45 protein-coding genes and 3 tRNA genes (2 of these 48 only partly in view) are annotated in these 57671 nt (G+C 34.6%); 22 read left to right on the top strand and 26 right to left on the bottom strand.

Annotated features, from left to right (window positions below):
• The 5 genes from NPY00_RS02480 to glyA form a co-directional block, all read right to left on the bottom strand.
• Window positions 1-413, bottom strand: partial view of a 6,7-dimethyl-8-ribityllumazine synthase gene (locus NPY00_RS02480; protein WP_269020443.1) — the 5' portion only. Its footprint begins 49 nt before the window's first position; the window shows 413 of its 462 coding nt (coding positions 1-413); it begins with the start codon at window positions 411-413; its stop codon lies off the left edge, out of view.
• Window positions 414-499: 86 nt separating this feature from the next.
• Entirely contained in the window at window positions 500-1117 is a 618-nt protein-coding gene (locus tag NPY00_RS02485; RefSeq protein ID WP_269020444.1) for a riboflavin synthase, read from the bottom strand.
• Window positions 1099-2223, bottom strand: coding sequence for a bifunctional diaminohydroxyphosphoribosylaminopyrimidine deaminase/5-amino-6-(5-phosphoribosylamino)uracil reductase RibD (gene ribD, locus NPY00_RS02490; RefSeq protein WP_269020445.1), 1125 nt, complete (start codon window positions 2221-2223; stop codon window positions 1099-1101). Before ribD ends, NPY00_RS02485 begins: the two co-directional genes overlap by 19 nt.
• Window positions 2216-2698, bottom strand: a complete 483-nt coding sequence (gene nrdR, locus NPY00_RS02495) for a transcriptional regulator NrdR (RefSeq protein ID WP_269020446.1) — start codon at window positions 2696-2698, stop codon at window positions 2216-2218. The genes ribD and nrdR overlap by 8 nt, the downstream gene beginning before the upstream one ends.
• Before the next feature lie 12 nt (window positions 2699-2710).
• A complete protein-coding gene (gene glyA / locus NPY00_RS02500) occupies window positions 2711-4024 on the bottom strand; it encodes a serine hydroxymethyltransferase (RefSeq protein WP_269020447.1) in 1314 nt (437 codons plus the stop codon).
• A 323-nt stretch (window positions 4025-4347) separates the two neighbouring features.
• On the opposite strand from glyA, the gene argC reads away from it, so the two are divergent.
• Window positions 4348-5283 (top strand): N-acetyl-gamma-glutamyl-phosphate reductase, encoded by a 936-nt coding sequence (gene argC, locus NPY00_RS02505; protein ID WP_269020448.1) that lies wholly within the window; start codon window positions 4348-4350, stop codon window positions 5281-5283.
• A 32-nt stretch (window positions 5284-5315) separates the two neighbouring features.
• On the opposite strand, the gene NPY00_RS02510 is transcribed toward argC, so the two are convergent.
• From NPY00_RS02510 to hfq, 4 genes are all read right to left on the bottom strand, one after another.
• Window positions 5316-6392 (bottom strand): COX15/CtaA family protein, encoded by a 1077-nt coding sequence (locus NPY00_RS02510; protein WP_269020449.1) that lies wholly within the window; start codon window positions 6390-6392, stop codon window positions 5316-5318.
• A gap of 167 nt (window positions 6393-6559) precedes the next feature.
• Complete coding sequence (locus NPY00_RS02515; RefSeq protein ID WP_329957996.1) at window positions 6560-8236, bottom strand: hypothetical protein; 1677 nt, start codon at window positions 8234-8236, stop codon at window positions 6560-6562.
• A gap of 222 nt (window positions 8237-8458) precedes the next feature.
• Complete coding sequence (hflX, locus tag NPY00_RS02520) at window positions 8459-9799, bottom strand: GTPase HflX (RefSeq protein WP_269020452.1); 1341 nt, start codon at window positions 9797-9799, stop codon at window positions 8459-8461.
• 59 nt (window positions 9800-9858) lie between these two features.
• Window positions 9859-10098, bottom strand: a complete 240-nt coding sequence (gene hfq / locus NPY00_RS02525; protein ID WP_269020453.1) for an RNA chaperone Hfq — start codon at window positions 10096-10098, stop codon at window positions 9859-9861.
• 765 nt (window positions 10099-10863) lie between these two features.
• On the opposite strand from hfq, the gene NPY00_RS02530 reads away from it, so the two are divergent.
• The 8 genes from NPY00_RS02530 (at window position 10864) to mazG (ending at window position 24226) form a co-directional block, all read left to right on the top strand.
• Window positions 10864-15558, top strand: a complete 4695-nt coding sequence (locus NPY00_RS02530; protein ID WP_269020454.1) for a hypothetical protein — start codon at window positions 10864-10866, stop codon at window positions 15556-15558.
• A gap of 508 nt (window positions 15559-16066) precedes the next feature.
• Window positions 16067-18379, top strand: coding sequence for an NADP-dependent malic enzyme (locus NPY00_RS02535; protein WP_269020455.1), 2313 nt, complete (start codon window positions 16067-16069; stop codon window positions 18377-18379).
• Between the two features lie 207 nt (window positions 18380-18586).
• Window positions 18587-18871 carry an acyl carrier protein gene (locus NPY00_RS02540; RefSeq protein ID WP_269020456.1) on the top strand — a complete coding sequence of 95 codons (285 nt, stop codon included), beginning with the start codon at window positions 18587-18589 and terminating at the stop codon, window positions 18869-18871.
• A 9-nt stretch (window positions 18872-18880) separates the two neighbouring features.
• On the top strand, window positions 18881-20056 hold the full coding sequence (locus NPY00_RS02545; protein WP_269020457.1) for a beta-ketoacyl-ACP synthase: 1176 nt from the start codon (window positions 18881-18883) through the stop codon (window positions 20054-20056).
• Between the two features lie 14 nt (window positions 20057-20070).
• A complete protein-coding gene (locus tag NPY00_RS02550; RefSeq protein WP_269020556.1) occupies window positions 20071-21357 on the top strand; it encodes a beta-ketoacyl-ACP synthase in 1287 nt (428 codons plus the stop codon).
• 51 nt (window positions 21358-21408) lie between these two features.
• Window positions 21409-22437, top strand: a complete 1029-nt coding sequence (locus NPY00_RS02555; RefSeq protein ID WP_269020557.1) for a zinc-binding dehydrogenase — start codon at window positions 21409-21411, stop codon at window positions 22435-22437.
• A gap of 2 nt (window positions 22438-22439) precedes the next feature.
• A complete protein-coding gene (locus NPY00_RS02560) occupies window positions 22440-23372 on the top strand; it encodes a lipid A biosynthesis lauroyl acyltransferase (RefSeq protein WP_269020459.1) in 933 nt (310 codons plus the stop codon).
• Between the two features lie 29 nt (window positions 23373-23401).
• Window positions 23402-24226 (top strand): nucleoside triphosphate pyrophosphohydrolase, encoded by an 825-nt coding sequence (gene mazG, locus NPY00_RS02565; protein ID WP_269020460.1) that lies wholly within the window; start codon window positions 23402-23404, stop codon window positions 24224-24226.
• A 133-nt stretch (window positions 24227-24359) separates the two neighbouring features.
• Here mazG and NPY00_RS02570 read toward each other — a convergent pair whose 3' ends face one another.
• On the bottom strand, window positions 24360-24704 hold the full coding sequence (locus NPY00_RS02570; protein ID WP_269020462.1) for an iron-sulfur cluster assembly accessory protein: 345 nt from the start codon (window positions 24702-24704) through the stop codon (window positions 24360-24362).
• A 511-nt stretch (window positions 24705-25215) separates the two neighbouring features.
• Between NPY00_RS02570 and NPY00_RS02575 the strand changes: the two genes are divergently transcribed.
• Window positions 25216-25292: transfer RNA gene (locus tag NPY00_RS02575), tRNA-Pro, on the top strand.
• A gap of 187 nt (window positions 25293-25479) precedes the next feature.
• Here the strand turns inward: NPY00_RS02575 and NPY00_RS02580 are convergent.
• Window positions 25480-25977 (bottom strand): Hsp20 family protein, encoded by a 498-nt coding sequence (locus tag NPY00_RS02580; protein WP_269020463.1) that lies wholly within the window; start codon window positions 25975-25977, stop codon window positions 25480-25482.
• Between the two features lie 275 nt (window positions 25978-26252).
• On the opposite strand from NPY00_RS02580, the gene NPY00_RS02585 reads away from it, so the two are divergent.
• The 3 genes from NPY00_RS02585 (at window position 26253) to NPY00_RS02595 (ending at window position 28320) form a co-directional block, all read left to right on the top strand.
• A complete protein-coding gene (locus NPY00_RS02585) occupies window positions 26253-27200 on the top strand; it encodes a serine aminopeptidase domain-containing protein (RefSeq protein WP_269020465.1) in 948 nt (315 codons plus the stop codon).
• A gap of 591 nt (window positions 27201-27791) precedes the next feature.
• A complete protein-coding gene (gene cpdR, locus NPY00_RS02590) occupies window positions 27792-28154 on the top strand; it encodes a cell cycle two-component system response regulator CpdR (protein WP_269020466.1) in 363 nt (120 codons plus the stop codon).
• A 91-nt stretch (window positions 28155-28245) separates the two neighbouring features.
• Window positions 28246-28320, top strand: a tRNA-Val gene (locus NPY00_RS02595).
• Window positions 28321-28594: 274 nt separating this feature from the next.
• Here NPY00_RS02595 and NPY00_RS02600 read toward each other — a convergent pair.
• The 3 genes from NPY00_RS02600 to NPY00_RS02610 form a co-directional block, all read right to left on the bottom strand.
• A complete protein-coding gene (locus NPY00_RS02600) occupies window positions 28595-29983 on the bottom strand; it encodes an amino acid permease (protein WP_269020469.1) in 1389 nt (462 codons plus the stop codon).
• A 505-nt stretch (window positions 29984-30488) separates the two neighbouring features.
• Complete coding sequence (gene hutH, locus NPY00_RS02605; protein WP_269020470.1) at window positions 30489-32024, bottom strand: histidine ammonia-lyase; 1536 nt, start codon at window positions 32022-32024, stop codon at window positions 30489-30491.
• Window positions 32025-32349: 325 nt separating this feature from the next.
• Window positions 32350-32426 (bottom strand) — tRNA-Arg (locus tag NPY00_RS02610).
• 277 nt (window positions 32427-32703) lie between these two features.
• Between NPY00_RS02610 and NPY00_RS02615 the strand changes: the two genes are divergently transcribed.
• Window positions 32704-33477, top strand: coding sequence for an NAD kinase (locus NPY00_RS02615; RefSeq protein ID WP_269020471.1), 774 nt, complete (start codon window positions 32704-32706; stop codon window positions 33475-33477).
• A 145-nt stretch (window positions 33478-33622) separates the two neighbouring features.
• The gene (locus NPY00_RS02620; protein ID WP_269020472.1) at window positions 33623-34990 is read left to right on the top strand and encodes a DEAD/DEAH box helicase; all 1368 of its coding nucleotides are present in this window, start codon (window positions 33623-33625) and stop codon (window positions 34988-34990) included.
• A 68-nt stretch (window positions 34991-35058) separates the two neighbouring features.
• Here NPY00_RS02620 and gltX (NPY00_RS02625) read toward each other — a convergent pair whose 3' ends face one another.
• From gltX (NPY00_RS02625) to rpiA, 5 genes are all read right to left on the bottom strand, one after another.
• Window positions 35059-36429: a glutamate--tRNA ligase gene (gltX, locus tag NPY00_RS02625; RefSeq protein WP_269020559.1), complete on the bottom strand. Its 1371-nt coding sequence runs from the start codon at window positions 36427-36429 to the stop codon at window positions 35059-35061.
• Window positions 36430-36439: 10 nt separating this feature from the next.
• On the bottom strand, window positions 36440-38119 hold the full coding sequence (locus NPY00_RS02630) for an NAD+ synthase (protein WP_269020473.1): 1680 nt from the start codon (window positions 38117-38119) through the stop codon (window positions 36440-36442).
• 538 nt (window positions 38120-38657) lie between these two features.
• Window positions 38658-40043, bottom strand: a complete 1386-nt coding sequence (gor, locus tag NPY00_RS02635; RefSeq protein ID WP_269020560.1) for a glutathione-disulfide reductase — start codon at window positions 40041-40043, stop codon at window positions 38658-38660.
• 182 nt (window positions 40044-40225) lie between these two features.
• Window positions 40226-40783 carry a DUF2059 domain-containing protein gene (locus NPY00_RS02640; RefSeq protein ID WP_269020475.1) on the bottom strand — a complete coding sequence of 186 codons (558 nt, stop codon included), beginning with the start codon at window positions 40781-40783 and terminating at the stop codon, window positions 40226-40228.
• 108 nt (window positions 40784-40891) lie between these two features.
• Window positions 40892-41596 carry a ribose-5-phosphate isomerase RpiA gene (gene rpiA / locus NPY00_RS02645; RefSeq protein ID WP_269020476.1) on the bottom strand — a complete coding sequence of 235 codons (705 nt, stop codon included), beginning with the start codon at window positions 41594-41596 and terminating at the stop codon, window positions 40892-40894.
• Window positions 41597-42051: 455 nt separating this feature from the next.
• Between rpiA and bfr the strand changes: the two genes are divergently transcribed.
• A complete protein-coding gene (bfr, locus tag NPY00_RS02650; RefSeq protein ID WP_269020479.1) occupies window positions 42052-42534 on the top strand; it encodes a bacterioferritin in 483 nt (160 codons plus the stop codon).
• A gap of 131 nt (window positions 42535-42665) precedes the next feature.
• Here bfr and NPY00_RS02655 read toward each other — a convergent pair whose 3' ends face one another.
• On the bottom strand, window positions 42666-44942 hold the full coding sequence (locus NPY00_RS02655; RefSeq protein WP_269020482.1) for a ComEC/Rec2 family competence protein: 2277 nt from the start codon (window positions 44940-44942) through the stop codon (window positions 42666-42668).
• Window positions 44943-45056: 114 nt separating this feature from the next.
• Here NPY00_RS02655 and gltX (NPY00_RS02660) point away from each other — a divergent pair, with 114 nt between their 5' ends.
• From gltX (NPY00_RS02660) to NPY00_RS02685, 6 genes are all read left to right on the top strand, one after another.
• Window positions 45057-46484, top strand: a complete 1428-nt coding sequence (gene gltX / locus NPY00_RS02660) for a glutamate--tRNA ligase (protein ID WP_269020484.1) — start codon at window positions 45057-45059, stop codon at window positions 46482-46484.
• Between the two features lie 257 nt (window positions 46485-46741).
• On the top strand, window positions 46742-48031 hold the full coding sequence (gltA, locus tag NPY00_RS02665) for a citrate synthase (RefSeq protein WP_269020487.1): 1290 nt from the start codon (window positions 46742-46744) through the stop codon (window positions 48029-48031).
• A 635-nt stretch (window positions 48032-48666) separates the two neighbouring features.
• A complete protein-coding gene (locus NPY00_RS02670; RefSeq protein WP_269020488.1) occupies window positions 48667-49419 on the top strand; it encodes a transporter substrate-binding domain-containing protein in 753 nt (250 codons plus the stop codon).
• Window positions 49420-49499: 80 nt separating this feature from the next.
• Window positions 49500-50222 carry an ABC transporter permease gene (locus tag NPY00_RS02675; RefSeq protein WP_269020490.1) on the top strand — a complete coding sequence of 241 codons (723 nt, stop codon included), beginning with the start codon at window positions 49500-49502 and terminating at the stop codon, window positions 50220-50222.
• Window positions 50219-50926, top strand: a complete 708-nt coding sequence (locus tag NPY00_RS02680; RefSeq protein ID WP_269020492.1) for an ABC transporter permease — start codon at window positions 50219-50221, stop codon at window positions 50924-50926. Before NPY00_RS02675 ends, NPY00_RS02680 begins: the two co-directional genes overlap by 4 nt.
• A 68-nt stretch (window positions 50927-50994) precedes the next feature.
• Window positions 50995-51768 (top strand): amino acid ABC transporter ATP-binding protein, encoded by a 774-nt coding sequence (locus tag NPY00_RS02685; protein WP_329957997.1) that lies wholly within the window; start codon window positions 50995-50997, stop codon window positions 51766-51768.
• A gap of 20 nt (window positions 51769-51788) precedes the next feature.
• Here NPY00_RS02685 and lpxB read toward each other — a convergent pair whose 3' ends face one another.
• The 6 genes from lpxB to bamA all read right to left on the bottom strand — a co-directional run.
• Window positions 51789-52964: a lipid-A-disaccharide synthase gene (gene lpxB / locus NPY00_RS02690; RefSeq protein WP_269020493.1), complete on the bottom strand. Its 1176-nt coding sequence runs from the start codon at window positions 52962-52964 to the stop codon at window positions 51789-51791.
• On the bottom strand, window positions 52957-53826 hold the full coding sequence (locus NPY00_RS02695) for an LpxI family protein (protein ID WP_269020495.1): 870 nt from the start codon (window positions 53824-53826) through the stop codon (window positions 52957-52959). Before NPY00_RS02695 ends, lpxB begins: the two co-directional genes overlap by 8 nt.
• Before the next feature lie 33 nt (window positions 53827-53859).
• Window positions 53860-54657, bottom strand: a complete 798-nt coding sequence (gene lpxA, locus NPY00_RS02700; RefSeq protein WP_269020496.1) for an acyl-ACP--UDP-N-acetylglucosamine O-acyltransferase — start codon at window positions 54655-54657, stop codon at window positions 53860-53862.
• Between the two features lie 22 nt (window positions 54658-54679).
• On the bottom strand, window positions 54680-55144 hold the full coding sequence (gene fabZ, locus NPY00_RS02705; RefSeq protein ID WP_269020498.1) for a 3-hydroxyacyl-ACP dehydratase FabZ: 465 nt from the start codon (window positions 55142-55144) through the stop codon (window positions 54680-54682).
• On the bottom strand, window positions 55141-56193 hold the full coding sequence (gene lpxD, locus NPY00_RS02710) for a UDP-3-O-(3-hydroxymyristoyl)glucosamine N-acyltransferase (RefSeq protein ID WP_269020500.1): 1053 nt from the start codon (window positions 56191-56193) through the stop codon (window positions 55141-55143). The genes fabZ and lpxD overlap by 4 nt, the downstream gene beginning before the upstream one ends.
• Window positions 56194-56260: 67 nt before the next feature.
• Window positions 56261-57671: the 3' portion of an outer membrane protein assembly factor BamA gene (gene bamA / locus NPY00_RS02715; RefSeq protein WP_269020501.1), read on the bottom strand. Its footprint extends 986 nt past the window's final position; the window shows 1411 of its 2397 coding nt (coding positions 987-2397); its start codon lies beyond the right edge, outside the window — the gene reads right to left on this strand; the stop codon is at window positions 56261-56263.

Here is a 57671-nt window from a genome sequence, read left to right on the forward strand (position 1 = left end):
GCTTCAGCAGCAAAACCACCTTTATTTTTTTTATTTTCTTGCGCACGCGCCCACGCTTGTTGTTCATTTTCAACAGTCAAAATACCATTTCCAATCGCTAAATGCTTTTGAACCGTTAAATCCATCAATGCTCTACAAGAATTATCAGCAACAATCTCAAAATGATATGTTTCTCCTCGGATAACGCAACCAAGCGCAACATAACCATCATAAGATACTTTATTACTGTTATGTTCAGCAAAAACAATCGCACTAGGAATTTCTAATGCCCCAGGAACTGTTATAATATCATAAGTCACTTCAGCTTTCTGCAAAGCACTAATCGCACCATCAAGAAGAGCATTAGAAATTTCATCATAAAAACGTGCCTCCACAATCAATAAATGTGGTTGTTGACGTTTTTCTTTAATCATAACAAAACCTCTTTAGAAAAATTTAAATAAAATTCATAAATTACAGAGCATAAAATCTTCTCAAAAGATAACAATCTTTTCAATTTTTATTCATTTTTCATTTTAAACTGAGAAATTCTAGCAACATAACGCGCAAGCTGATCAATCTCTAAATTTACCCAATCACCAACTTTTGCTTGCCCCCAAGTTGTGACTTCACGCGTATGACGAATAATCAGAACATCAAAAATATTATCTTTAACACAATTAACGGTAAGAGATGTACCATTAAGCGCAACAGAACCTTTTTCTGCAATAAAAGGCGCAAACCGCATGGGAACCTGTAACACAAAACGAATGGCGTCACCTTCATTCTTCTGATCAATAATTTCAGCTAAACCATCAATATGGCCAGAAACTAAATGTCCACCAATTTCATCACCAACACGTAGCGAACGTTCTAAATTAACACACGTTCCTTTTCTCCATTGTGAAAGATTAGTTAAACGCAATGCTTCTTCCCACGCTTCTACAGAAAACCAATTAATATCCATTTGTTTTGACGACCGCTCAACGACTGTTAAGCAAATACCCGAACACGCTATTGATGCTCCAATTTCTAAATTTTCTAGACTGTAATGAGTAGAAATATCGAAACGTATTCCTTTTTCCAAAGATTTCACAGCTTCAACGCAGCCAATATCTGTTATAATTCCTGTAAACATAATGTTCTGCGCCTCCATTTATAAAAACGGTCATTCCCGAGTATTTTCATTTCAATTTCATTAAAATCCGAAAGATAATCTTCAATACGAGGAGCTTCAATACGCTCTTCTCCTAAAGTCATTGATGCATAAAAGCATATCAAATGATCAACACAACCAGCATGTAAAAACGTTTCTCCTGTCTTTGTGCCCCCTTCAAGTAAAACGCTGTTGATTCCATGCTGATAAAGAAATTGCAAAACAACAGAAGGTTGAATGAAATGCTTGTTCGTTTCTATCAAATGTACAGATACTCCATACTGCTCCAACAGCATTCTTTTGTTTTTCTGAGAACAAGTTGCATCACAAACAATCCAAGTAGGAATTTTTGCAGCTGTTTGAACAACTTTTGCATCAACTGGAATCCGTAAATCTCTATCCAAAATAACGCGTATAGGAGAACGCATTTCCAAACCAGGTAAACGACAATTCAATTCCGGATCATCAGCTAATACAGTGCCAATCCCAACCATAATCGCATCATGTTGAGCTCGTAAAATATGTGTCCGTGTCTGTGATATTGCTCCACTAATTTTAATCCCACCTTGTCCTTTTTTTCCCACACCATTATCTGCAGAAATAGCCATTTTAAAAGTTACAGCACACCGTTGTAGCTTTTTGATGCAAAAATAAGAACTCAGGGTTTCAAAAGCTTCTTCAGCAAGCACACCCTCAACAACCTCTATCCCAGCCGCACGTAAACAAGCAATACCGCGACCACAAACCCGCTTATCTAAATCCGTAAGAGCAATTACAACCCGTGAAATACCCGCGTCAATAAGTGCATTGACACACGGTGCCGTTTTTCCATAATGCGAACATGGTTCTAAAGTAACATAAGCAGTCGCACCACGAGCCAATGAACCAGCCATAAGCAACGCCTGCACTTCTGCATGAGGTCTCCCGTTAATAGCTGTTACGCCATAGCCAACAATGGATGTCCCTAAAGAATCATCTCGTACAATCAACGCACCAACAGAGGGATTTTCACCAGTAAGGCCAACATGACGCTCTGCTAAGCGAATAGCCGCAGCCATATATCGCTTATCTTGCTTTTCTTTATTCATCAAAATAAGATTCTGTATCCGTCACATCTTTTGACAATTCATCAATAACATTATGAAAGTCACTTGCACTACGAAAATCTCGGTATACGGAAGCAAAACGAATATACGCAATATCATCAATACCCTTCAATGCTTCCATCACAAGATGTCCAATTTTCTCTGAAGCAATTTCTGGCTCTCCTAAACTCTCAAGTCGACGTACAATGCCAGAAATTGCTTGCTCAATACGATTAGAATCAATATCGCGTTTACGCACTGCTATATCAACCGATCGAGCTAACTTATCGCGGTCAAATAACTCACTCCGACCACTTTTCTTTAAAACTAAAAGCTCACGTAACTGAACACGTTCAAAAGTCGTAAAACGGCCGCCACAAGTAGAACACACACGCCTACGACGAATAACCGCACCCTCTTCCGCAGGGCGCGAATCTTTAACCTGTGTATCCTCACATTGACAGTAAGGGCAGCGCATTTATTTTGTACCTTAACAATTGTTTAAATAAGAATAAAGAGGAAAATTATTCGTCATATCTCTTACCTTTTTTTGAACAGCCATTTCAATTGCAGCATTTTCTTCATCACTTTTGGCTACTCTAAGACCATCAAGAACTTCCGAAATAAAATCACAAATTTGAACAAATTCGTTTTCTGTAAAACCACGCGTTGTTGTAGCAGGTGTGCCCAAACGAATACCTGAAGTTACAAACGGCGTTTGCGGATCAAAAGGAATACTATTTTTGTTGCAAATAATATTAGCACGTCCCAAAGCCAACTCAGAAGATTTTCCAGTTAAATTTTTGGATCGCAAATCAACTAATAATAAATGATTATCCGTTCCACCAGAAACAATATCAAAACCATGATTCTGCAAACATTTTGCTAAAGTTTTAGCATTCGCGACTACATCAGTAGCGTAATTTTTAAAAGAAGGCTGTAGAGCTTCTCCTAATGCAACAGCTTTAGCTGCAATCACATGCATTAAAGGACCACCTTGTAAGCCAGGAAAAACAGCTGAATTAATTTTTTTTGCTAAAGATTCATCATTCGTCAATATCATACCACCACGAGGACCACGAAGCGATTTATGTGTTGTCGTAGTCACAATATGAGCGTGTGGCACAGGTGAAGGATGAACCCCTCCAGCAACCAAACCTGCAATATGAGACATATCAACCATTAAATAGGCTCCAACCTCATCTGCAATATCACGAAACCGTTTCCAATTCCATAAACGTGAATAAGCCGTACCACCTGCTATAATTAGTTTAGGTTTATGTTGTTTTGCAAGACGCTCAACCTCTTCCATATCGATAAGTTGATCTTCTTGACGAACACCATAAGAAACAACATTAAACCATTTTCCAGACATATTGACTGATGAACCATGTGTAAGATGCCCCCCAGAATTTAAATCCAATCCCATAAATGTATCGCCAGGTTGCAATAAAGCTAAAAATACAGCTTGATTCATTTGACTTCCAGAATTTGGCTGTACATTCGCAAAAGCAGCGCCAAATAACTCCTTTGCCCGTTCAATGGCTAATTCTTCAACTTGATCAGCAAAATGACAACCGCCATAATAACGTTTTCTTGGGTAACCTTCTGCATATTTATTCGTAAAAACAGACCCTTGAGCTTCAAGAACAGCTCTTGATACAATATTTTCCGATGCAATCAATTCAATTTCACATTGTTGACGCCCAAACTCATTTTTTATTATATCAAAAACTGAAGGATCAACAGATTGTAAATTATTGTTAAAAAAGTGTTTTTGTAAATCATTTGTTTGCGTAGTCATAAAATATGCCCTAACATAAAAAAAATAGGATAATGAACGATAACATAACAAATCGTATAGGCCAAATAATTTAAACAATTTGCATTTAAAAATTGCAAAAACAACAAATATTTATCTTATTTTTTTAATATTAAAATGATAAAATTTTATCCACATAAAAATAAGTAATGCAAAATAAATACTAAATCTTTTCCAAACTGTTATAACTTAAATATTCATAGGCACATAAAATAAATTATGTTCAAAAAACTCAATCATTTAATCTAAATACAGCATTGTGAATTCTAAATAAAACAGCAAAAAATTGCTTTAAGGCGCACAGAATGGTAAAAAAAGTCTTTATCGATGGTGAACACGGAACAACCGGCCTACAAATACACAAACGACTAGCAGCGCGCTCTGATTTAGAATTGCTTTCTATTCCCCACGAAGATCGTCACAAAACTGATATTCGACAAGACTATCTTAACCAAACCGATATTGCTATTTTTTGTTTACCAGATGATACTGCGCGTCAAACAGTTCAATTTCTTAAAAGTAATAAAAAAATTAGAATTATTGATAGTTCAACAGCACATCGTACTGCATCTAACTGGGTTTACGGTTTTCCGGAAATGACAGCAGGACAAAAACAACGTATCCAAGAAGCACGTTATGTTACTAATCCTGGATGTTATCCTACGGGAGCGATCAGTTTAATTCGCCCTTTACGTGAAGTTGGTTTATTAAATGCCTATTATCCAATATCAATCAACGCGGTATCTGGTTATACGGGTGGTGGTAAACAATTGATTGCTAAAATGGAAAATAAATCTAGAAAAGATGTTTTTTCAAAAAATTTCTTTATTTACGGTTTAAATCTTATGCATAAACATATTCCGGAAATTAAAACTTATGGACAGATCAAGCAAACTCCCGTTTTTGTACCAAGTGTTGGTCGCTTCCCTCAAGGAATGATTGTTAACCTTCCACTCCACCGTAATTTATTCACAAAATCAGCTAATTGCACTGATATTCGGGAAATTCTTAATACTCATTATCCTGATCAAAGCATCATCTCAGTTGCATCACAAGAGGAAACTGAGAAGCTTACTGAATTGGATCCAGAATGCTTAGCCAATCAAGATGGTATAAAATTGTTCGTTTTTGGCAATGATAATGAGGGTATCTTCAACTTATGTGCTGTATTTGACAATTTAGGAAAAGGAGCATCTGCATCTGCTGTTCAAAATTTAAATTTAATGCTTTCAGATTACTAATACCCCTTATTACTTTAACAATTTATCAATTTTTACTCAACAACACGATATGCTCCTTTTGTTGCACGCCAATGCACAACAGAAAAACACAATACTGCCAACGCTATACTTTGGTGAATAAGACTCAAGCTTATCGGCGCATCATTTAATAGCGTTATAATACCCAAAAATCCCTGAATGAATATAGCCAAACATAAGAGAAATGCACGACGAGCATGAATTGAATGTGGAATATTCCTCCGTAAATACAATGCATGAACAACCGCTATAATCAACACGAAATAAGCCGCGCAACGATGCATAAACTGAACAGTTAAAGGATTTTCAAATAAATTAGTCCAAATCGGATTATAATTAAATAACCCTTCTGGGATAACCTGTTCATCCATAAGCGGCCACGTGTTATAGACTTTACCTGCATGAAGACCTGCGACTAAAGCACCAAAATAAATCTCAACTAAAATAAAGAAAACAAGCCAACCCGCAAAACGTTGAATTGCCTGCTTTGCTGGTTTTTCTGAATATTCTGCAAGACCTTGAGATAAATAAGTAACAAAGATCACAACAAGACACGCTGCTATAAGATGAATCGCTAAACGATATTGACTAACACTTGTTAGATGACTTTGACCAAGACCTGATGCGACCATCCACCAACCAATAACACCTTGAATACCAATTAAAATTGGAACAACAATAAGTTTAGGTAAAATATCTTTCTCAATGCGCTTAGTGCTCCAAAACCAAATTAAACCGAATAAAGCAACAAAACCAACCAAACGACCAAGAATACGATGCGCCCATTCCCACCAAAAAATCACTTTAAATGCATTTAAAGTCATGTCACTGTTAAGCAACTTATATTGAGCTATCTGTTGGTATTTCGAAAACTCTTCTTGCCATTCATCAATACCAATTGGTGGAATCATTCCATGAATCGGCTTCCATTCAGTGATAGATAATCCTGACCCTGTCAAACGCGTCGCACCACCAACTAAAACAATAATCAAACAAAGCAATAAAATAGTATAAAGCCATATTCGAATCTTTTTTCGATTTTGTTTTTGTAGTGGTGTCAAAGTGACATCACACAATCCTTTTATTGCCATTTTATGCACCTATCTACGCACTTAGATTTGTTTTAATCAATCAATATTTTTTAAAGAAATCACAAAAACCTACTTAATATCTTTTATACAATTTATTAAATGCAGCCCTCTTCTCCAATACATATCTTTAATAATGATATGGAGCGATTATCTCTATTTAGCAACTATTAATGCGAAATAATGCGATAAATAGTTTTTGGAATTTTAGAGATCATCTGCATCATCCAATCATTTTCATTCAAAGAAACGCTACAGATGTAATAGTCTGTTACGTGTGCAATTTGCACCTCTCCAAATTGAGGTTTATTAGCCATTTCTAGGATAATAAAATCATAATCTTTTTTGAAACTTTCTAACAGATTTGGAATATCACTTGAAAAATTTTGCGCACGAGCCGCACTTGTCAATCCTTGAGGAAGAATATCAACCCCTGTATCATAATCACGATAAATGATATCTTGTAACTGAGCACTTCCCGTCAAAATATCACTTAATCCTCGATGCGGTCCAATCACTCTTTCTATTTGTTGACCAGAAATATCCACCAATAAGATCTTTTTTTTACCCTCTACAAGATGAAGAGAAAGCTTTGCTGCTACTTGAGCGGCTCCTAATCCAATTACTGAAATAACAACAGAAGTATGTTCTTTTAAAATATTGGATAATTCTTCTATTGTAATCAAAGTTTCAAATGTTTTTATTGCATCAGAAGAGAAAATATTTTCTTGTTTTTTTAATGCTTCTTTTCTTGATTTTTTTTTCTCTACCGAAGAATCTTTTTGAAAGAAAATCATTCCTACAAAAAGAATAATCAAACTAACAAGTGAACCAATAAAAATATTTTTTCCATACAAGGATATAAAAGGAATTTGAGAAACTGTTACTGGAACAACCATATGAATTTTTGTAATCTGTTCCAAAGGAATATACGGGTTTGTTGCTTTATTCTGTACATCTATCACTGTTTTTATTTTATTTTCTAACGCATTCAATATTTGATCCAAAGATTGCGACTGATTTTTTACAAAAAAATTAATCTTTTTTCTCAATTGCAGCTCAAAATTTTTTATAACAATCGCATCTAAATGAATTTGATCAGAAATTTGCTCAACTTTCTGTTTTAATTGAGTAGAAAGTATTTTCGATTCTGCAATCATTGCTTTGATTTGAGGATGCTCCCAACCTAATTGAACAGCCATATGCGCTTTTTGTGTTTCTAGAAGATCAAGCTTAGATTTTAATGCAGAAACCGATGCATTATTTGCAATATATGATATAGACAATAAAGAATGATCATTTTTACGAATCGCTTTAATAGCAGAGCTTAAAATCTCTAAATAAATACGTTTTATAGCAACATCTGTTAACTGAGTATAAAGAGCATTTAATTCTGATTGTTGTGCATCATGCTGAGCAGTAGTAAAAAAAGATGAGCGAAAATCCTGTATTATATCGGATAATGTCGTATGAGGATATTGCTGATCGTTTTTTTTCTGTACCAATAATAGTTTTTGATTCCATTTAGCAATAGCTTCTGAAAAAGCTGAAAACCAAACCTCTAAGCCTTTCCTAGCATCCTCGATAGTTTCTGCTTTAAAAGAAAGATTGATCAAATCACCATGGCGAGAAAATCGAATATTTTCACGCACCTCTCCCGTATAAGCATCACTAGAAAAAAACTTATAATGATTTAAATTTTCTGAAGTAATAGACTGTGATAACAGTAAAGTAACGATATTGTTCTGTTTATCATTTGGTAATGGGAAACCTACAGAATCAGAAAGTGTAAAAGCCAACATCGCTCGATAAGAGCGTGGCTGAACAAAATAGTACAACCAAATCAAAAGTACACACAGTACTGCTGATAACACAAATACAAAAATGTTTCTCTGTAGCAATAAATTCTTATCCCGCTTAAGATTCATATTTATTTCAATCAAAAAAATACTTGATATTTTTTTACTACGAGAAAGAAGTAACTATACTGTTAATTAAAGATTTTATTCTTTCTTGAAAAAAAAGAAAAACCTAAAGCAAGTATTTTCAGAAATATCATAGAATAAAACTTACTGCATATTTTGCTTTATACGTTCTAAGTGTTTTTTTGCTTCACTGGTCAAGACCGCTTTAATCGTGATAGAACCATCATCATGACTTGTCTGTTCTATTTTGCTAGAATTTTTATAAAACCAATCAATAAGCAGCATTTCAGTGGGTTTTAAAACAAATTCAACGCTTAGCGTTTCTCCAAAAATTCGCTTCTCAATTGTTATTAATAATTCATCCACTCCTTCACCAGTAAGCGCTGATATCATTAATGCAGGATTTGACAAAGTTTTTGCGCTTGTCTCCAAAACATTCAATGCGTATTCATCCAGTGTATCGATCTTATTCCAGACCTCTACAATACGATCTGTATCATCAATATCAACTCCAAGACTCGAAAGTGTTTTTAAAACATCTCGAGCATGAATATTATAATCAGGATCTGAAACATCTCTCACATGAAGGATTAAATCAGCTTCTGTCACTTCTTCAAGAGTTGCCCTAAAAGCTGCGATTAGATGTGTCGGTAAATTAGAAATAAAACCAACTGTATCAGAGAGAAGAACAATTTGTTCATGAGGAAGATTGATTTTGCGCAAGGTTGGATCAAGCGTTGCAAACAACATATCTTTTGCTAAAACATTAGCACCACTTAAAAAATTAAAAAGTGTTGATTTCCCTGCGTTAGTATACCCTACCAACGCAACAACAGGATGAGGTGTTTTTTTTCTTTTTGCTCTATGCAAAGTACGTGTTTTGATTACAGTTTCTAACTCGCGACGAATACGTGTAATTTTATTTTGCAAGAGGCGTCTATCAGCTTCAATTTGCGTCTCTCCAGGACCTCCTAAAAAACCACGACCACCACGCTGTCTTTCTAAATGTGTCCAACTACGAACAAGTCTACTTTTTTGATAGGATAAATGAGCCAATTCAACCTGTAAGATTCCTTCTTTTGTTCTTGCTCGATCGCCAAAAATTTCAAGGATTAAAGCAGTTCTATCAATAACTTTACAATTCCATGCTTTTTCTAAATTACGCTGCTGTACTGGTGTTAAAAAATGATCCACAATTGCAAGTGAAATATGTTGTTCACTTATATAATCAGCAAATGTATTCACATTACCTACACCAAACAAAGTTGAAGGACGCAGTGTGGTAACATGAACGGCTTCACAACGAATAACATTTAATGCTATAGCATGAGCCAATCCCAAAGCTTCCCTTACTCGAGATGTCTCTGAGTATTCGCTTGAATTCTCTTCTTTCTTATACTCATGATAGATTGGTACAAAGATAACAGCGCGCACCCGCTCTGTAACCTGTGAAATCAAATTCTCAGATCTCTTTTTCTTGTCCATAACAGCAATAAAAAGGCAATATAAAAAAACAAAATATAAAAAATAAAGAAAGAACCCGTTTACTCAGATTCTTCGCTTTCAAACATTTGTACAGCCTGTCCAGGCATAATTGTGGAAATAGCGTGTTTATAAACTAATTGTGCATGCCCATCGCGACGTAAAAGAATACAAAAATTATCAAATGACGTTACAATACCTGTCAATTTAACACCGTTTACAAGAAAAATTGTAAGAGAAATTTTTTGCTTACGGACCGTATTTAAAAACACATCTTGCAGGTGCTGTGATCGTTCTGCCATTATTTTTACACCTTTCAAACTGCACAAAATATCTTCGAGGACATATCGACTTAAAAATATTAAATTGTCAACGGACTAGTATAAAAAAATTAGGAAATCCTATTTAATTTTTAAAAAATCTGCTCTTCGTGAAGAATACACAATACTAAATAATAAAATATAAAAATTTTTCACCATTTCTTGTTTATTTATTAATTTTAATAAACAATGAACCTTCGTTAACAATAAAAAAACATCAAAATTTATGTCTTGTTAAACATATTGATTTACAAAAATAGAGTTTCTCACTTTCTTTTGTGTTAAATTAGAATCAACTCTAAACTAAAAGAGAAGGTATGATTTTAAATTTGCATTAAATATCGTGTAATCTTTCCTAAAACTGAACCAAGCACTGATGCGTTTATTTCTTATATAGCAAAAAATAGTGTGTAAACGTACCTTTGTATACTAGAGAATCTTTTTTAAGAAATTAGACCTTATTAAAATCGCTACAGTTCTCTTTTGCAGTGCACAAAACTCAAAACACTTTCTATTAATTTAAGTTATAAACAGTATTTTTACTTTAGTAATAGTATCTTATTGCATTGTTTTTAATAGGTTTTATTTCATTTTTTAATAAAGCACAAAAGCCGCGTTAACTTTATCTTAATAAGTTTTCAAACTTTTGCCTTGAACATATTTCTTTCTAAGCAATTAACAGCTACTATACCAGAGTGTATATAGAAAAGAGCATATTCTTTTCTACGTGTAGAGTATGAGGCGAGTATGGCACGCAGAACCAAATTGCAAAAATTTGAAATTGAAGTTGAAGAAGCTCTTGAAAAAGCAATAAACTTCGATTTCAGTGATGGAATGACTGAGACAGTATCATCAAATGATTCTACAAATCTCATCAACATAGATGATTTGATTCAAAAAATTGCAACAGCAGAAGAAGAAATTCTTGCTGAAAATGATGCTTCAGCTCTTATCTCAGACATTCATGATAACACTGTTATTGATGAATCTGTTGCTGAACAGCTTTTTGGCAAAAAGAATACATCTGAACTTTCAGGTGGAACTGTACGCGATACGTTATTGCCTAAACGCCTACTCCCTGCCAATGATGATATAACAACTTCCGAAAATTTTAGATCATTAAAACAAAACTCCACCTCTCGAATTTATTGGAGTACAACAGCACTCTGTGCTTTGTGGGCAACAAGTGGTGCTTTTATTGCTCATAAACTGGCGCCTTCCGGACTAAGCTCTTTAACCAATATTATTAATTTTGTTACATCTCCCATTGGATTCGCTGTAGCAGCAGGTACAACAATTCCTATTTTAATGTCTTGGGGTTTTGCTCAATTAACAAAACGTTCAAATGAATTGCGCAATATTGCTGTTCTTATAACTAATGCAGCACAACGTCTTAGTGAACCTCAGCATATATCTGAAAAACAAGCTGCCGCTATAGGAAAAACTATTCGTGAAGAAGTAACCGCAATGAACGAGGGAATTGAACGTACCCTCGGACGTGCTATGGAACTTGAGGCTATTATACAAAGTGAAGTGCATAACCTTGAGCTCGCTTACGCTGAAAATGAATCACGCATTCATAAATTGATTAAAGAATTAAACAATGAACGCACAGCAATTTTAAATCATGCTGATCGCATCCAATCAACAATTAAAGGAACTCAAGAAAAACTCAGTGATGAGTTTGGTTTAGTTACATCCAAAATTGTAACCAATGTTGAAAATCTTTCTCAAACTCTTACTCAAACTTTGCAAAAACAGGGTGAAGATCTGATTGAAAAACTTTCCTATGCAGGAAATGGTGTAACCAATCAGCTCGCCGAAAAATTTAATGAAACAACAATACAAATTCAAAAGAAAAACACGGATTTTTTCCATAAACTAGGAAAAAACTTTGATGATTTTTCGCAACGCTTTTCTATTAGTGAAAAGCAGTTAGAAAAAACTTTCAACGAAACCGCTGATAAAGCTGAAACGCATATCACTAAAATTGCAACGCGCATACAAACTGCAGCAGACCACGCCTTATCTACTGTTGATGAAAAGTTTAAAACATTAGATGAAGCAATTATTGATCGTAATAACAAATCATTGCAAAATTTTGATGAAAAAATTATGCAACTTGATGAACAGGCGTCTAAACTTTCTTCTAAATTCGATCATATTACCACAAATGCAATTGAAAATTTTGAAAATCGTTTAGTTACGACAGACCTTTCACTGAAAGAACATGGTGATTCTATCATTGAATCCTTTATAGCTCGTAGTAAAGTTTTAGAAGATAACGCCGAAAAGCTTAGCAGTTTTTTAGACTCTCATGTTTTGCAAATTAACACAAATCTTGAAAAAAGAACTGCAGACATTGCTAATGTATTTACAAGCGGGCACGATAATATTCTTTCTGCTGTAGATCAAAGCAAAGAGACTCTGAGAGAAGAGATTAAAAATGTCGATCATGCTATTATTGAGATTATACAAGAACGATCACAAAGTTTAAAATTACAAATTTCTGATCAGAAAAATATAATCGAAAATATGTTCGACGATGAAAGAGACAAAATTGCTCATATTTTGAACAATCAGATTGATGTATTAACACAAAATGCTTCAAATATTGAAAAGATTTTGGCGGATAATATTCAAGTGGTTGATCAGCATACTGAACATCACATGGCCAATATAATTCACTGTACAGAAAAACTGCAAGAAGCTATTACTCAAAGCTGTGAAACAACTAAAGAGGCTTTAGAAACACAAGCGCATAACATTGATGTTCGTGCCGATGCTCTGCGTGACTCTTTGACAATCAATAGTTTTTCTCTCAATGAAGTACTTGCAAATCAAACGCGTACACTTGAAGAACGCATGGAAACAATTCACAGTCTTATAGCAAAAAGCGATATCCATGTTGATTCCGCATTACAACAGCAAATGGCATTTGTTGAAAATGCAATTGCTCATAATAATAAAATTATTAGTGAAACCGTTCAATATCATATTGAAAATCTTGAAAATAACACTGAGATTCTTAAGAACACTCTTTCTCAATCAAATGGCGCATTCCTTGATACTCTTGAAACACGCATAGGATCATTTGACAAAGATTTAGAGAGTCGTGCACTTCAAGTTTTTGAACGTGCCGCTACACTAGAAGAAACATTATCAGAAAAACTCAACCAAGTATGCGACACTATCGAAACACAAACATCTGTTTTTGAGGAACATTCTGATAACTTAAAAACCTCTATCATCCTCAATAATGAACAGAACCGAGCCATTCAACAAGTGTTGGAATCCAATATCAATAATATACAGACTACATTAGAAAATTCTGTTAATATTGTTACAGGTAATGTTCATAATAAAATAATGAAAGCATCTGATGTGCTTTCTTCTGCAGGTGAAAAAATACTTTCATCATTGCATAATGAAACCAATAAGGCACAAGAAACACTCGTCAATGTTTCTGAAAAATTAGCATTAATAATAGCAGATCAAACAAAAAAATCAGAAAACTCTATCCTTTCTGCTGGAAGCCAATTTATTTCGTCTTTTGCTGATATTACTGTAAAAGCTGAAAATGTCATTTCTAAATCTGGGAATCGTATTGTATCAAATGTTGAGCAAACAATTCATGAAACTGGTGAACAAATTCTTTCTGCTTTAGCTAAACAAACAGTTTGTACTACAGAGGCTTTTGTAGCTGCAGGAAATAACGCTCAAGCATTATTTGATGAAACTATTCATACTTCAACAGCCGCAATCGAGCAATTACTCCATAAACGCTCTGATCTTCTACATCAATCGATGCAAGAAATTGGAAATAACTTAGAACATCAATTCACATACGTAAGTAATCGTTTGGAAGAAACAAAAAATCAAGCGACTGTGCAATTTTCAGAACATGTTGAACATTTAACGGAATTAACGTCTTCTCTCAATCAAGCTGCACAAAATACAACCGAATCAATTGGTCACTTGACTCAACATATTAGTGAACAACTTTCACTATCCACACAAGAAGCTGAAAAAAGAATCTGTTCTCAAAATGAATTATTTGTAAATACTCTTGCACAAACAAACTCTGAAGCGATTCAGACAATAGCAACAGTGAAAGAGGATCTTATTAAGAATGTTTCAGATATTCTCAAACAATTAAATCGGTCAGTTTACACTATTAACGAGAACAGTAATATTTTATTATCGACAGTTCAAAATATTGATAATCGCTTTAATGAAACTACAAATAACTTCATCCAAAACACTAATCAAGTAACAGAGCATCTATTAGCATCAAGTCAAACGCTTCATAAAAATGTAGAATCTTTACAAGGTCTCTCTCAAAATACATTTGAAAAAATTAATTGTATAACAAGCAACTTCGGTGAACATGCTAAAACACTTTCTGAAACTGTTCGTGTTCTGGAACAAACAGAAAATGCGCTTGGTGTAACACTTGAAGAAAAACACAATGCGCTATCTGCGATAAGTAATGGCCTTGTTTCAAAGTCTGATGAAGTTAATCAACTTATCCAACATTATGAAAATGCTCTTAGCGTAGCGTTTGAGCATGCGGATGAAAATACGCGCAATTCTACACATTCATTACAACAATCGCTTAATCAACTGATTAATGAAGCCTCAACACGTTTTTCAGAAGCTGCGCAAAGCATACGTCATTCAGCCGATGAAATTCGCTTAGAGCTGTCAAAAATCAATGACGACATTAGTGATAATGTGCAAAAAATTCCTGAAAAAACAAAAGAAACAACCAAAACAATTCGCTCTGCTTTGAATGAACAAATAATAGCCTTAAAGGATTTGGTAAGTATTACACAAAACGGTCATCAGAATAGAGAGAAAAATAAATTAACGTCAGATATCCCTCTGTCATTAATGACTAATAAGAAGAACAACGTTTCTCCTGAAATAACAAAGAAGATAGTACCACCAAGACCTGTTTTGCAACAAGATCAAGGTCATACAAAACAAAGTAAATGGGTATCCGATCTTTTAGCAAGAGCATCGCGTGAAGAGACATTGTGCAATGAAATGGACAATTGTTCAATTTCTGCGTCTGTGCAAACAAAACCTCGTTCTGCAAGTGGATCTCTTAGCTCGCTAGCAACAAGCATACTGCAAGCCGTTGATCACAATGCTATTGTCGAACTATGGAGTCATTATAGACGTGGACAGAAAAATATCGTTGCGGAACATCTTTACACTCGTAATGGAAAGATGATCTTTGAAACTGTTCAGAGAAAATACATAACCGATATTGATTTTAAGCGTTCAGTCAATCAATATATTGTGGATTTTGAAAAACTACTTCGTGATATATCTCGTAATTCTGGTGATACTCGTTCAATTCGGAAATACCTGATATCAGATACTGGAAAAGTTTATACTATGCTTGCTCATGCAAGTGGACGAATTCAATAAAATTATAAAAAAGGTAGGAAATTTTCTACCTTTTTCAAATTTATTAACTGCTTTCAACCATAGATTTTTATTACAAAATGCTTGTCTTGTTAAACCCTTTAAAAAGCATACTAATAATCTAAAAGATGAGAATACTTATTCAAAAATTGATTTCTCTTAAAAACAATGAGTAAGGAATATACTTCATGGAATTAAATTAAAAAAACAAATTAAATATTTTTTCCTTCTAATATATTCTTAACATGCATTGCAAAAAAGAGATGTATTAGTCATATTGCTTCCTTATTATAATTTTCTGTATTTCTTAAGCTGAGTAAAAAATAATGATATCAACGAATTTTCTATTTCCTACACAAAAGAAATAATTTGTCACAGTAAGTTTGATAATTTTGGAGTTGCACATTATTCACGTTTTTAAAATACTAAAATTCACCACTTTAAACTCTCTCCATCATAGACAAAATTCTTATATTTGTATAATGCATATACTAACGCGGATATCATGAAAATGGCTACAAAGAAAAATGATAATATCAGTTTACAAAAAGCTGAATTTGATAAAGCAGCGCTTTCTTACCATCAATATCCAAAACCCGGAAAATTAGAAATACAAGCAACAAAACCTCTTGTTAATCAAAATGATCTAGCGCTTGCATACTCCCCAGGAGTTGCAACACCATGCCTTGAAATTCATAAAAATCCGAAATTAGCAGCTCAATATACTTCCCGTTCTAATTTAGTAGCCGTTATATCCAATGGGAGCGCTGTTCTCGGGTTAGGAAATATTGGTCCACTTGCTTCAAAACCAGTCATGGAAGGAAAAGCTGTTTTATTCAAAAAATTTGCCAATATTGATGTTTTTGATATTGAACTTGATGCACCTGATATCGAAAAAATGGTAGAAACTATATCCGCATTAGAACCAACTTTTGGAGGTGTCAATCTTGAAGATATAAAAGCTCCTGAATGCTTTGAGATTGAAGAAAAACTTCGTGCTAAGATGAATATTCCAGTCTTTCACGACGACCAACATGGAACAGCTATTATTGTTTCTGCCGCTGTTCTTAACGCATTAAATCTTGCTGGAAAAAAAATTGAAACTGTCAAAATAGTAACTTCTGGTGCAGGTGCAGCTGCCTTAGCTTGTCTTAATCTTTTAGTTTCTCTTGGAGCCAAAGTTGAAAATATATGGCTCAGCGACTTAGAAGGTGTTGTTTATGAAGGCCGAAAAACACTCATGGATCGCTGGAAAATAAAGTATGCGCAAAAAACTGATGCACGGACTTTATCTGATATCATTGATAATGCAGATATTTTTTTAGGTCTTTCAGCCGGAGGTATTTTAAAACCTGAATATCTGAAAAAAATGGCTTCAAAACCATTAATTCTAGCACTTGCTAATCCAACACCAGAAATTATGCCTGAAGATGCGCATGCTGTACGACCGGACGCAATAATCTGCACAGGGCGCTCTGATTACCCTAATCAGGTCAATAATGTTTTATGTTTTCCTTATATTTTTCGTGGTGCATTAGATGTTGATGCAACTGCGATCAATGAAGAAATGAAAATAGCAGCAGTTCATGCTATTGCTGCCCTTGCCCGTGAAGAATCTTCAGATGTTGTAGCACGTGCGTATTCAAAAACCCCCCCTAATTTTGGACCTGATTATCTTATCCCTTCTCCATTTGATCCACGTTTAATACTCCGCATCGCTCCTGCTGTTGCTAAAGCTGCAATGAGCACTGGTGTAGCAATCCGTCCGATTGAAAATATGGATGCTTATTATGATACACTTCATCGCTTTGTATTCCGCTCCGGTTTAACAATGAAACCCGTTTTTGCAGCTGCAAAAACAGCAAAGAGAAAACGTGTGATTTATGCTAATGGCGAAGATGAACGTGTCCTTCGTGCAGCGCAAACTGTCATTGATGAACAAATCGCAACTCCTTTGCTTATTGGTCGACCTCATGTCGTAGAAGCAAGATTAAAACGTTTTGGTTTGAGAATTCGTCCAGGCATAGACTTTGAACTTACAAATCCAGAAGATGATCCACGTTTCCGTGATTATGTTAATTTATTTCTTCATTATACAGGGCGATGTGGTGTTTCACCTGAAGTTGCAAAAACAACGGTGAGAACATCAACAACGGCCATTGCTGCTCTTGCAGTTATGCGAGAAGAAGCTGATGCAATGATTTGCGGCTTAGAAGGACGTTTTGAACGTAATCTTGAACTCATTGAACAAATTATTGGACTTGATCCAAATGTAAGTCATTTTTCTGCTGTCAGCTTACTTATTTCTTCATATGGGACTCTGTTTCTAACAGACACTTACGTTAATGAAAATCCTTCGGCAGAAGAAATAGCAGAAATGACCATACTTGCAGCACAAGAAGTAGAAGCTTTTGGTATCACGCCAAAAGCAGCTTTGTTATCGCATTCAAATTTTGGATCTAAAAACACAGAGAGTGCACGCAAAATGCGTCGTGCTACTGAGATTCTTGCCCAATCATATCCAGATTTAGAAGCAGATGGAGAAATGCAAGGTGATGCTGCACTTTCTCAAATTCTTCGTAACAACGCTTTGCCAAACTCACGTCTTGAAGGAGAAGCTAACTTACTTGTCTTTCCAACACTTGATGCTGCTAATATTACACTGAATATTGTTAAAAGTTTAACGAATTCGCTTCATATAGGCCCCATCTTGATAGGAGCTGCTCGTCCTATCCACATTTTAACACCCTCCATTACTTCAAGAGGAATTGTTAATATGACAGCCCTTGCAGTACTGGCGGCAAATAGGAAAAAGTCGCAATAAAATGATTAAAAACAAAGCTCAAAAAAATTAAACGATTTTTTTGAAATCTTGAAAACAGTAAGGATCTAATACATTATAAACGTAATTTTTATATCGAAAAATCAGACCTATTCTGGATTAAGTCTTTTTTTTTAGAATGAAAAAGGCTAGATAGGATTTCAGTTAACATACCTTTTGAAACTACCAACTATAATAAGGAATTATACATTGTCCTCTACTTTTGATAAAGTTGCTGATATTATTGCAGAAATTAGTGAAATTGACCGTGAGGCCATTACCCCTAAAAGTCATACAATTGATGATTTGGGAATTGATAGCCTTGATTTTCTTGACATTGTTTTTGCTATTGATAAAGCTTTTGGAATTAAAATCCCTCTGGAACAATGGACTCAAGAAGTCAATGAAGGTTCTGTTGCAACTGAAGAATATTTTGTTTTAGAAAATCTTTGTGCAAAAATTGACGAACTTGTTGCTTTAAAAAAATCTGTTTAATTTTTTATCATGCAGAATCAAACTGTATTCATTACTGGTATAGGACTTATAAGCTCTTTAGGTGAAGGGGTCGATCATCATTGGAACATCCTGAATAATCCTACAGTTGTGCCAAATCTTGATTGTACAACATTTTCGCCCTACACTGTTCATAAATTGACTGAAGTTGATTGGAACCTACAAATTCCAAAACGAAGTGATCAGAGACAAATGGATACGTGGCAGCGTATTGGTACGTATGCTGCGGGTCTTGCTCTTGATGATGCAGGGATAAAAAATGATGAACAATTAATATCAACAATGGATATGATCGTAGCTGCAAGTGGAGGTGGGCGTGATATTGCTGTTGATACACAAATTCTTGCAAAAGCACGTGCAGTCGATAATCCAGACTCTATGCTCAATTCAGCTCTTTCAACTGAACTTCGTCCGACTTTATTTTTGGCACAACTATCAAATCTCTTAGCTGGTAATATTTCTATTGTTCATAAAGTAACTGGCTCTTCTCGTACCTTTATGGGTGAAGAAGGAAGTGGTCTTTCTGCTATTCAAATTGCTGCTTCTCGTATTAAATCGGGACAGAGTACACATGCTCTTGTTGGTAGCTCCTACAATGCACAAGGTTATGATATGTTATTAGCTCATGAACTTGGAGGTCTTTTAACACGTAGCGGTTGGGCACCAGTTTGGGAACGTCAAAATTGTATTGGTGGTGGTATTATAACTGGATCCGGCGGTGTTTTTCTTGTTCTTGAAAGCGGTGAACACGCAAAAAAGCGCAATGCACGCGTTTATGCTGAGATTAGTCAAATCATAACAGATCAAACAAATAGAAAAAAAATCCCGCTTAAAGATACAATAGCGACAATGCTAAAAACAATAAAAGCAGAATCTTCTTTTACTATTTCAGCTGCTTCAGGATCTCACGAAGCAACAAAAGCTGAACAGATTGCTCTTGATGATGCTAATATATCGTATCGTGGAATAACAACATTATTTGGTTACTTGCGTGAAGCACAATTTCCTTTAGCACTTGCATTAGCTGCTATTGCTATTGAAAAAAAACTCAGTTTTCCAACATTCAGCACTCATGAAAAACCATTCTCTAAGGAAGTACATGAAACATTTGTTACTACAGTTGGTGCAACAAGAGCTGAAGGTGTAGCGCGCTTAACTGCTGTTTAAAGGAAATTTCTATGATGGAATATCACGATCATCTTGGACGTCCACTTATAGCAATAACCGGGACAGGAATTATAACATCGCTAGGACAAGGAAAGCAAGAAAACTGGCAAAAGTTAACAAAAGGCATGAGTGGTATTCACAAAATAACACGTTTTCCTGTTGAGGGATTAAACACACGCATTGCCGGCACAGTTGACTTTCTAGAGGAAAGTACTCTCGGTGCTTCAACTCTTTCTACGAAACTCGCATATCTTTCCGCCAAAGAGGCTTTAGAGCAAGCTGGACTTGATCAACGAAATTTTAATGGACCATTATTTTTAGCGGCTCCTCCTGTTGAGCTCGAATGGAAAGCACGCTTTGCTCTTGATAGAGAGGGAGCTTACGATGATGAGCCTTCTTACAAAAATCTTCTCGCAATTTGTAGTCAGAAAACTCATGAAGAGTTTTTCGAAACTACACAGTTTGGTGCAATAGCAGAAAAACTTCAAAGAATATTTGGAACAAAGGGACTCCCCGTTACACTTTCAACAGCTTGTGCCTCCGGTGCGACAGCAATTCAATTAGGTGTGGAAGCCATTCGGAGAGGAGAAACAGATCGTGCACTCACAATTGCTACGGATGGTTCAGTTTCAGCAGAATCTCTTATCCGCTTTTCTTTATTATCTGCTCTTTCAACACACAATGACCCTGCAGAAAAAGCAGCAAGACCATTTAGTCGTGATCGGAATGGTTTTGTCATGGCAGAAGGATCAGGTGCTCTCATTCTTGAATCTCTCAAAAGCGCTTTAGATCGCGGGGCAACAGTTCTAGGTATTTTAGCTGGTTGTGGAGAAACAGCAGATGATTTTCATCGGACGCGTTCAAAACCAGATGCCTCACCAGCCATTGGGTCAATCCGTAAAGCCTTAGCTGATGCACAAATAACCACCAGCGAAATTGATTATATAAATGCACATGGAACTTCAACGCCAGAAAATGAAAAAATGGAGTATCTCGCATTATCAACTGTATTTGGTGAGACTTTAAAAAATATTCCAGTTTCTTCTAATAAATCAATGATTGGTCATACATTAACAGCTGCAGGCGCTATAGAAGCTATTTTTTCGCTCTTAACTATTCAATCAGGGGTACTCCCTCCTACCATAAACTACGATGATCCAGATCCTGCAATTCCTCTCGATGTCGTTCCTAATCATAGCCGACAAGCTTGTGTTAATGCAGTTTTGTCTAATTCATTTGGCTTTGGCGGTCAAAACACTAGTCTCGTTATCACAGCATATAAAGGATACACTCCTTCGTAATCAACTTTGATAATAATTAACTGTATAATTCCTCATTTAAAGAGAATAATGATGCGTGCACTGCAACTCCTCAATGAACGTCAACTTGAAATCACCAATATTTCTTCACCACCACCACCTGGTCCTGATGAAGTCACAGTCCGTATAAAAATCGTTGCTCTTAACCATATTGATGTATGGGGATGGCGTGGTATGGCTTTTGCCAAAAGAAAAATGCCGCTTATTATAGGTGCTGAAGCTTCTGGTGAAGTTGTTCAACTAGGAAGTTGCGTTAAAAATTTGCAACCTGGACAGCTGGTATCAATTTATGGCGCACATACTTGTGGTCAATGTCAAGCTTGTCGTGAAGGACGCGATAATCTTTGCAGCCATGTGAATGGCGTTTATGGTTTTCATCTTGATGGATTTGCTTGTGAATTGGTTAACATACCAGCACGCCTCTTAGTCCCTGCTCCACCAGAATGTGACGAAATACAAGCGGCTGTTGCTCCAATTACTTTCGGTACCGTAGAACACATGCTTTTTGATAATGCGAAACTCCAAACTGGAGAAACAATTTTAATCCATGCAGGCGGTTCTGGCATTGGTTCAGCAGCTATTCAGATCGCAAAGAACATGGGATGTACAATTATCACTACCGTTGGTTCAGAGAATAAAATTGAAAAAGCTAAATCTCTTGGAGCCGATCATGTTATTAATTATCGTACAGATCGTTTTGAAGGTGTCGTTCGAAAATTAACTCAAAAAAAAGGCGTGGACGTTGTTTTTGAACATGTTGGTGCCGATACATGGAACGGTTCTATATTATGTATGAAAAGAGGAGCCCGTTTAGTAACCTGTGGTTCTACATCTGGTGTTTCAGCATCTATGAATTTAATGCAACTCTTTCAACAACAGCTTAAAATATTTGGCTCATTTGGTTGTCGTATAGAAAATATGGCGAATGCTATGCAAAAAATGGCACAAGGAGCTGTACACCCTGTCATTGATACGGTTGTAAACTTTGACAAAATTGATACTGCTTTAAAACGAATGGAAAGCCGTGATATTTTCGGTAAAATTATCCTCAGAATTAATTGAAAATGGCAAAGTTTCGTATAAAATTTTTTATATATCGTATTAAAATTATTATCAAAAATTCAATTGAATGGCTGTGGTCATATCTGCTCATTGGTTTTTTAGATATTCTACGATATTTTCCTGCTAAAGTTAGTTTTTCTCTTTTTTCTTGGTTAGCAAAAACATTAGGGCCTCTTTTTCCTCGCCATCAAATTACGCTGAAAAATCTTAGAGCTGCGTATCCGGAGAAAACAGAAAAAGAATTGCAAGAAATTGCAATCGAAATGTGGGAAAATATAGGGTATCTCTTAGCTGAGTATGTTTTCCTTGACAAAATTTTTGATTTTGATCCCAATGCTGAGAAACCTGGTTTAGTTGAAGTCAAAGGCATTGAAATATTTCAACGCTTAAAAAATGAAAAAAAACCGCATATTTTCTTCACAGCTCATACTGGAAGTTTTGAGCTTCTTCCTGTGTGTGCACAAAGTTTTGATCTGGATGTTACTGTACTCTTCAGACCACCTAATAATCCTTATATTGCAAGACGCGTTTTCAAAGCTCGACAAACCTCTATGGGAAATTTGGTTCCATCAAAAGCTGGCGCAGCTTGGGAACTCGCTGCAAAATTAGCGCAAGGTGAAAATGTTGGCATGCTTGTTGATCAAAAATTTCGTCGAGGTATTTCCAGTACTTTTTTTAATCAACCGCTTAAAACAAATCCCCTTATTATAAAACTGGCTCGACAATACAATTGTGATATTTATCCAGCACGTTGTATTCGTCTAGATGGCGGACGATATCGTTTAGAATTATACGAAAATATAGAGCTTCCACGCGATACAAACAATGAAGTCGACGTAGCGGCTTCTGTACAAAAATTAAATGATATTGTTGAATCTTGGGTTCGTGAATACCCCGGACAATGGTTATGGCTTCATCGACGTTGGGATGAATAAATTCTATATATCACATGAAAGAGATATAAGTGTTAGCGTCAAAAGATATAAATAACCTTATTACAATCATTGCCAAATTACGAAATCGCGATAACGGTTGTGCTTGGCATATCAAACAGACATTCGAATCTATCACATCTTATATGATCGAAGAAGTTTATGAAGTTATTGACGCTCTTGAACAAAAAAATTACAGCAATCTTTGCGAAGAACTAGGTGATCTCCTTTTACAGGTCGTTTATCATGCTACAATTGCTGAAGAAGAAGGCAGATTTACTTTTAGCGACGTTGTTTACGCAATTACTGCAAAAATGATTCGTCGCCATCCTCATGTGTTTGGAAATGAAGAACAAAGAAACCTTGGTTTTGTAGAAAATATGTGGGAACACATAAAAAAAATAGAAAAAATCGAACAGAAACATCAAAATCAAAAAGAAAATTTATCAAATAATTTACCAACTGGCTCTCTCTCAAAAGTAAAATCCACCCAGCCAGCAGATCAAGAATCTCTAGCTTTACAAAAAAGTGCAGCTCAAATGGGTTTTTATTGGCGCGATAATGATAAAATTTTTGCTAAAATTGAAGAAGAATTAAATGAACTCAAACACGCGATTAAAGCTGATAACACTTCAAATATAGAGGAAGAATTTGGTGATCTTTATTTTACTGTGCTTAATCTTGCACGAGACTTAAATATTAATCCACAAAAAGCACTAAAAAAAACAAATACAAAATTCCGAAATCGTTTTACCTATATTGAAGAAAATCTTTCCGCTCAGTCAAAAACGCCCGATGATGTATCCTTGAATATACTAGAATCTCTTTGGAATGAAGCGAAAAACCAGTGCGAATGAAAATGTATTCTATTTACAAATGCACATAATTTCCTTCGCTTAATACAACCAACCTGTTATATTTTTAAATTATTGAAAAATCTTAATCTATCTCAATATTTCATTCAGCTTTGCACGCTTTATTCCACTAATTTCATACGGCTGGACGAATCTCTACAGATTCTCCACATCCACACGCTGAAACTTGATTAGGATTATTGAAAACAAAACCTGACCGCAGTGCTGTCACTTCATAATCCATTTGCGTTCCTAATAAAAATAGTACTGCATCACGCGCAATAAAAACACGGGCACCATTCACTTCAACACTATCTGTGTCAGGAATTTCTTCTTTGACAAGTGTAATCGTATACTCCATCCCCGCACAACCACCTTTTTTAAGGCCAAGAAGTATACCGTGAGCATCTTTTGTTTTCATAATCGCTTTAATGCGCTCTACTGCAGATTCTGTTAAACTTATTACTGAAAAATGACTCATCGCTCACTCTTTTTGTTTAACGACCCCTTAGATAATTTTATCTCATTTTACTTATTTTTGCATACCAATTATATCTGGTACATTCACAATAAAACCGCAAGACATCAATCAGAATATTTTCATTTTTTGTATCTAAAACGAAACTTAATTGAAGATTATTAATCTTCTATCTTTATTTCTATTATTATTCGTTCTGTAATCTATGTTAAAAAATAAAAGCCCTTTGCCTAAAATAGAGTCTTTTTTTTAAATTGTCATTTACGCTGAAAAAATGTATGTAATTTCAAAAGCTTTATATAATTGTCTGAGAGGCAATATAAAACATTGAAGAGTACATGTACAATACCCTTTCACTCAATAGACAATAAAATAATACAAAATTTGTTAAATCAATCCTTAAAATTTTAATTTTATATTTTCTCCACCATAAGAAAAAAACTTTACTAGATTTTATTCTGTTTATTTTTTTCTTGCCTTTAAAAGAACAGTCGTTTAGTCGTTTTGAATGTTTCGGAGCGTAGCGCAGCCTGGTAGCGCACTTGACTGGGGGTCAAGGGGTCGTGGGTTCAAATCCCGCCGTTCCGACCATTTTGAAAATAATATATAAGTCTACTGAAAATTTCATTGTTTAAACAAGCATGACGTATTTTCTATAATATTTTTTAACAACTATCTTTATATAAACATTCATTCAGATAACTCATCGTCTTTAATTAAAAATAAAAAAAACGCGAGATTTTATCTCGCGCTGTAAGTGTTTTAAAAATCCATAAAATTATTCTGTAACTTCAACTTTTAAATTTTCTTTGTGCTTATTATGGCCGCTATTATCCCTAGCAATAGATGGTGACGCTTGCACAACAACTTTTCTCGGTTTTAATTCAGCTGGCATTTCTCTTTTTAGTTGAATATGAAGAAGACCATCACTCAGTTCTGCTCCAATAACCTTCACATGATCAGCTAAATGAAAACGTCGTTCAAAAGCGCGTGAAGCAATTCCTCGATAAAGAAATTCTCGCCCGTCATCATCATTCTCAGAAGCTTTCTCACCTTTAATTGTGAGTTGATTGCAATGAGTTTCTATATCAATTTCGTTTTGAGAAAAACCAGCAACCGCCATAGAAATTCTATAAGAATCTTCACTTAAACGTTCAATGTTATATGGCGGATAAGAAGACACGTCTTCCAGTTGTGTTCTAGAATCAAACCAATTAAAAAGGTGATCAAAACCAACTGTTGAACGGTAAAATGGTGAAAAATCTACATGACGCATAATATTGCCCTCCTTTAGAGCGACTGTAATTGACTTATGAAGTCTCCAAATGGCAGACTTACTTACGAAGCAACAATCCCATCATGGCGATTGTATAATCTTTATTTGGGAATAAACTTTTATTATTTCAACTCTCTTTTATGCTTCAATTTATAAAAGCGTATCAAAACAAGATAATAATTTCTTAATCACTTTAAAATTAATCTAAATGCTCTCTTTATTTTGTGTCTATTTTTTACATATAACTCTAAAAATACACTATAAAAGGATATTCATTGAAAACGTCTCCTTACTCTACGAATTGTGATTGTTCTTCTTCACAGATTCAGAATGGTTATTGTAAAATAACCAGTGATTACAAACTTCGTTTTGCAGCAATACATCCTACTGTGGAAAAAACAAAAGGAACTGTTATCATTCTTGGAAATTACAAAAATGTTCTAGAGGAATATTTTCCAGTGATGCGTGAAATGTCTCAACGTAATTTTGATGCAGTAATATTCGACTGGTCTGACCAAAATGAATTACAATCTAAAAAACAGAAAAAAAAACATCACGATTATTTCGATATAAATAGTAATCTTAATAACTTAGATATATTTCTTAATGAATTTGTTTACTCTGATTTCCCTCAACCTTACTATATGCTCACCTATGGTATGGGTGGATTAATAGCACTCAGCGGATTAGAACTTATCAACCATAAATTCAATAGAATGCTCTCCGTTTCTCCTTTTTTTGCTCCATTAGGGCATCAAACAAATGGTTTTCAGCATAAATTAACTCAGATTTTTTCCGATATAGGACTTGGCTTTCTTCCTGTTAAAAGTGGAAAACAATTCAAACAAACAAGGAATAAAAATATACAACTTAGACCACATCATAAAGTGTCTTTATCTTCCAATCGTTTTACAAAACCATTAACATCTCGATGGATAGCATCAGTCCTCAATACGATTGACATTATAAAAACAAATATGATGAATGATCATTTACAAACTCCCACATTATTTATCCTTGCCAATCAAAATAATATTGCAAACAACATTGAAGTGCGAAAATTATGCCAATACACACATAGAACAGAAAGTATAACAATTACAGGTGCTGAGCTCGATACAATTATACATAGTGAATACTATCGAAAACAATTTTGGGCAATATTTGACGCATTCATTCCTGGAATCATCTCTTCAGCACAAAACTTTTCCAAAACTTTATAATGGGTTACCATAAAGAGAAAACTAATATGATGTTTCTCTGCTTATAAGACAGAGCCATCTTGCATCACCATAGTGAAAAATAATTTTGATTGCATAAAATGTTTACAAAAAAACAGAAACTATTGATATCAATCATCAAAAATAAAAATTATCGGAAAAAATAGATATATCAATACCAAATTCACACATTGCGCAAGTTTACATCAATACACTCACACAAAACAAATAACATCAAAAGTATTTTTGACTGTACAATATTTCAAAATAACAAAGCAGCAAATAAATATTCTCATTTGTGAGGATTCGAAAATATTCAAAATGAATATAATTTTAAAATCGGTGTATTTTAAATTAAAAACATTACAAAATAGAATTTAAAAATCCAGCTATCTCTCCTTTTCCTATATCACGCCATATTTTTAATTTACACCAATTTAAAATAAGCACTCTACCCTATAAAAAAATATCATTATTAACCATTTCGCCACTCATTTGTATTATAAGCATTTTATCGCTTTTTTTACAAATACTCTATATTGTATAGATCGATATGGCAGAAAAATATGAAAAACGAAATAATTGGACATAACCATGAAACGAATTCTACTTGCGGAAGACGATAATGATATGCGTCGCTTTCTAGCAAAAGCACTAGAGCGTGCAGGCTATGAAGTTATCGATTTTGATAATGGCGCTAGCGCATACAAACGTTTACAAGAAGAGCCTTTTTCTCTTCTATTAACTGATATTGTCATGCCAGAAATGGATGGAATTGAGCTAGCACGACGTGCCACTGAAATCGATCCCGATTTACGTGTCATGTTTATCACGGGTTTTGCAGCAGTGGCATTAAATTCAAGCAATGATGCCCCACCGGATGCTAAAGTGCTTTCTAAACCATTTCATTTACGTGAATTAGTTAATGAAGTTGAAAAAATGCTTATTGCTGCTTGAAAACACTTATAGATTATTCGTGTTTCGTCAAATAAAAGTAAATTAAGCATTGACGTTTATAGTTATATATGGTGTATGCGCCATTATAAATGGGCGTGTAGCTCAGCGGGAGAGCACTACGTTGACATCGTAGGGGTCACAGGTTCAATCCCTGTCACGCCCACCATTAATTCTAATAAAAAAATAAATGATTCTATTGATTCTTTTTCAAGACACAAACTCTGTGACTGGCAAAAGTAATATGTTTAAAATTATACGTTAATCATTAACTAAAATCAAAAAAATAGTAAGAAAATATTTGAGCAAAAACTTGATATTCTTTTTCTCAATTATCTAATGTCGTTCTTTGTGACTTTTTGTACAGATTAATCATATTCGAGTATCTAAATCATGATCTCTTAATTCAAATCTAATATTACACAATTTACATTATTGTTAACTTAAGCTTTTTTTATATTTTGATGTATTTTATGTTTTCTTAAATTAAAAACTTTCAATGTATAAAAACAAACAACAAGTCCAAAAATCCAAACAACTCCTATAATCAAAACTGGAAACGTATTATCAAAAAACCATAACAAAACAAAAATAAAAATCATAAATGAAATAGCAAAAATTGATCCTATTGGCCAAAATGGAATGGGAAATTTTAAATTATGGTGCTCTTTTTTAGATATTTTAAACCGCATAAAAACATGCGAAAATAAAATCATCATCCAAACAAAAACCGTTGCAAATGTTGCCATTGCAGCAATAAGAAAAAAAAGTTTGTCATGATAAAAATAATTTAAAAAAACGCCAAAAAAGAAAATTCCGAGCATTAATAAAATAACAAAAATTGGGATGCCATTTTTTGATAAATACTGAAATTTTTTAAATGCATAACCTTCTTGTGATAATCCGTAGATCATGCGACTAGCACCATACATTTCAGTATTAATAGCTGAAATTGCCGCCACAACAACAATGATATTCAAAATATTAGCTGCCGATGAAATACCAAGACTTTCAAAAACTGAAACAAAAGGACTATCGATAAGACTAATTTCATTCCAAGGATAAAGTGACATTAAAACTGCTAATGTCATAACATAAAATAACAAAATACGCGCTGGAATGGAATTAATCGCTTTAGCAATTGTTGTATCAGGATTTTTTACTTCCATCGCTGCCATACCAACGATCTCAACTCCACCAAAAGCAAAAACGACAACACTAAAACAAGCAAAAAAACCACCCCAACTATTTGGAAACAGACCTCCATGGTTCCATAAATTATGAAAACCTGTTGTGGAAGTTCCCATATTCCAATTAAACAAAATAAGTGTTATTCCTGCAATAATCATAGCAATAATAGCTATAATTTTGATGAAAGACAGCCAAAATTCTAATTCACCATATATTTTTACAGCTGCCAAATTAATACCAGTAATCACAAGTGTAATACTCAGAGACCATATCCAAGGCGAAACGCTAGGATACCAAAACCCCATATAAGTAGCAAAAGCCGTTATATCAGCTAAACCAACAAGAATGACTTCAAAAACATATGTCCACCCTGTTAAAAAACCAGCTAATGGAGAAATATAATTTGCAGCATAACGAGCAAAAGAACCAGGAAGTGGATTATAAATAATCATCTCACCTAAGGCTCGCATAACCATAAAAACAGCTAATCCTGAAATACAATAAGCAATTAAAACACTTGGACCAGCTAGATTAATCGCCTGTGCAGATCCATAAAAAAGACCAGTTCCAATAGCAGAGCCAAGAGCTAAAAATATAACCTGACGTTTACTCATACTCCGTTTAAGTTCATTTTCTGTCATTTATTTCTTTCTTCAAATGTTAATCCTCCCTTCATTAAAGACAAACTTTGCAGATTAACGAACACCGGAGTTGATTTAAATGCAAAAAAATCTAACAAATTTTAACAATATAAAATTGTTATTTTTTATTTCATAAAAACAGCGCAATACACACAATCACACCGTAAATGGTGATGTAATACGTAATTTTCCAATCAAAATGTACTTTTTCTCCTTTAAATAAGGAGATATCAACCAAAATAGCCCTACTGTAGATGCTTCTCGCATACCACCATAGAGCCTCTAGATCTAACGCTTTCTGGATTTAACAAAAAAACTGAAAAGGAGCAAGCGCTACAAAGCGACATAAACAACATAACGATAAAAATTATTATTACATTGTTATCAATTTTTTAGAGATGATATATTTCTGTGCATTAAACACAAAAATACATCACCTCTTATAGAGTTTTTTATGAAAATCTAATCAGTAGTTTTCTTTTTTATTTGCTCTCGTGAAACAAAGTTACTTTAAGTCCAACTGTGGAAAAATTTCCGGTAAAATAGACAATAAACATCCTTCACTGACAAGCATATGTCCCTTATTAAGATCTGGAGCCATATAACGATCAACTTCAAGGGTTTCAACATTTTTGCGTAAATGCATCATAACAGACTGTAATAAAGAACTGGTTTTTAAAGGAGCACGACATTCAATTCCTTGTGCAGCAACAAGCGTTTCGATACCAATAATAGTGAAAAGGTTTTCAGTCATCACCAATAATCGACGCGCGCCATGACAAGCCATTGAGACGTGATCTTCTTGATTTGCTGAAGTCGGAGTTGAATCAACTGACGCAGGGTATGCCATTTGTTTGTTTTCAGACATTAAAGCCGCTGCGGTTACTTCAGCGATCATAAAACCGGAGTTCAAACCAGCATTTTGAGCCAAGAAAGCAGGAAGCCCGTAAGAAACGGCGGGATCAACCATAAGAGCAATACGTCTTTGAGAAATTGCACCTATTTCACATAAAGCAAGAGCAATCTGATCAGCAGCAAAAGCCACAGGTTCAGCATGGAAATTTCCACCTGATACAACGGAACCATCACTTAAAATTAATGGATTATCTGTTACTGCATTTGCTTCAATAATGAGCGTTTTTGCAACAGCTGAAAGAATATCAAGACACGCTCCCATAACTTGTGGTTGGCAACGTATACAATAAGGATCTTGTACACGATCGTCATCACTCAAATGCGCAATTCGAATTTCTGAACCTTCTATCAGTTTTTCTAATGTTTTTGATACAACAATTTGCCCATAATGCCCCCGTAATATATGAATATCAGGATGAAAAGGTGCTGTTGAACCCATAATAGCATCCGTAGACATCGCACTCGCAAGAATTCCACCACACAACGCTCGATAACCACGAAAAAGACCTGCAAGTGCAAGTGCTGTTGATGTTTGAGTTCCATTAATAAGAGCTAAACCTTCTTTTGCTGCTAAAACAATAGGCGATAACCCCGCTTTTTTTAAAGCTTCTGCCCCACTCATGCGGCTATTTTGAAAAAAAGCTTCCCCCTCACCAATCATAACAGCTGCCATATGAGCAAGTGGCGCTAAATCACCTGATGCACCAACGGATCCCTTTTCAGGAATTACAGGAATAACTCCTTTTTCAAGCATATCCTCCAACAAATGGATTAATTCTAAACGAACACCAGAAACCCCTCGCCCAAGAGAAATAAGTTTCAAGGTCATTATCAAACGTACAATATTTTCAGCTAAAGGTTTTCCTACACCGCAACAATGAGATAAAATAAGATTTTTTTGCAAAATAGCGACATCATCTACATCAATTTTAATCGAAGCTAATTTTCCAAAACCAGTATTAATACCATAAACAGGTTTATTACCAGCAGCAATTTCAGCAATGCGATCTGCCCCTTTTTTAATAGCCATATGCGTATCGTTATGAAGTTTGCTTATTTCACCATTCCAATAAACAGTCTCAAGTTCACTAAGAGTGACCTTACCGGGATTAAGTATAACAGTCATAATGCTCTTTCTTATTCAATCTAAAATGTCATATAATGTTATTGATTTATCTAAAAAAATAGAAAAATACTTCTCTCATATAATAAAATTATTCTATTTTGAAATATTGTTAAAGTTATTAGTGTATAAACTAACTAATAGTATTAGTAAAACTATCTCGTTAAAAAGATAAAACATACATTTTAGAAGAAATAATCCAAATATAATTAAATAAAACTATAAAATACGTTTTTTTATTTAATTTAAGCATTAATTATTTGTTGATAGCTTCATTGAAACCAATAATAAAAAAATTGGATAAGAATGTTATATAAAATAAAAAATATGGTGCACCCGACAGAATTCGAATCTGTGACCTCTGCCTTCGGAGGGCAGCGCTCTATCCAGCTGAGCTACGGGTGCTTAAGCATCACCAAATCAATATTGGCTTTTTAACTGATCATACTCTTAGCTTCAATGATAAATCATTATTCTGAGTAAAAAATTATAAAAAGGATATTTTTTCATCTTCTACATGATAACACAATAGTGTGATTTTATACTACTCTGCGAAGATTCTTTTCATGAAACAAACTATTCTCAAAAGAATGCTGCTTTTAACAGACATATTTCTTATACTAGATTTCTAAATTTTAAAAATACATGAAAAATAAGCCATAAATACTAGGACAGCTCTTATATGACTACATTACCAAAACATTTTCATTTTATTGCAGCTGAAACTGAAAAAGCCATCAAAGCTGCCAATAAATTAATTTCCATTTATGGTCATTCTTCTCTCGAAGAGTCCGATGTTGTCATTGCTCTTGGTGGTGATGGAACTATGTTACAAGCAGTACGAAACGTCATGAATACTGGAAAATCTGTTTATGGTATGAATCAAGGCTCCGTTGGTTTTCTTATGAATGAATTTCGTGAAAAAGATTTACCAAAACGCATTGCGACTGCACATAAAAAAGAAATTCACCCTTTGCGTATGATCGCTTATACTGAGAATCAAGAATATGTTAAAGCACTTGCGATCAATGAAGTATCTTTATTCCGCCAATCTTACCAAGCAGCTAAAATTCGCATCAGCATTGATGATAAAGTACGAATGGAACAACTCAGTTGCGATGGTATTCTTGTTGCAACACCAGCAGGATCTACTGCATATAACTTATCTGCACGAGGACCTATCCTCCCTCTCATAGCACCCCTTATGGCGCTCACTCCTGTGAGTCCTTTTCGTCCTCGATATTGGCATGGAGCATTACTCCAAAATACTGCAACTATTCGCTTTGATATGCTTGAACCTAATAAACGTCCCGTTAATGCTGCAGCTGATAATGTTGAAGTAAAATCAGTTCATTCCGTTACTATTTCATCAGCAACAGAAGTAACGGCCTCTATTCTGTTTGATCCTGATCATTCATGGGATGAGCGAATCTTATCTGAACAGTTTCGCCATTAATTTTCTTCATTATCTTTTTTATATATAATATTTAGTATAATGGTTGTAGTTGACTTTTTTATAAATGCACCTTAACCCTTTTGAATAAATATAGAAGTATTTAACCTTACTTATAACTTGGATAGCTATGTTAAAATTGTAAAAAATGGTGCAATCTTTGAACAATTTCGATCACTTAGGCCTTTCAGAGAAGGTTGTTAAAGCAGTAAAATCAGCGGGATACACAGTTCCAACACCTATTCAAAGTGAAACAATCCCTCATATTCTTCAAAAAAAAGATGTTTTAGGTATTGCTCAAACGGGCACGGGAAAAACTGCTTCGTTTGTTTTACCCATGCTTACCTTACTCGAAAAAGGTCGAGCAAGAGCAAGAATGCCTCGCACTCTTATACTAGAGCCAACGCGAGAACTTGCAGCACAAGTCGAAAATAATTTCGATAAATATGGAATAAATCATCGTTTAAATGTTGCCCTTTTAATTGGAGGAATTTCTTTTGAACATCAAGATCGTAAACTTGAACGAGGTGTGGATGTTCTCATTGCAACACCAGGACGCCTTCTTGATCATTTCGAACGTGGAAAATTACTCTTAGTTGGTGTTGAAATTCTCGTCATTGACGAAGCTGATCGTATGTTAGATATGGGCTTTGCTTCTGATATTGAACGCATTTGCAAACTTACTCCATTTACACGCCAAACATTGTTTTTTTCAGCAACAATGGCACCAGAAATCGCAAAATTAACAGAGCAATTTCTTCATTCCCCTGTATATATTGAAGTAACAAAAGCATCTTCAACAGCCCAAACAATTACACAACGACTCGTAAAATCTGGAAGTAAACCGTGGGAAAAAAGAGCTGTTTTACGAGAACTCATTCATAATGAGGGGAGTGAACTTAAAAATGCTATTATTTTCTGCAATAGAAAAAAAGATATATCTGAGCTTTTTCACTCACTTCTAAAACGTAACTTCAATGTAGGAGCACTTCATGGTGATATGGATCAACATGCACGTATGAATATGCTAGCCAATTTCAAAGATAATAAAATTACATTTCTTGTTGCATCTGATGTTGCTGCGCGTGGACTCGATATCCCAGATGTAAGCCATGTTTTCAATTATGATGTACCAACACATGCTGAAGACTATGTCCATCGAATTGGTCGAACAGGACGCGCAAAACGAAGTGGAAAGGCTTTTACAATTGTAACAAAAACTGATGAAAAATATATCAGTGCTATTGAAGAAATAAGCAAAGAAAAGATCGAATGGCTCGATGGAGATCTATCAACTTTAACAACTCATAAAAATAAAAATGATGTTGTTTCAAAAAAGAAATCTGCAAGAACATCAAAGAAAAATATTGATAATGAATCCAATGCTCAAATCAAAAAAATGCAAAAAAAATCTCCTTCGCAGAATCAACATCTCCATAAAGAAGATAAAGCTTTTACACCTTTAGGATTTGGTGAGGATATTCCTGCATTTATGCTGATAAAAATTCGTGATTAAACAAAAAAATCAAACAGTAGAAGTTCACTGTAAAATGAACAAAACACTTCTTACCATTTTTATTTCTCTTAAATGGTCAATCGATTTATTATTTTGTTACGACCCAAGAGAGGCAAAAGTTTCCCCATTTCAGGCCCATGGTCTATTCCAGTAAGCGCTTGACGCAACGGCATAAATAACGCTTTTCCTTTACGTCCTGTTTTTTCTTTTAATGCCATTGTCCAAATCTTCCAGCTTTCATCACTCAAAGCATCTTTGGGCAATAAATCAACGGATTGCCGTACAAATTCACGATCTTCAAGTGCAACTGTGTCAAATTTTTTCTCATCATGAATAATTTCCCACCATAAAGCTGCATCATTGACTTTATCAATATTGTTTTTTATAGCTTCCCAAAAATATTTTACTTCGTCTCCATAAATAGAAAGCTGTTCAAGACGTGTTTTTACGTCTTCATAAGTTAATTCATGAACAAGGTGACTATTCAATACACAAAGATCAGCAGTATCAAATTTTGCAATCGATTTTGATGTATCTTGCAAACTAAAATGTTCTAAAAGAGTCGCTTGATTAGAATAAGCACACACATTTTGCGATGTTCCAATCAAAACAGAAAGACATTGAATAGCCATTGATTCAAATCCTTCTTCTCGTAAAGAACGAATAGAGAGATCATTATTGCGTTTTGAAAGCCCTTTTCCTGAAACTGTTGTCAATAAATTAATATGACCTAAAATCGGTACTTTTGCATTGAGAGCTTTAAAAAGAGCAATTTGTGTGCCTGTATTGGTAATATGATCATCCCCACGAATAATATGTGTAATACCCATATCTATATCATCAACAACAGAAGGTAGCGTATACAAATAACTTTCATCTTCACGAATTAACACAGGATCTGAAAGAGACGCTAAATCTATTGTCTGTTTTCCTTTAACAATATCATCCCAATGAACTTCTGTTCTCTTAGTGTGAAACGGATCATTTTCAAAATTAGGTAAAAGAAAACGCCAATGAGGCTTGCGTCCTTGAGCTTCAAATGTCTTTTTATCTTCTGGTGTCAATTTTAAAGCAGCACGATCATAAACGGGAGGTAATTTGCGTGAAAGCTGAATTTTACGACGCCGTTCTAATTCTTCCACAGTTTCATAACAAGGATAAAGAAGACCACGCTGCTTCAAATTTTCCGTAATTTCATCATATCGACCAAATCGCTTTGATTGATAATAAATTTCATCCGGTTTAACATCCAACCACTCAAGATCTTGCAAAATACCATCAACATATTCCTGTCGAGAACGCTCAATATCTGTATCATCATAGCGTAAAATAAATATTCCACTATGAGCCTGTGCATAAAGCCAATTGAACAGCGCAATACGCGTATTCCCAATGTGAATATAACCTGTTGGAGATGGGGCAAAACGGACTTTTATCATAAAATCATGCTCAACTTCTATCACGAAAACGATTGGTAATGGGATAACGGCGGTCACGACCAAAATTTTTACTACTAATTTTTATACCAGGCGCAGATTGCCGTCTCTTATATTCAGATAAATAAAGAAGATGTTCAACTTTCTCAACTGTTTCTCGTAAATACTCTCTACATTTAACAATATCAGCAATACTCATGTCATCTTCTACAAAAGATTTTAAGATATCATCCAAAATAGGATAAGATGGAAGAGAATCTTCATCCTTTTGATTTTCTCGCAGCTCTGCAGAAGGCGCCTTTGTTATAATATTTTTCGGAATAACAATCCCTTTAGGCCCCAAAAAATTTGATGAATGATTTTCATTACGCCATTCCGCTAATGCATAAACCTGTGTTTTATAAACATCTTTAATAGGATTAAATCCTCCGTTCATATCACCATAAAGTGTTGCATACCCCACCGCCATTTCTGATTTATTCCCTGTCGTCACAACCATAGAACCAAACTTATTTGAAAGAGCCATTAAAATAGTTCCTCGTGCGCGACTCTGGAGGTTTTCTTCTGTAATATCAGATGACAATCCTGAAAAAACAGAAGACATTGCACTTAAAAATCCCTCAACGGGTTGAAAAATAGGGATTATTTCATAATGACAATTTAAAAGATGTGTACATTCTTTAGCATCTTTTAGAGATTCTTGTGACGTATAATGATAAGGCATCATTACAGTACGAACTCTTTCTGCTCCAAGAGCATCCACTGCCATTGTTGTACACAATGCGGAATCAATTCCTCCCGAGAGACCAAGGATAACATCTTTAAATCGATTTTTATTAACGTAATCTCTTAAACCTAAAACACAAGCATGATAATCAGCAGCCAAACCATCCAAAATTTTCTCATTTGGACCAGAAATACACTGCCATCCGGCAGGTTTTCGCTTCCAATGACTTAACGCCATATGACTTTCAAAATGTTTCATTTGAAATACCACTAGACCTTGTTGATCAAAAGCAAAAGAGCCTCCATCAAAAACCAACTCATCCTGACCACCAATTTGATTTGCATAAATAATAGGAATTCCAGAGTGAATGGCCTGTGCGCAAACAATCTCCATACGTCTAAATATTTTATCACGACAATAAGGAGATCCATTAAGAACAAAAATAATTTCTGCTCCTTTATTCTTCAGTTTCGTACAAATAGAAGAATCATTCCAAATATCTTCACAAATAACAATTCCTAACGTTATTCCACGATAAACGATAGGCTCAGAACATAAACCAGGAGAAAAAACACGTTTTTCATCAAATTGCTCATAATTAGGGAGATCAAATTTTAAGCGTTCCGCAATTACTTTCCCATTATCAAGAAGCACGACCCCATTATAAATAGCATCCCCACGCTTTAACGGAACACCAATAACAATTCCAGGCCCTTCTTTTGTTATTTGTGCTAATTTTTTTATTGCATTCTCACATGCTTCTAGAAAAACAGATTTTAAAACAAGATCTTCTGGGGGATACGCACTAATAAAAAGCTCTGTTAACAGAACAACATCAGCATTCTGTTTTTGAGCCTCCTGATGCGCCATAACCGCAAGAGAAAAATTGCCCTCAACATCACCGACAACAGGATTTAATTGAGCAACTAAAACTCGAAAATCATTTTTTATAAGCCTTTGCGTCATCAAATTAATTTAGCGTGCCTACAGTTTAGTTTCAATCACCAAAATTATTTTTATCAAAAGGCATTTCATTTATTAAAAATCGCCGAAAAGATAACTGTGTAACTTTTTAATAAAAGAGTATACACCTATCATTTGCACACTCAATTCATAAAAAAGCTTCTCTCTAAATGCTGCGTGAATAAATTCTTCCTTACCAATTTATAATATCTCGATTTTCTTTACAGCATACTCGAAAATATATTTGATAACTATTTTCAACGGCTCCGCATTATAGTGCCATACATTACTTTATAGAATTATCAAACTCTATATTTTCTATATTTGGTCGTACAAAACGTTCTCAAAATGAAAACTTCGAATCTTTTTATAATCAAAAAGCCAATCCAATTCACTGTCAAAATTAAGAATATCGACAAATTGCAAAAATTCATCAAAATCAACAAAATCCCAATATGCAACCTATCCTTACTTGTATCTTTCCACACAGACTATAATGCGAAATAACCCTACAGCTTACCATAACATGGATTATTGAATTTTATATTTTATTTCCATTTCTGTAAACATAACTCGGCTCATACATCGTTACTAATTCTTCTGCTGTCGTTGGATGAACCGCCATAGTTTCATCAAATACATCTTTCGTTAATTTCCCTTTGAGAGAAATCCCTATAAGCTGAGCCATTTCACCAGCGCCTTCCCCTAAAATATGCGCGCCAACGACTATGCGACTTTCACCATCAACAACAAGCTTCATAAAAATTTTCTCTGAACTACCAGAAAGGGTATTACGCATTGGACGAAATTGCGTGCGATAAATTTCAACATGTTTATAATGATGTATCGCATCTTCTTCTGAAAGACCGACTGTTCCAATTTCTGGTTGAGAAAAAACAGCTGTTGCAATTAAATCATAATCTGGCGCAGTGGGAGTATTCTTAAATGCAGTTTTAACAAAACACATTGCTTCATGAATCGCAATAGGTGTTAATTGAATATGGCCTGTTACGTCACCAACAGCCCAAATATGAGGTATATTGGTTCTCATCATTTTATCAACAATAACTGCACCAGACTCATCAAGGTTAACGCCTGCTTTTTCGAGACCTAAATTTTCTGTATTTGGTACACGTCCTGTCGCCAACATCACTTTATCAGCATTGATAGTTTCTCCAGTTGATAAAACAACATCATAGTGACTATCGTTTTCTTTAACTTGAGAAATTGTTGCCCCATAAATAATAGAAATGCCTTTTTCAATCATTGCATCATTCAATAAACGTCGTAAATCATGATCAAAATTACGAAGAATTAAATCACCACGATGGATTAATGTGGTTTTTACACCTAATTCATGAAAAATATTGGCAAATTCTACACCAATATACCCACCACCAGAAATTATGATTGATTTTGGCAATTCTTTAAGATCAAAAACTTCATTGGAAGTAAGACATAAATCACTTCCTATTATTGCAGGATTTCGTGTAGTTTTTGCTCCCGTCGCAATCAAAATTTTTTCTGCTCTGACACGCTCACCTGTCGCAGAAAATTCTATTGTATGATCATCTACAAAAACAGCACGACTCTCATAAATATGAACATTATTGTTTTTCAGTATTTGATGATAAATATTCTCCAATCTCGATATTTCTTTATCTTTAGCTGCAACCAACTTTTCCCAATTAAAAATGGGATCATTGCATGTCCATCCAAAACCAAGGCTCTTACTAAACTCTTGCGCATATTGTGATGCATAAACAAATAGTTTTTTGGGAACACAACCGCGAATAACACAAGTGCCTCCTACACGGTATTCTTCAGCGATAGCAACACGCTTGCCAAGTCCTCCAGCAAGCCGAGCAGCACGTACTCCACCAGATCCACTGCCAATAACAAATAAATCAAAATCAAAAGACACAATAAAATACCTCTTTTTGGACATCCAATATTGTACAGACTATTATCATTTTTTATTTATCAATATAATTTTTATAAATGCGATATCCTTAAAGAGCTGATCTTTTGTGTTATTATATTATTAAGATCATCTCTTTATTTGGAATTAACGTTCAAATTGTTAAATCTTAAATAGCATTGATACAATTATTTTGAACTTATGGGAGAACTCATCTTTACAGGAGAAACAGAATTATTTAAACTAATGATTTTAGACAGCTCTTTTTCTACATTTTTTACAAGATCTTGTTCAATAACAGAACGCCATAACTCAAACGCAGAATAAGCATCACGTGCAATATTAGGTATCGCTGTTAAAAACTTTTTACCAACATTAGAATTGTAAAATTCTGTAATTTTATTAAGTTCTTCTCGTGTGAAATATTTCGCATATATAAGAGCAATTTCTTTCTCTAAATCAGCGTACCGCTTAACCAAAACTAAAACTTCCCTATCAACAATTTCAGAAATTTCTGTAGCCAAATTTGGATCATTGTTTATCAATTCATTTTTAAGATCACGCGCAGCTAATGAAAAAAAACTATCAAATTGATCAGTTGCATGAATAGCATTAATCGCTTTTTTTGCCGAATCTAAATGTTCATCACTCACATTTTGAGCACAAACCATTCCCATATTCATGACTAAAATAATGGTAGCACTAAACGATACTATCAAGTTTTGAAAAGAAAAGAGCGTTTTCATTCACTGTTTACTCCCACAATTGTTATTAATTCAAATTCACCATTCTTACGTAAAATCTTTTAATAGCCTTTATGTATAGTGAACATTTGAACATATGAACTATTTTATCTAAAGATCAAATGGTTTTAAAACTTTTATTTCTCCACTTTTCATCGCTATAATTGAATGAGATGCTAATTCCAAAAAAAGACCATGTTCAACAACACCAGGAACCTCAAGTAGTGCGCTTGATAATAATTTTGGCTGCATAATATGACCTAAAAATGCATCAAGAATAAAATGTCCACCATCAGTTACAAAAGGGCTTTCTCCATTCATTCTTAATGTAACTTTTCCTGAAAAATCTAAATTATTCAATATTTTTTCAATAGCTTTGCGTGTAGCAGTTATACCAAATGGATTAACTTCTATTGGTAACGCAAAAGAACCAAGTGTTTTTACTACTTTTGTTTCATCTGCAATGACAAGCATTGAGTGAGAGGCTGTTGCTACAATTTTTTCACGCAATAATGCTCCTCCTCCTCCTTTAATTAAGGTCATCTTGGGACCAATTTCATCAGCGCCATCGATAGTAAGATCAAGCTCAGGAAATTGATCCAAAGTAGCAAGAGGAATTCCAAAATCACGACATAATTTTTCAGAACGGTATGAAGTAGCAACACCAATCACACGTAAACCTTCCGTAACACGTTCTCCAAGAAGTCGAATAAATTCATTAACTGTAGAGCCAGTACCTATTCCAAGTCGCATACCATCTTGAATAAATTCAAGTGCTTCAGTTGCTGCCTTTTTTTTTAGATCTTGTACATCCATAAATAATAATTTCTCCTTGTACCGATCATTGAATATTCATATGAATGAATAACAAAAAATCAATCTGTTATACTAGTCCACTGTATCTATTCAATAATTTCCAGCTAAACAATGTTAGTTTAGTTATAATGAAATTATATTAAAAAATAAAATATAAGGTTTAACAACTGTATTCATTTGTCAATTTATTGAAATTTCCTATATTTAAAAATAATGAATTTTACTTAATTTTATTTCTGAAAAAAGTGTGAATCTCACACTTCTATAAAAAGTTAAATTCCTATTTAATTATAGGTTCCAAAAAAATGTTAATCATTGATTATTCTAAATAAAATGGTAAAATAATAAGATCTAGTCCAAGAAAAAGCTTAAGCGTAATCAAAGAATGTGCAGCGTTTCTTTTAATTTTATTTTGATTATGTTCATGCCATAAAACTGTAGAAAGATAAAATACAATGAAGGGTCATCCAACAATCATCGATCTATTCAACGAAGCTCTTGCACTTGAGCTTAGTGCCGTTAATCAATATTTATTACATTCTTGCCTAATAGAAAATTGGGGTTTTACGAAACTAGCCAAGTTAGAACGCAGAGAATCCATAGAAGAAATGGCACATGTAGATAAAATTATTAAGCGAATTATTTTTCTTGAAGGACGTCCGAATCTTGAAACTCTTGCTCCACTTCGTATTGGAAAAAATCTCAGAGAAATTTTAGAATGCGATCTTGCAAGTGAACATGATGCTCGAGAACTCTACATCAAATCACGTGAAACTTGTGCTAAATTATCTGATCATATTTCAAAAAAATTATTTGATGAACTTCTTGAGGATGAAGAAAATCATATTGATTTTCTTGAAACTCAAATTCAGCTTCTTAACACAATTGGAGAAGAGAAATATAGTCAGCTCAATGCAGATGTTCCTGAATTTAAGTAAAATCCATTATGCTAATTGATTATAAGACTTTGTAATTAATTACGCACCTTTGATATGTAGCTCTATTCCTTCAAAAAATTAGAATAGAGCTATATTTTTATATATTTAAATGGAACATCCTTACCAATCAATTATCCTTTTGCATTTTGTCTATGCACATTCCATGGTCTATAAAAACCTTCAGAAGACCATATAATATCTCTATTTTTAGTCATCATCACACTCCCTCGTGATAATAATTGTTGAAGTGTAAATGTTATTTGCGTAGCATCATCACATATTTCATCATATGTCTCAAATGTTTTAATGATAATATCAGCTTCTATACATTTCTCTATTTTGCCATGCAAAACAGTAATCTTCAGTCCATTATCTAATGAAGAGATGCAAACATTATTGTTGTTATCACAAAAGAATTGTCCCTTAAGTGAAGGTCCATATTTTGTTGGTTTAATAATTTTATTGGTATGAAATGATTTTCCCCAGATAGATGTCATAAATTTAGAAGCACGATAACGATCTATATATAATTTTTCATTATTGATGATCCCCACAAGCCTCATATTTTCGGCAATAATTAATTGCACAGAGGAATGTGCCATATATACAAAAATACCAGAGAAAATAAAAATACTAAAAAAAAGTCTTATAGATGTCACACAAAAAGTTAACCCAACAAGACCTAAGCTGAGTAAAGCTAAGATAGATAAAGACATAAATCCAGGATTCAAAACAGGCGAAATAGCCGTTACAGCATAGGCAATTTTTATTACAAGATAAATACCAAACCCCATCACCTGGAGTGGCAACCACTCGAGTCCAAAAGGCATTGCAAGTGCTGCTATTAACCCAAATGGCATAACTAAAATTGACACAATGGGCAAAGCTAAAACATTACTAATAATACCCAGAGGTGCTACATTAGAAAAATGATAAGCAGCGTAAATTCCGCTAGCAGAACCAGCCACAAGTGATGATACACAAATGGAAACTATCGAAAACAAAATAAAACGCAGAATGCCACTTCCAATATAAGATACTGTTGTTTTTCTTCCACAAGAAGATTTTCTGTCACTCCACCAACCAAAAGCAGCAATCAAAACTGCAGTTGCAGAAAAAGACATTTGAAAACTCGGGCTTAATATTTCATGCGGACGAACAACCAAAATTGCCATACCAGCAATAATTAAATTGCGCATTGTCAAAGCTGAGCGATCACACAAAACAGCAAACAGCATGACTGCAATCATTATAAAGCTTCTTTGTGCTGCAACCGCTGTACCCGACAATAGCAAATAAAAGACTGTAATCCCCAACGCAACAAGAGCAGCAACTTTTTTTGATGAATAATAAGATGAAAAAACGGGAAAAAGTGCTAGAAAACTGCGAATAACAAGAAGAGCCATACCACTTAGTAAAGCCATATGCAAACCTGAGATTGACAAAATGTGAGCCAATCCAGCCATACGCAATGCTTCATTCGTATTTTGTGAAATTCCACCCCGTTCTCCTGTTATTAGAGCTGCAGATACATTGCCTTCTTCTCCAATAATTGCTTTACGGATTCTCTTTGTCATTCTCATCCGTAAATTTTCAATTTTCTGAAAGAGAATTGGGAATATCTTATCAGGTTGAGAAACAGATATCTTTTTGGGTTTACCTAAATAAATCCCTTGGGCACCAATTCCTTTAAAATAATTATAAAAACTAAAATCATAACCTCCTGGACGAACAGGACCAGATAAAGCGCGCAACCTTACTTTTCCATACAACCCATCACCAGGAACTACTCTATATGGCAAATATTTTGTCGTTAGACGAACACGCTTAGGCCCATGATGTAAAAAAGGAGCTTCTGTTTTTAAAACATCCACCTTTAAACGAAATTTACCTTTGTCCATTGATTCAATAGAAACAATTCTTCCAGTTAAAATAGTGGAAACATCATGAATCAACATAGGTGTAGACATGCGCCACGTTTCTATTTTCGCTGCCAGCATACCTAATACAACACAAAATAAAAACCCCGTAATAAACCATATTTTTCTACAATGTCGAAATCCAAACAATATAGTAAGAAGCAGAATAACCGTAACAACCAAATGCTTCCAAGTTGGTTCTCGATATAAATGAAAATAAAAAATAATGCCTGTAGCAAAAAATACAAAAACTAATACGAAAAGCAGCCCAAAAGAAATTTCTTTTTTGATACAGTTTACGAACCACTGCTTTCCAAGAAGCACTTTATCTCTTAAAGATGTTAATAGCGTTTTTTTGTGTTCATGATAAAAAGCATTAGGTGCAGTATCAATAATAGAAAAATCGTCTTTTTGTATAAAATTTATATTTTTTTTCTGAGACAAATACCCTATTAATGCGTCATCTTTAATTTCGTTTTCATTGAGCATCTGCAAATCCCCTCTTTACTTGCAATGCCACTATTGTACGCGCTATTACCTATGCTAACATAGGTTTTCAATAAAGCCTTAATAAATAACATATTAATTTAGAGGATAATATCCGTGTCTGTTATCACCCGCTTTGCACCATCACCTACAGGCTTTCTTCACATCGGAGGTGCACGCACTGCTCTCTTTAATTGGCTTTACGCAAAACATACCGGTGGAAAAATGCTTCTCCGTATCGAAGATACAGATCGAGAACGTTCTACAAAAGAAGCTGTTCAAGCGATTCTAGATGGTTTACACTGGATGGGACTTGACTATGATGGAGCACCTATCTCACAATTTGAACGCGTAGAACGCCATCGTCAAGTTGCTGAGCAATTAGTCAAAAATGGTAAAGCTTATTATTGCTATGCCTCACCTGAAGAACTAGCTGAAATGCGAGAGAAAGCTCGAGCAGAAGGTCGTCCACCATGTTATGATGGTCGCTGGCGTGATCGTGATGTTTCTGAAACGCCCAAAGGGATCAAACCTGTTATTCGAATTAAGGCACCACAAGATGGAGAAACGATTTTACACGATCGCGTTCAAGGCGAAATTCGTTTTCCTAATAAAGATCTTGATGACTTTATTATTTTGCGTTCCGATGGGACTCCAACTTATATGCTTGCTGTTGTTGTTGATGATCATGATATGGCTATAACACATATCATTCGTGGTGATGACCATCTTACCAATGCAGCTCGACAAACAATTATTTTCAATGCAATGGGATGGAATATTCCTATCATGGCGCATATCCCTCTTATCCATGGTGAAAATGGTGCAAAATTATCTAAACGACACGGTGCACTAGGTGTTGATGCCTATAGAACTATGGGATATCTCCCTTCTGCTCTACGGAATTATCTCGTTCGTCTCGGTTGGAGTCACGGAAATGATGAACTCATCTCTCTTGAAGATATGATTTCTTGGTTTGATATTGATGATATTAATAAAGGCGCCGCTCGTTTTGACCTCAAGAAACTCGATGCTATCAACAAACATTATATACGAACAAGCAGTGATCAAAGTCTTTTTGACTCTGCACTTAATATTCTGCCGAAAATTAAAGACGATTTTAAAATTATCGAACAACTGGATGAGCAGCATAAATCACAATTTTTAGCTGCAATACCAAGCTTGAAAGAGCGCTCGAAAACATTGATTGAACTCATTGAAGGTGCTGCTTTTCTCTTCATGAAACGACCATTATCTCTTGATGAACAAGCAAAAAAACTTTTAAATGAAAGTAATAAAATCATCTTAAAAGATATTTATTCTGCTCTCAAATTATGCCAGAATTGGGACTCAGAAGTATTAGATGAAACTTTGCGACATTATGCACAAGAAAAAAACATTAAATTCGGTGTCATCGCCCAACCACTCCGAGCAGCACTTACAGGGCGCGCAATATCGCCAGGTGTTTTTGATGTTCTTGTTTTATTGGGACGAAATGAATCTCTTAACCGCATCAAAGATCAAATAACTTCAATCACACCTTAAGAAAAAATATCAAATATTTTTAACCAAATGGATGAAGTGTAAATATTTAAAAACAATTTGAAATATTTTTCATTTTAAAAAATTTAAGTATAGTTTTGCAAAAACTGAAAACAAAAATATTTTTAGATTGCATAAGCTTGCTTTTAGAGTAAATCTACACGCAATATGAGTAGGAAAGCTTTAACTATAGTATCGATCGATCTGATAAAAAAGTGGAATCTCATTTTGTAAATGAGAAACCCGAAAGGAAATTTTTAATGTCTGAACATAAAGCATACATTACCGTAAATGATAAGAAAACGGAATTACCAGTGCGTAAAGGAACTATTGGTCCTGATGTAACTGAAATTACTTCTTTCTATAAAAACACTGGTGTTTTTACTTACGATCCTGGCTTTACTTCTACAGCTTCTTGTGAATCAAAAATCACTTATATTGATGGTAACAAAGGAATGTTGCTTTATCGTGGTTATTCTATCGATAAGTTAGCTGAAAATGGCAACTTTCTTGAAAGTTGTTATCTTCTACTTCATGGAGAATTGCCAACAAAACAGGAAAAAGACGATTTTAACCTTTTTATCACGCAAAATATGGATGTTGATGAACAACTCCCACAACTGTTCCGTGGCTTTCATCATGATGCTCATCCTATGGCTATGATGATTGCTTGCCTTGGTGCTCTTTCAGCTTTTTATCATGATACTATTGATATAAAAAATTCTCAACAAAGAATAACAGCTGCTATGAATCTTGTTGCAAAGATTCCAACACTTGCTGCTATGGTGTATAAACATAGTGTCCAGCAACCATTTATTAAACCTCGTAATGACCTCAACTACGCTGAAAATTTTCTTCACATGTGCTTTTCTAATCCTCATGAAGAATACAAAGTCAATCCAATGCTTGCCAAAGTAATGGATTGCATTTTTATTCTTCATGCAGATCATGAACAAAATGCATCCACATCAACTGTACGTCTTGCGGGATCATCAGGAGCAAATCCATTTGCATGTATTGCAGCAGGTATTGCGTGTCTCTGGGGTCCTGCTCACGGTGGTGCTAATGAAGCATGTTTAAAAATGTTACAAGAAATCGGCTCTGTAGAAAAAATTCCTGAATTTATTGCACGGGCAAAAGATAAAAATGATCCTTTCCGTCTTATGGGGTTTGGCCATCGTGTTTACAAAAATTATGATCCACGCGCTAAAATCATGCAAAAAAATTGCTATGAAGTTTTAAAAGAACTGAATATTAAAAATGATCCTCTTTTTGATATTGCAATGGAACTTGAAAAAATCGCTCTAAGTGATGAATATTTTATTGAAAAAAAGCTGTATCCTAATGTCGATTTTTATTCTGGCATTATATTAAAGGCTTTAGGTTTTCCAACTCAAATGTTCACCGTTCTTTTTGCATTAGCGCGCAGTATTGGTTGGATTGCACAATGGAAAGAAATGATTGAAGATCCAGAACAGAAAATTGGTCGACCACGTCAACTTTATACGGGTTCTGCTGAACGCCAATATATTCTTATAGATAATCGTTAAACTAAAAATAAAATACCCAATCACTAAAACCTCAATTTATTGAGGTTTTAGTGATTGATTTTATATCGTTTTATACAAATATTATATTCTTGAAATAAGCAATTGTTATTATTGAGTAATTTCTTCATCGTTTATTTATCATAAAACGATAAGCTGAAACCTTCTTACTTAAATTAACAAATATTGTAGCACTGTTATTAAATTAAGCTACTTAAAACAATATTCTATAAACAAAAACGAATAAGTGATTATAAAGATTCTCTTTCCTATTTTAGGAACCATATTTCAAAACTTAAAATAATCGCTCTTTGATATGCTCAATTTCTTTTTTCTCTTTAATTATGTGTAAAAAAGAGAACACCCTATTTTTAAATCGTTAAAGAACTCATTTACTTTTTTATCAAGCAATTTTAATTGTATATGATAAAATTTGATAATCTTTTTTCAAAAGAAAATTATATAAAAATAATAAATAGAGTATTGTAATAAATGATTTTTCCGTTTTTAAACTACACATCTCTATTTTAGAGTAAAAACAAATGTCTGTAAATTTTTACATTGCTCTCAAATAATCTTACAGATAATACAATATATTATAGCCACACATCGATTCAGATATCCAACAGGAGACCACAATGAAATTATTGGCCGTCACTCTTATGACAAGTGCAATATTATTTGCTCAATTGGCTAATGCTACAACACTAAGAATCGCAAGTGAAGGCACCTACCCTCCATTCAGTTATATTGATTCAAGTAACAAGCTGCGTGGTTTTGATCCTGATATAACTTATGCGCTTTGTGAGAAAATGAAAGTGGAGTGTATCATTACACTTCAAGATTTTGATGGCATTATTCCTGGTCTTCTTGCTAAAAAGTATGACGCTATCGTTGCATCTTTAGCTGCTACACAAGAGCGTTTACAAAAAATTGATTTTACAGATCCTTATTATAACACAGCATTAGCAGTGATTGTGCCTAAAGATTCAACAATTCAAGAAATTTCTTCAGAAGCATTTAAAAATAAAAATCTCGGTGTGCAATCAAATACGACACAAGCTATATATGCAGAAGATCATTATGCTTCTAAAGGTGTCAATATTAAACTCTATCCTACAACTATAGAGGTCAATAATGATCTTTTAAGCAATCGTCTTGATCTTATCATCGTTGATAAATTGCAAGCTATAACTTGGCTTGATAATGAAGGAAAAAATTGTTGCAAACTTTTAGGAGTTCTTAAAGAAACAAAATTTCCTATCGCAATTGCTATCCGTAAAAATAACCATGATCTTAAAGAAAAATTTAATGAAGCTATAAAAGAAATCCGTGCAGATGGCACATACGATAAAGTTAGAAAAAAATATTTTAAAATCGATATTTATTGAATATAAATTAGTTTAGAAATCGACTAAGCAGTTATTACCTGCAAACAACCATCTGATATTTTGATATTGGGAGTTCCAAGATGATTGAAAATTTAGCATTGCTATCATTTAGCAATGGTGGTTGGGGTTTTGTGATACTATCAAGCGCAGGTATGACATTATCGTTAGCTTTATGTTGTGTCCTTGTTGGACTTCCATTGGGATTTTTAAACGCAGTAATGATACAATCTAATGTAAAAATAGCAAGAATTGTAGCGACTTTATTTTCATCAGTATTTCGTGGCTTACCAGAGCTTTTGACTTTATTTCTGGTTTATTATGGTCTACAAAATCTTATTCAGATTATATTTGAGTATTTTAATATTCAAATAATATTCAATATAAATGCTTTTTTTGCCGGTGTTCTTGCGCTCAGTATGGTTTTTGCTGCTTTTTCTTGTGAAGTTTGGCTTGGAGCATTTAAGATATTCGATAAGGGACAATACGAAGCAGCCAAAGCTTTAGGTCTTTCACGTTCAGTAACATTTTTTCGAATCGTCTTTCCACAACTTCTTCGCAGTACATTACCCGGACTTTCTAATAATTGGCTTACTTTACTCAAAGATACCTCTCTCGTTTCAACAATTTCACTTATTGATATTATGCGACAGACTAATTTAGCAGCTTCGGCAACCAATAAACCTTTACTATTTTATTGTATCGCATGTTTACTCTATCTTTTATTTTCAGCATGTTTTTCTACAATTCTACGTTATTTAGAAATGCGTACACAAGTAGGATATCAAAAGGAATTAATTAGATGATTCCTGAATGGCTCTATTTTATTCTTAATCCTGAACTTTTAAATTCTTATGGTTCAAAGTTTATTGATGGTTTTATAGTTACTTTAAAACTTACATTTATTTCTTGTTTTTTAGGATTTTTTTTAGGAATAAGCATTACATTTGCACGTCTATCAAGCAATAAATTTCTCCATTACTCAGCACGTACTTATAGCTATTTTTTTCGTGGTTCTCCTTTGTTGGTTCAACTATTCCTTCTCTACTATGGTTTAGGATCAATGAGTGAATTCTGGAAACAGGTTGGCTTGTGGTGGTTTTTTCAAAACGCATGGTACTGCTGTCTTTTTGTTTTTTCACTTAATTCTGCAGCATATCAATCTGAAATCTTTAGAGGAAGTTTTCAATCCGTAGCGCTCGAACAACGTGAAGCAGCCAAAGCTTTGGGATTAAGTAATTCTGTAACATTTTTAAAAATTATTCTCCCTCAAGCAATGATTCTAGCAATAAGACCTTTAGGAAACGAATTTATTTTGATGATAAAATCGAGTGCTCTTGCTTCACTTGTCACTGTTTATGATTTAATGGGGATAACAAAATTAATTTATTCTCGCACATTTGATTTTCAAATTTACGTTTGGGCTGCCATTATCTATCTTCTCATCGTTGGACTCATAAATCGTTTAGTTATTTTTATCGAGAATCGTCTAACTTTCTATTTACGATGAATAAAGCTTTTTCATTAAATAAAAATGTTAATTTAATCGAGCTATCTACAATAAGAGAAAACAAAAAGATGAATTCAGAAAATAAAAAAACCACCGATGCCAATAAAAATTTGATCATTTCTATTCGAAATTTAAATAAGTGGTATAAAAATACTCAAATATTGTATGATATCAATTTGGATGTAAAATCTGGAGAACGTATTGTTATTTGTGGTCCTTCCGGATCAGGAAAATCCACCTTAATTCGTTGTATCAATCATTTAGAACAAGCACAAGAAGGTTCAATTTGTATTCATAACGTTGATATTCGCAAGACTTCTCTACAGCAGCAAAAAAATATTTTACGAAAAATAGGAATGGTTTTTCAGCACTTTAATTTGTTTCCTCACATGACTGTTATGCAAAATTGCATTTTAGCACCAATTACAGTTCAAGGAATGTCCAAACAACAAGCAAAAGAACGAGCAATCCACTATCTTACACAAGTAGGAATTGAAAAACATCGTGATAAATACCCACGACAATTATCTGGAGGACAACAGCAGCGTGTTGCTATTGCACGCGCACTTTGTCTGGAACCTGAAATAATGCTTTTTGATGAACCAACATCAGCTCTTGATCCAGAAAGTGTTGGAGAAGTCTTAGAAACCATGATTCAACTCGCAAATACAGGAATCACCATGCTTTGCGTTACTCATGAAATGGGATTTGCCAATAAGGTTTCAGAAAGAATACTCTTTTTAGAAAATGGGAAAATTATTGAGGATACAACATCTGATATATTTTTTACTAATCCCAGCAGTCAACGCGCTCGTGATTTTCTCGCTAAAATAAAACATTAATCATTACTTCATTTGCAATTTTAAATATCTCTATCTTTTTTAAGAATTTTTTTAACGATCTGAGCTGCGATAACTCCTGCGGGTTCCCCTGTTCTCATTTTTTTTTCTATTTTATCAAAAGCATCAAATTGCACCTGCCGCAGTAAATGATTATGCAACAATTGCTCTATTTGCTTTGCCAATACATTAGGACGTAAAAACTCATTAAAATATTCCGGCACGACAGGCTGATCAGCAATAATATTTGGAAGAGCTGCACTCCATAACGTCGTTTTCGGGAAAATAAATAATTTAGAAAAATAATCTAGTTTATAGCCAAGTACCATAGGAATTTTTGCTAGCGCTAATTCAAGTGATACTGTTCCATGTGCTGCAAGCGCAACATCTGCCTCAGCAAAAGCACGCCACTTTTCATCATCACCAACAACAATCTCAACTCCACTTTTCCAATCTTTAACTAAAAAACGCACTTCATTTAACAAATGAGATAAGGTCGGTAAAATAATATGCAAATTAGGAATATTTTGTTTGGCAATTTCTATTGCTTGTCCAAAAATAGGAATTAAATTGCGAATCTCAAAACTGCGTGACCCTGGTAAAATAATCAGTGTAGATGGTGATATTTTTTTAGTATTTAAATGTTTTCTTTCTTTTTGAATAGCCAAAAGTGGTGGATACGTTAATAAACGATGTCCAACATAAGTCGTTGGAGGCCCTTTCAAATGTTTCATAATTTTTTCTTCAAAAGGAAAAACCGCCAAAACATGATCAACAAATTTACGCATGGCTTTAGCACGCTCCGGTCGCCAGGCCCAAACAGTTGGAGCAACATATTTTATAATAGGAATCGAAGGTGCTAAAGCACGTACTTTTTTTGCAACGCGATGCGTAAAATCAGGGCTATCAATAACAATTAAACAGTCTGGTTTTTCTCGTGCAATCAATTTAGACAAATTGTGAATATAAAAAAATAACAGAGGCAATTTTTTTAATACAGCCCCCAAACCTATTAAAGCAATATCATTAGCATTAAAAATGCTTTTTAAACCAAGTGCCTCTAAATGCCTACCACCAACACCAATTAAATGAATATTGCATCCTATCTGATCAGATAAAGAAGAAATTAAATCCGCTCCCAACTGATCACCAGATTCTTCACCAGCAATCACAGCAATTTTTAAAGAACGATCATTCATGATTGCTCTTTTCAAATGTTTCTATAAACAGTGAATGCTTATTTGCCTCTTCCACCGTTTCTTTTAAGGATAATATCAAACTTTTGTTTGCTTCTACTGCAACACCAACCAATCCACTTTTTGCAATATTAATCATTGTTGTTGGTCCAATTGATGGTAAATCAACACGATGATCTTGTTGTGGTTTTGCACATTTAACAAGAACACCACCTTTAGATGGAATTTGTTCTCTTTTTCGCATTTCACAAACCCGCTGTAACATATTGTCAGTTCCTTCTGCACCCTCCACTGCAATAACTCGACCATTAATAGCTACAACCGCCTGCCCAATATCTAATTGGCCTAAAAGTTTTGCCGCTTCAGATCCAAGTAGAATATCAGTTTTCTCTTTTTTTGTCGCACGCCGTAATGTCAAATTAAACTCTATCGGTGCAAGTAAATCTGGAACTACTTCATGAGCGCCAATAACAAAAAAACCGTATTTTTCAATAACTTGAATAAATGCTCTTAGTAATGCATCATCTCCTTTTCCTAAGGCTTTACATAATTTTGGTAAAGCCAACAAAGTTGGCCAATCGAATCGCAATTGCGAAAGAGAAGGTCTTTTTTTTACACCACCTGCCAAAATAATATTGCAAACTTCAGCCGCTTTTAAAGCTTTAATAAGTCGCGCTAACTCGATAATTGATAATTCGCAATGCTCATAGCTATAAAGTGCAGTATCTGCTTCATCACGCAAAAGAACAAGAAAAGGATTTTGTCCATGCTTTTCAAGTTCTTGAGCAATAATAATAGGCAGAACACCATTTCCGGCTATAATAGCAGTCCGGCCGGCAAGAAACCTTCTGGCACTAAAGGACATTTTTAATCCTGTTCAAAATTATCGCCTACTTTATTATTCATTTCTAGGAGTGCAGTAACAACGTTTGCCTTCTTCTCGAATAAAATTAATAACGTCCATTACAGATTGAGAACTAGAATAAGAAGAAAAAACATCATTGACACGCTCTTTAAACGGTTTTTTATGATCAAATAGCATGGAAACTGCGTGACGAAGTGCATGAATTTCCTTGTGCTCAAGATCAGAACGTTTCATACCAATAATATTCAATCCAGCAAGTTTTGCTTGTACACCCACTGCAGTTCCATAAGGGATAAGATCACCAACCAATACAGAGACTCCACCAACAAATGCATGATGCCCAACGCGAACAAATTGATGAACAGCAGAACCTCCACCAAGAATAACATAATCACCAATTGTAACATGCCCACCAATCATTGCATTATTTGCAAATGTTACATGATTTCCTACACGACAATCGTGAGCAACATGCGCATAACAAAAAAATTGGCAATTATCGCCAACAATCGTCGTCCCCAAACTTGTATCAGACCCCCTATGCATTGTGACACCTTCTCGTATCAAGCAATTTTCACCAATAACAAGAGTTGTGTCTCCTCCTTTATGTTTATTATTTTGTGGATCTGCACCTAAAACAGCATGTGAGAAGACTTTACTATTGGCACCTAAAGTTGTTTCTCCCATAATGACAATATGACTCATTAAATGACATCCGTCACCGATAACCGCTTTTGAACTAATATGACAAAACGGTCCAATTGATACATTTTCGCCGAGCTGTGCTCCTTTTTCAACAAAAGAAGTTGAATGGATTTTCGTACCGGACATCTCAAAATTCCCATTCTATCATTTATTCTGATTCAACAATCATGGCAGAAACTTCCGCTTCTGCAACACGAATATTATCTACTTCTGCAACACATGAAAAACGTCTAACATTAGATCGCTTTTTTAAGAGCTGAACACGAATCCTAAGCTGATCACCCGGTATAACTGGTTTGCGAAACTTCGCCTTATCAACAGTCATAAGATAAACTAAATTCGATTTTTTATTCTCTAAACTTAAAAGTGAAATTGCTCCTGCTGTTTGCGCCATAGCTTCTAAAATCAAAACGCCTGGCATAACCGGACTTTTCGGGAAATGTCCTGTAAAATGAGGCTCATTAATTGTCACATTTTTAATACCAACAGCTTCTTGATCATCTTTTATTTCAATAATACGATCTATCAGTAAAAATGGATAACGATGTGGTAATATTGACAGCAATTTATGAATATCTACAGACTCTAAACTTTGTGTCTTTGCACTGATCATATTAATGTTTTTCCCTTTTTACTTTTACCAATGTTCCTCAGAATCGCCATTTCACGAAACCACTGTTTAAGTGGACGTGCTGGAAGACCACACCATTTTTCACCATCTGGAATATCATTCATAACGCCACTCCCTGCAGCAATCTGAACAGATTTTCCTATTTGAAGATGATCCGCAATTCCAACGCTTCCACCAAGCTGAGACATATCACCTATAGATGTACTCCCTGCAATTCCACACTGAGCAGCAATAAGGCAATAACGACCAATTTTCACATTATGAGCAATTTGTACTAAATTATCAATTTTGCTCCCTTCACCAATAATTGTATCTTCAAATGTCCCACGGTCAATCGTTGTATTTGCTCCAATTTCTACACCATCTTCAATGATCACGCGACCAAGTTGAGGAATTTTCTCAATACCGTAAACACCAGAGACATAGCCAAAACCATCCTGTCCAACGCAAACACCAGGATAAAGATGAACTCTATTTCCTATTAAAGAGTATTGAACCGTTACTCTAGGAGCAATATAACACTCACGGCCAATACGACAGTTTTCACTGATAACAGCAGTTGACGAAATAAGAGTCCCTGAGCCAATCTCTACATTTTTTCCAATAACAGCTCCTGCTTCAATACAGACATCATGCTCAATCTTGGCAGTCGGATGAATATGCGCGTGAGGTGAGATTTCGTTTTTACCAAACCAGGGGATCGGTTTAACAGAAGAAGGAAATAAAATGCGTCCTATTTGAGCAAAATCACGCTGAGGTGTAGATGTAAGCAAAATTGCCATAGATTTAGGAACTTTTGAAATAAGATCCTGCGTACAAAAAACAGCAACTGCAGAACTTGTTTTTAAAGCATCAGAAAACTTCTGACGCTCTACGAAAACCAAAGATCCTTCCTCAGCATTTTCAACAGAAGAAAGCGTGTTTATAATTGTATTAGAAAACTCTGAATTAAGAAGTTTTGCTCCCGTCAACTCTGCAACATTAGCAACTGTCAATTGCCGGGATGGCATAAAAAAAAATGTACCCGCCATTAAAACACACTTTCTCTCCCAGCTCAATGGATTATTTTCAAAATTTTTCCTCTAGAAAAAACTCAAGTTAAAATTTTGTAGAAATACCAAAATTAAACTTCTGCACACGATCTCCTTCTTGTTTAGTGATTGGCCAAGCATAATCAAAGCGCAATGGTCCCAAAGGTGATTCCCATAACAAACTCGCACCTGCAGACGTACGCCACGCACTGCCAGTATTTGTAACCGGAGCCTCTTCTTCAAGAACAGGTCTATAATTATTACCATAGAGTGTTGCTGCATCCGCAAATAACGCAAAACGAATACCTAAGTTATCTGGCACAACCGGAGCAGGAAACTGCACCTCAGCAGTTGCATGCATATACGTCGTTCCTCCTAAGAAATAGACCTCACCCTTATTAGAGACTTGGCGTGGACCAATACCATTGTATTGGAAACCTCGAATCATATCTGTGTTGTTTTTAAACATGTCGAAAATACGAACACCATCTTTGCCTACTTCATGGATATAACCACCACCAAAAGAAACTAATCCAACAAGATCCATGCGATCAGAAAGCGTCTTATACATAATCGCCTTCCCAGTTGTCTTTAAAAATTTTGCGTTTCCACCAAGTCCTGCATATTCCTGAACAACATGAGCATATAAACCATCATGCGGATTTCGCATATTATCAACAGAATTATAAGTAAAACCATAACTTACTGATGAACGATTCCACGGACTATGTACGGCAGCCTGAACAATAGCACCAGAATACTTCTGATATAGCTCTTTTATAACTTGTTCACTAGTTAAATCATAATCTCCACCAAAATCATACTCTTCTCTTACATAAGAATAAGCCAAATTGGCAGATAAATTAGCATTAATAGGGATCCCAAATCGAAGAGTGCCACCCGTTTGCCGTACATCATATGCTTTATCGGCACGATAAGTATTACGGAAAAGATCAATACCTGAAGAAAGGCGATATCCTAAAAAATAAGGATCAACAAACGACAAACTATAATTTCGAGACTTCTCCTGCCCAGCGCCTAATCCTAAACGAACGTATTGACCACGCCCCCCAAGGTTACGTTCAGTAAGAGACACCTCAAATGACATACCAGAATTCGCGCCACCTGTTGTATATCCACCTGACAAAGAAAGATCTCCTGTTGGAGCTTCGATAACATCGATAACTAAAACCACCTGATCAGATTTATCAGTTGGAATCATCGAAATATTAACAGCTTTGAAAAAACCTAAACTTTCTAATCGACGTTTAGCTCGATGCATCAAAGTTTGATTATAAGCATCACCTTCGCTTAAATCAATTTCACGGCGAATAACACTATCACGTGTCTTTTCATTGCCTCGTATTTCAATTTTTTGCACATAAACACGTGGACCTTGCTCAATATTATAAAGGATCGAAATCGTATGATTTGAAAAATTACGATTTCCTCGTGGATCAACTTTAACAAAGGCATAT

The sequence above is a fragment of the Bartonella sp. F02 genome (assembly GCF_026929975.1).
Classification (GTDB): Bacteria; Pseudomonadota; Alphaproteobacteria; order Rhizobiales; family Rhizobiaceae; genus Bartonella.

Excerpts from the sequence above, each read along its gene's own strand:
- NPY00_RS02485 (WP_269020444.1), bottom strand. The coding sequence starts at position 1,117 with ATGTTTACAGGAATTATAACAGATATTGGCTGCGTTGAAGCTGTGAAA.
- ribD (WP_269020445.1), bottom strand. The coding sequence starts at position 2,223 with ATGAATAAAGAAAAGCAAGATAAGCGATATATGGCTGCGGCTATTCGC.
- nrdR (WP_269020446.1), bottom strand. The coding sequence starts at position 2,698 with ATGCGCTGCCCTTACTGTCAATGTGAGGATACACAGGTTAAAGATTCG.
- glyA (WP_269020447.1), bottom strand. The coding sequence starts at position 4,024 with ATGACTACGCAAACAAATGATTTACAAAAACACTTTTTTAACAATAAT.
- argC (WP_269020448.1), top strand. The coding sequence starts at position 4,348 with ATGGTAAAAAAAGTCTTTATCGATGGTGAACACGGAACAACCGGCCTA.
- NPY00_RS02510 (WP_269020449.1), bottom strand. The coding sequence starts at position 6,392 with ATGGCAATAAAAGGATTGTGTGATGTCACTTTGACACCACTACAAAAA.
- hflX (WP_269020452.1), bottom strand. The coding sequence starts at position 9,799 with ATGGACAAGAAAAAGAGATCTGAGAATTTGATTTCACAGGTTACAGAG.
- hfq (WP_269020453.1), bottom strand. The coding sequence starts at position 10,098 with ATGGCAGAACGATCACAGCACCTGCAAGATGTGTTTTTAAATACGGTC.
- NPY00_RS02530 (WP_269020454.1), top strand. The coding sequence starts at position 10,864 with ATGGCACGCAGAACCAAATTGCAAAAATTTGAAATTGAAGTTGAAGAA.
- NPY00_RS02535 (WP_269020455.1), top strand. The coding sequence starts at position 16,067 with ATGGCTACAAAGAAAAATGATAATATCAGTTTACAAAAAGCTGAATTT.
- NPY00_RS02545 (WP_269020457.1), top strand. The coding sequence starts at position 18,881 with ATGCAGAATCAAACTGTATTCATTACTGGTATAGGACTTATAAGCTCT.
- NPY00_RS02550 (WP_269020556.1), top strand. The coding sequence starts at position 20,071 with ATGGAATATCACGATCATCTTGGACGTCCACTTATAGCAATAACCGGG.
- NPY00_RS02555 (WP_269020557.1), top strand. The coding sequence starts at position 21,409 with ATGCGTGCACTGCAACTCCTCAATGAACGTCAACTTGAAATCACCAAT.
- NPY00_RS02560 (WP_269020459.1), top strand. The coding sequence starts at position 22,440 with ATGGCAAAGTTTCGTATAAAATTTTTTATATATCGTATTAAAATTATT.
- NPY00_RS02570 (WP_269020462.1), bottom strand. The coding sequence starts at position 24,704 with ATGAGTCATTTTTCAGTAATAAGTTTAACAGAATCTGCAGTAGAGCGC.
- NPY00_RS02580 (WP_269020463.1), bottom strand. The coding sequence starts at position 25,977 with ATGCGTCATGTAGATTTTTCACCATTTTACCGTTCAACAGTTGGTTTT.
- cpdR (WP_269020466.1), top strand. The coding sequence starts at position 27,792 with ATGAAACGAATTCTACTTGCGGAAGACGATAATGATATGCGTCGCTTT.
- NPY00_RS02600 (WP_269020469.1), bottom strand. The coding sequence starts at position 29,983 with ATGACAGAAAATGAACTTAAACGGAGTATGAGTAAACGTCAGGTTATA.
- hutH (WP_269020470.1), bottom strand. The coding sequence starts at position 32,024 with ATGACTGTTATACTTAATCCCGGTAAGGTCACTCTTAGTGAACTTGAG.
- NPY00_RS02615 (WP_269020471.1), top strand. The coding sequence starts at position 32,704 with ATGACTACATTACCAAAACATTTTCATTTTATTGCAGCTGAAACTGAA.
- NPY00_RS02620 (WP_269020472.1), top strand. The coding sequence starts at position 33,623 with ATGGTGCAATCTTTGAACAATTTCGATCACTTAGGCCTTTCAGAGAAG.
- gltX (WP_269020559.1), bottom strand. The coding sequence starts at position 36,429 with ATGATAAAAGTCCGTTTTGCCCCATCTCCAACAGGTTATATTCACATT.
- NPY00_RS02630 (WP_269020473.1), bottom strand. The coding sequence starts at position 38,119 with ATGACGCAAAGGCTTATAAAAAATGATTTTCGAGTTTTAGTTGCTCAA.
- NPY00_RS02640 (WP_269020475.1), bottom strand. The coding sequence starts at position 40,783 with ATGAAAACGCTCTTTTCTTTTCAAAACTTGATAGTATCGTTTAGTGCT.
- rpiA (WP_269020476.1), bottom strand. The coding sequence starts at position 41,596 with ATGGATGTACAAGATCTAAAAAAAAAGGCAGCAACTGAAGCACTTGAA.
- bfr (WP_269020479.1), top strand. The coding sequence starts at position 42,052 with ATGAAGGGTCATCCAACAATCATCGATCTATTCAACGAAGCTCTTGCA.
- NPY00_RS02655 (WP_269020482.1), bottom strand. The coding sequence starts at position 44,942 with ATGCTCAATGAAAACGAAATTAAAGATGACGCATTAATAGGGTATTTG.
- gltA (WP_269020487.1), top strand. The coding sequence starts at position 46,742 with ATGTCTGAACATAAAGCATACATTACCGTAAATGATAAGAAAACGGAA.
- NPY00_RS02670 (WP_269020488.1), top strand. The coding sequence starts at position 48,667 with ATGAAATTATTGGCCGTCACTCTTATGACAAGTGCAATATTATTTGCT.
- NPY00_RS02675 (WP_269020490.1), top strand. The coding sequence starts at position 49,500 with ATGATTGAAAATTTAGCATTGCTATCATTTAGCAATGGTGGTTGGGGT.
- NPY00_RS02680 (WP_269020492.1), top strand. The coding sequence starts at position 50,219 with ATGATTCCTGAATGGCTCTATTTTATTCTTAATCCTGAACTTTTAAAT.
- NPY00_RS02685 (WP_329957997.1), top strand. The coding sequence starts at position 50,995 with ATGAATTCAGAAAATAAAAAAACCACCGATGCCAATAAAAATTTGATC.
- lpxB (WP_269020493.1), bottom strand. The coding sequence starts at position 52,964 with ATGAATGATCGTTCTTTAAAAATTGCTGTGATTGCTGGTGAAGAATCT.
- NPY00_RS02695 (WP_269020495.1), bottom strand. The coding sequence starts at position 53,826 with ATGTCCTTTAGTGCCAGAAGGTTTCTTGCCGGCCGGACTGCTATTATA.
- lpxA (WP_269020496.1), bottom strand. The coding sequence starts at position 54,657 with ATGTCCGGTACGAAAATCCATTCAACTTCTTTTGTTGAAAAAGGAGCA.
- fabZ (WP_269020498.1), bottom strand. The coding sequence starts at position 55,144 with ATGATCAGTGCAAAGACACAAAGTTTAGAGTCTGTAGATATTCATAAA.
- lpxD (WP_269020500.1), bottom strand. The coding sequence starts at position 56,193 with ATGGCGGGTACATTTTTTTTTATGCCATCCCGGCAATTGACAGTTGCT.